The organism is Sphingosinicella rhizophila (genome assembly GCF_032378825.1).
In the GTDB taxonomy this organism is placed as follows: Bacteria; Pseudomonadota; Alphaproteobacteria; order Sphingomonadales; family Sphingomonadaceae; genus Allosphingosinicella; species Allosphingosinicella rhizophila.
The window spans coordinates 1-53,879 of the sequence record NZ_JAVUPU010000003.1; the positions used below are offsets into that span (position 1 = coordinate 1).

A 53,879-nucleotide genomic window follows, 5' to 3' on the forward strand; every position below is an offset into this window, starting at 1 on the left:
CTCGGCATGAAGCCGATCAATGGCCTGCGCGAAGACCAGATCATATTTCATCATCATGTCCCACCCGGCAGATCGCAGCCAGCTAGACCGAGCGACGTCGGATGCACATAAGTGAAATTACGGATGGCCGGCCATGGCTGCGCGCCTCGGACACAATCCGGTCCTTCTTTTCCCCTCTTCAGGAGCCCGTCAGGAGCCTGTGTCCAGTCGGCCCGGATCTCTTGGCCTAAGTACTTGAATGAATCCTGATTCACCTCATCGGCGGAAGCGAAGCGCTTTCACCTCGAACGACCAGGCATTCTAGGTAACATCACGTATCCGTTCCGTTCCGAGCCTTGGCTAATTGCCTCCCGACACGGGTGGGTTGCCCAATCTTGTTGCTCAACGACGGCTTCAGCCGTGCCCGGGACCATCCGGCCGCTGACGGGGATGAAGATGGAAAATCTGGTTCTGAGATCCTTTGGCTGGCTGGCCGTGGTCGTCATTGCCCTGCTGGCCATGGCAGTCTCCGCCGATTTCGGCTTTTCGGTGCATCTCGGGATTGTCGGCCTGGCAGCCTTGCTGGCGATGATCATCACGACCAACCGCACGGATTTCGGCGCTCTCGCCCAAGGCCTTGTGCGAACCGCCGCCGATGAAAGCCGTTATGACGACGATCCGATCCGCTGGGGAGTGATTGCCACGCTTTTCTGGGGCCTCGCCGGATTTGCCGCAGGCCTCTTCATAGCGCTGCAACTCGTCTTTCCCGCACTCAACCTCGGCTTGGAATATACGAGCTTCGGCAGGCTCCGGCCCCTTCACACCTCCGCCGTGATCTTCGCGTTCGGAGGCAATGCCCTGATCGCCACCAGCTTCTATGTGGTGCAGCGGACCTGCCGCGCGCGGCTCGCCTTTCCGATGCTCGCCCGCTTCGTCTTCTGGGGCTATCAGCTCTTCATCGTCCTGGCGGCGACCGGCTACCTGCTCGGCATCACCGAGGCGCGCGAATATGCTGAGCCCGAATGGTATGTCGATCTGTGGCTGACCGTCGTCTGGCTGGCCTATCTCGCGGTGTTCGTGGGCACGATCGTCAAGCGGCGCGAACCCCATATCTACGTCGCCAACTGGTTCTACCTCAGCTTCATCATCACCGTCGCGATGCTCCACGTCGTCAACAATCTGACGGTGCCGGCGAGTCTCGTGGGATCGAAATCCTATTCCCTGTTCGCGGGCGTCCAGGATGCGCTGACCCAATGGTGGTACGGGCACAATGCGGTGGGATTCTTCCTGACCGCCGGCTTCCTGGCCATGATGTATTATTTCGTACCCAAGCAGGCGGAACGGCCGGTTTATTCCTACCGTCTTTCGATCATCCATTTCTGGTCGCTGATCTTTCTCTATATCTGGGCAGGACCGCACCACCTCCACTATACGGCCCTGCCGGACTGGGCGCAGACCCTCGGCATGGTCTTCTCGATCATGCTCTGGATGCCGAGCTGGGGCGGGATGATCAACGGCCTGATGACGCTCAACGGCGCCTGGGACAAGATCCGCACCGATCCGATCATCCGCATGATGGTGATGGCGCTGGCCTTCTACGGCATGGCCACCTTCGAAGGCCCGATGATGTCGATCAGGGCGGTGAACTCGCTCAGTCACTATACCGAATGGACGATCGGCCACGTCCATGCCGGCGCCCTCGGCTGGAACGGCATGATCACCTTCGCGGCCGTCTATTATCTCGCGCCCCGCTTGTGGGGACGCACCCGCCTCTATTCGCTCCGGATGATCAACTGGCACTTCTGGCTGGCGACGGTCGGGATCGTTTTCTACGCCGCCTCGATGTGGGTAGCGGGCATCATGCAGGGGCTGATGTGGCGCGAATATGGCGCGGATGGCTACCTCGTCTACGCCTTCTCCGAAGTCGTTGCGGCGACTTTCCCGATGTACCTGGTGCGTTCGATCGGCGGCCTTCTCTACCTCGCCGGCTTCCTGGTCATGATCTTCAACATAGCCATGACGCTGAAAGGCAAGCTCCGCGACGAAAAGCCGATGAGTGACGCCGCCTTCAATCCCGCGGCCGATCGGCCGCTCCCTCCGGCAGGCACCCAGCCCGAACTCCGTTACCGCCAGCCCGCCAACGAACCCGGCGCTTCGCCGCTAGCGGCCGAATAGGACGACTGAAATGGCCTTCAAGATACTGGATCACGGGCGTCTCGAGCGCAACGTCACCCTGCTGGCGGTGTCCGCCTTCCTGGCGGTCACGATCGGCGGAATCATCGAGATCGCGCCGCTCTTCTGGATCGATTCGACCGTCGAGAAGGTGGAAGGCGTCCGTCCCTATACGCCGCTCGAGCTGGCCGGCCGCAACATCTACATACGCGAGGGCTGCTACAGCTGCCACAGCCAGATGGTCAGGCCCTTTCGCGACGAGGTCGAGCGCTACGGCCATTACAGCCTCGCGGCGGAAAGCATGTACGACCATCCCTTTCAATGGGGTTCCAAGCGCACCGGACCGGATCTCGCGCGCGTCGGAGGCCGCTATTCGGATGAATGGCATGTCCAGCACCTGAAGGATCCGCGTGCGGTCGTTCCGGAATCGATCATGCCTGGCTATGCTTTCCTGGCCGACCGCGAACTGGCGCATGTCGACATGCGCCAACACCTGAAGGCGCTCGTCCGCACCGGCGTCCCTTATGGCAAGGAGGCCGTCGAGGCTGCGAACGACGATCTGGCCGTCCAGGCCAGTGCCGATGGCGATGCCGCCGCGCTGCAGGAGCGATATCCCAAGGCGCAGGCCCGCGATTTCGACGGCGATCCGGCCAAGGTGACCGAGATGGATGCGCTCGTCGCCTACCTGCAGATGCTCGGCACGCTGATCGATTTCAAGGCGGCCGCGCCGCAGGAGCAGCCCCGGTGATCTACGAACAGCTCCGCCATTTCGCCGACAGCTGGGGCCTCGTCCTCATGGGCCTGATGTGGATCGCCCTGGTCGGCTGGGCCTTCCTTCCCGGCAACCGGAATCGCAACCGCGACGCCGCGCATATGATCTTCAAGGACAGCGATCATGGCTGACAAGAAAAGGATCGATCAGCCCACCGGTACCGAGACGGTGGGTCATGAATGGGACGGAATCGAGGAGCTGAACACGCCCCTTCCCCGCTGGTGGCTGTGGACACTCTATGCAACGATCGCCTGGGCGGTCGTCTATGTGGTCCTTTATCCGGCATTGCCGATGGTCAGCCGGGCGACCGAAGGGGTGCTGGGATGGTCGAGCAGGGGGCAGCTCGAAGAGGAGCTTGCCGCCGAACAGTCGCGGAGGGGGCCGTTGCTGCGCGCGCTCGCGGCGACTCCGGTCGAACGGCTTGCCGATCAACCCCGGCTGATGCAGGCCGCTATCGAAGGCGGCCGCGCCGCGTTCAAGACATCCTGCGTGCAATGTCACGGTTCGGGCGCTGCCGGGTCGCCCGGCTATCCTAATCTCAACGACGACGACTGGCTGTGGGGCGGCGATCTCGAATCGATCCATTTCACCATCGAACATGGGGCAAGACAGCCCGGTCATGACAAGACCCGCATGTCGCAAATGCCCGCCTTCGGCCGGGACGGCATTCTTCAGCCGCGGGAAATAGCCGATGTCACGGCGCATGTGCGCACCCTTTCAGGCCAGCAGAAGGTGAATGCCGCCGCCCGCCGCGGCGCCGGCCTTTTCGCCGCCAATTGCGCAGTCTGCCATGGCAGCGACGGCAGCGGCAATCGGAGCGTCGGTGCCCCGAACCTGCGCGATTCGATCTGGCTCTATGGCGGGGACGGCGCAGCCATCGCCGCCACCATCGCCAACAGCCGTTACGGCGTTATGCCGCAATGGGGCAATCGCCTCGATCCGGTGACCGTAAAAATGCTTGCCGCTTATGTTCATTCCCTGGGTGGCGGCGAACGAAAGCGGCCGCAATTGGCGCAAGCGGGGGGAGCGGCGTCCGATGGCAAGCCCTGAGGACCTGACCGGAGTCGAGAAGAGTCTCTATGCGAAGCGGGAGCCCGTCTGTCCAAAAGCGGTGGACGGAAAATTCCGACGTCTGAAATGGCTGATCATGGCAGTCACGCTGGCGATTTACTACGTCACGCCATGGCTGCGCTGGGATCGGGGCCCCTATGCGCCGGACCAGGCGGTACTGGTCGATCTGGCCCACCGCCGCTTCTACATGTTCGGCATCGAGATTTGGCCGCATGAATTCTATTATGTGGCCGGCTTGCTCATCATGGCCGGGATCGGCCTGTTTCTGGTGACCTCCGTCGTCGGACGCGCATGGTGCGGCTATGCTTGCCCGCAAACGGTGTGGACCGATCTCTTCCAGCATGTCGACCGGCTGGTCGAAGGTGACCGGAACGCACAGATGAGGCTTGCCAAGGCACCCTGGACCGCGTCCAAGATCGGCAAGCGCGCCCTTAAATATGCGATCTTCCTTCTGATTTCGCTGGCAACCGGCGGGGCGTGGATCTTCTACTTCGCCGACGCGCCCACGCTTGCCCACGACCTGATGGCGGGCGATGCGGCCGATGTCGCTTATGCCACGGTCGGTGTCCTGACGGCCACCACCTTCGTCCTCGGCGGCTTCCTGCGCGAGCAGGTGTGCATCTACATGTGTCCCTGGCCGCGCATCCAGACAGCGATGCTCGACGAGAGATCGCTGCTCGTGACCTATAAGGAGTGGCGCGGCGAACCGCGGCACCGGGGAACCAAGAAAGCCAGTCTGGCCGACCTGGAACTCGGCGATTGCATCGATTGCTACCAGTGCGTTTCCGTCTGCCCGACCGGCATCGACATACGCGAAGGGCCGCAGATCGGCTGCATCACCTGCGCGCTTTGCATCGACGCCTGCGACAAGGTGATGGCTCAGATCGGAAGGCCGCGCGGCCTGATCGATTATGCGACCCTGGAGGATTGCCGGGCGGAAGCGCAAGGCGGCGAGGCCACGCCGGTCCTGAAGACGATCCTGCGTCCTCGCACCCTGATCTATTTCGCCATCTGGATCTCGGTCGGCCTGGCCATGCTGTTCGCCCTCGGCGAGCGGACACGCGTCGACATCAGCGCCCAGCCCGAACGGAATCCCGTCTACGTCCTCCTTTCCGACGGTGCGGTGAGAAACAGTTTCACGGTCAAGATCCGCAATATGCAGGCGCGGCCGCGCGAGATGGAGGTGGCGATCACCGGCCTGGCCGGTGCGGCCATCTGGACGGACGCAGGAGGCCGGGAAAGGGCCGGGGCGACCTTGGTGACGAATGTGCCGCCCGATGCCCTCGCTAAACTCCGTATATTCGTGGCAGCCCCTTCAGGTGGAGAGACAAGAGACGAATTCTCTTTCACCGTCCGGGCGCTGGATGCCGACGGTGGAAGCGACAGTGTCGATGCCGTTTTCGAGCGGCCGGGGACGGAACGATGACGAAGCGCTTCACCGGCTGGCACATGGCCGCGATCCTGGTCGCATTCTTCGGGACGGTGGTCGCCGTCAATCTGACGATGGCGACCATCGCCACACGCACTTTCGGCGGCACAGTGGTCGACAATAGCTACGTGGCCGGACGAAGTTTCAATGCCTGGCTGAAGGCCGCACGTGCCCAGGAGAAGCTCGGCTGGACTTCCCGGGTCGCTCTCGATGAACGGCGCCTTGTCGCCGTCGCCGTGCTCGAACAGGGCAGCCCCCCCGAAGGCCTGGTCGCGAGCGGACTGGCTCGGCACCCGCTCGGGAGGGAGTCAGACATTGCGTTGCGGTTCCGGCCGACTGGCGTCGGGAATTTCCGGTCCGACCAGCCGCTGCCGCGGGGGCGATGGCTGCTGCACCTCGAACTCCGACGTGGCGGCGATACGGTGCGCCTGATCGAAAGCGTGTCATGACCCTCGCCGTCGTCATGACCGGACGCGAGTCGCTCGTTCGCAGCGTCTTTGCGGTTCCCGCCATCCATTGTCCGTCCTGTATCTCGAAGATCGAGAGAGGCCTGGAGCCGGTGGCCGGCATCGCTGCGGCGCGCGTGAACTTCACCTCCAGGCACGTCGCGGTCGATCATCTGCCCGAACTTTCACTGCCCGACATCCAGGCAGAGATCGCCAACCTGGGTTTCGAAGCGCAGCCCATCCCGTCCGCGGGCGCGCAACCCGGTTCGTCGGAGACCGGGGCGCTGATCCGGGCGACGGCAGTGGCCGGCTTCGCTGCGATGAACGTCATGCTGCTTTCGGTGTCGGTCTGGTCGGGGGCGAGCGGCGTAACGAAGGACCTGTTCCACGCAATATCGGCGCTGATCGCAATCCCCACCGTCGCCTATTCCGGGCGGGTCTTCTTCAAGTCGGCGTGGCGCGCTCTTCGACACGGCCGCACCAACATGGACGTTCCGATCTCGATCGGCGTCCTGCTGGTGACGGCGATGAGCCTGTTCGAAACGCTGACCGGGGGCCCGCATGCCTATTTCGACGGCGCGGTCATGCTGCTCTTTTTCCTGTTGCTCGGCAGGTTACTCGACAGCGTCATGCGCGACCGCGCCCGCAATGGCATCGCCTCGCTTCTGAAGCAGAGGGCGGCGGGCGCGCTGGTATTGAAGGAAGGCGGTGCCAGCGAGTGGATCGAGGCGGAGCGCCTGGCACCGGGGATGCGCATCATGGTCGCCGCGGGGGAGCGGCTGGCGGCCGACGGCATCGTCGAGGCGGGCGCCAGCAGCATGGATTCCTCCCTGCTTACCGGAGAGAGCGTCCCAAAGAGGATTGCGGCCGGCGATGAAGTCCATGCAGGCACCATGAACATGGGCGCTCCGCTGACGGTGCGGGTGACCGCGGCCGGCCCGGACACGGTGATAGCCGACATGGCGCGGCTGATGGAGCAGGCCGGGCAGGGGCGGTCGCGCTACGTCCGGATCGCGGATCGCGCGGCAAGGCTCTACGCCCCTACCGTCCATGCGCTGGCGGCCGCTTCGTTCCTGACATGGCTCGCCATGGGCGCCGGATGGCACCAGGCGCTGCTGGTCGCAACCGCAGTCCTGATCATCACATGCCCTTGCGCGCTGGGCCTGGCCGTACCCGTCGCCCAGGTCGTCGCGGCGGGCGCGCTGATGCGGATCGGGATATTGGTCAAGGACGGTTCGGCGCTGGAGCGGCTTGCCGAAGCCGACCGGATCCTCTTCGACAAGACCGGCACGCTGACCCTGGGCCGTCCGGAGCCCGTGAATCTGGATGCCGTTCCGGCAAATCTCAAACCCATCCTCCTGGGGCTTGCACGCGCAAGCAGGCACCCGCTCAGCCAAAGCTTGCGGCGAAGCCTCGAGCGCGAAGGGATCATGGCCGCGGAGCTGACCGGCCTCGCAGAGGAACCGGGTTTCGGTGTTCGCGCTTTCGACAAGGCCGTTGCCGTGTCGCTCGGCCGCCCCGCCCGAAGTACCGGCGATGCACTTGCGACATCCTTCACCGTCGGCGACGGCGCACCCATCCTCCTTCATTTCCGTGACGCGATCCGACCCGATGCCGCGGCAATGCTGAAACGGCTTGAGGCGATGGGCCTGGAGGCCTCGATCGTGTCCGGCGATCGGCCGGCCGCGGTGCTGCCCGTCGCGCGCGCTTTGCGATTGACGGCTCAGACCGGGATGCAGCCACGCGACAAGCTGGATGCGATCGCCCGGCTCTCGGGTGGCGGTCATAAAGTGCTGATGGTGGGCGACGGCCTCAACGACGGTCCGGCCCTGGCGGCCGGCCATGCATCCATGGCCCCCGCATCGGCGAGCGACGTCGGCCAGACCGCGGCCGATATGATATTCCTGGGTGACAGTCTTGCGCCGGTCGCCGCCGCCATCCGGCTGGCGCGCCGAACGATGCGCATCGTCGGGCAGAATTTCGCGATCGCCATCGGCTACAACATCATTGCCGTGCCGCTGGCCTTTGCCGGCCTGGTCACCCCGCTGGTGGCCGCGCTCGCCATGTCCGGTTCTTCGATCATCGTCGTCGGCAATGCTCTGAGACTGGCGAGGAGAGAGAAATGACCGGCCTCGCGGTGCTGATCCCGGTCGCGCTCCTACTGGGTCTGTCGGGCCTTGCCGCCTTTTTCTGGGCCATCAGATCGGATCAGTTCGACGACCTCGATGGCGCCGCATTGCGCATCCTGATCGACGACGAAGAAGACTGATGTGGACCTATCATCCCGAACTGCTTGCGACACCGGTGCCTCGTTATACGAGTTATCCTACCGCCGCCGAATTCCGTGACGGGATCGATTCTCGGGAGATCGAAGGCGCCTTGGGCGCAGTGCCGGCCGACGCCGCCATCTCGCTATACCTGCACATTCCCTTCTGCCGGGAAATCTGCCGGTATTGCGGGTGCAACACGGGCGCGGCGAACAAGAAGCATCGCCTGGCCGGTTATGTGGATGCGCTGGAGTCCGAAATCGACCTCGTGGCCGGTCGGCTGGCGGGTCGAGGCAGGCTGTCCCGCATATCGTTCGGCGGCGGCAGTCCGAATGCGATCGGTCCGGAGGATTTTCTGCGGCTGGTGGAAAGGATCAAGACGGGCTTTCGTGCCAGATCACCGATCCTGTTCGTCGAAATCGATCCCCGCAGCCTGGACCGGGACTGGGCCGAGATGATGAGGATCGCCGGCGTGACGCGGGCCAGTCTCGGCGTTCAGACATTCGCACCCCATGTGCAGAGCGCGATCGGGCGCATCCAGCCGGGCGGCATGATCCGGGAGGCCGCGGAACGGCTGCGCCAGGCCGGAGTCTCTTCCCTCAATTTCGATCTGATGTTCGGATTGCCTCTTCAATCGTCGCTCGACCTGGAGGACACGCTTCGCCAAGCCGCCGTCATCCGCCCCGATCGCATCGCATTGTTCGGTTATGCCCATGTTCCGCATCTGATAGCACGGCAGCGGCAGATCGACTCCGCATCCCTGCCGACTGCCCCGATCCGGTTCGAACAGGCCCGGCTTGGCCACGATTTCCTGTCGGCCGCGGGATACCAGTCCGTGGGTTTCGACCATTTCAGTCTGCCGGGCGATCCGCTTGCCATCTCCCGCAGGAGCGGTCGCCTCCGGCGCAACTTCCAAGGTTTTACCGACGATCAAAGCGAATATCTGATCGGACTGGGGGCGAGCGCGATCAGCAGCTTTCCCGATCGGATCCTGCAGAACGAGAAGAATGCCGGACGCTATCGCCTGCGGGTCTCCGGCGGCCGATTCCCTGTCTGCAGGGGCGTGGTTCGGACGTCGCAGGACGTTTCGAGAGCGCGGATCATCGAGGATCTGCTGTGCCACGGAGAGGCGGCGATCCCGCCCGTATTCCTGAGCCCTGCCAAGCATCGGTTGCGTCCGTTCGAGGATGCGGCCCTGATCGCGTTTTCCGGCAAGAGATTGAAGCTGGCCCCTGAAGCCCTCCCATATGCGCGCGCGATCGCGGCGGCTTTCGATGTCTATCGGCAGCCCGACGCGCGGCGGTTCAGCAACGCCATCTGATGGGACGCGGCATCGAACGAGCCTGTTCGGGCCTGGCGCTGTTCGCTGCCGCGATGATAGGGGTCACGCCCTCCGGGGCTGCCGCCGATGCCGATCTGGTCTGGATGAGCCTGTGCACTGGGGATGGCGGAGTCCAAGCCATTCTTGTCGACCGGCGTGATGGCCGATTGCCCGACGGGAGCGCCAAAGCCTGCCACGCGGCCTGTCTCAGAGAGGAAAAAAGAGCCCGCATGCAAAGATCTGTCCCTTGAGGACGTGCGGATCGGCGCGATACCGGACGGTCTAAACATTTGAATAGAGGTTGATTCACGTCATCGGCGGAAGCGGGAAGCGCTTCCACCTCAAACGACCAGGCTCCAGGCTAAGGAATTGTCGAAGCCAGCACCTCCCGGAAGCGAGGATGCGCGATGGCGATCAGCGCGTCGGCGCGCTCGCGAAGCGACTTGCCCTTGAGATCGACCCATCCATATTCGGTTACGACGATATGGGTATCGTTGCGGGGCGTGGTCACCGGCCCCTCGAGCTGCGGCACGATCCGCGAAAGCGTGCCGCCTTTCGCCGTGGAATGACAGGCGATGATCGACTTGCCTCCTTTGGAAGCACAGGCGCCGCGTACGAAGTCGAGTTGACCCCCGGACCCGCTATACTGCCGGCCCAGCAGATGTTCCGAATTGCAGGCGCCGCCGAGGTCGATCTGGAGGGTGGCGTTCACCGAAACGACCTTGTCGTTCTTCGAAATATGGCGGGGGTCGTTGACGATCTGGACGGGTGCGCTGTGCATGGACGGATTGTCGTCGAGAAAATCGTAAAAGGCGCGGTCCCCCATGGCAAAGGTGAAGACGCTGCGGCCGCGATAGGTCGTCTTGAGCCGGTTGGTGACGGCACCACGCTCGATCAATCGGGCCAAAGCCGGCGTCATCAACTCGGTATGGATGCCGAGGTCGCGATGATCTTCGAGCAGTGCGCAGACGGCGTTTGGAAGCGTCCCGATGCCCATCTGGAGGCACGATCCGTCCTCGATCATGGCGGCAATCGATCGGGCGATGATTTCATCCTCCGGGCAGCTCGGCGAAACCTCGAAGTCCAGAAGCGGCGTGTCATTCTCGACGATCCCGTCGACTTCGGAGACGTGGAGAAGCGATTCCCCGAAGACGCGCGGCATATTCGGATTGACCTCGACCAGCAGCCGCCGTGCGCTCCGGGCGACTGTGGTCGCGTAATCGTTGCTGGTGCCGAAGGTGAACCAACCGTTTCGGTCCATCGGCGACACGGTGGTTATGAAGGTGTCGACATCCACTCTTTCCGACAGCAATCGCGAGGAATCGCTGAAGGCCACCGGCACGAAGTCGATTGGGCTTGGGCCGTCCGGCTGTGCCCGGATCAGCTCCCGCTCGATCCGGCTCAGGAACATGCAATGCGGCCGGACCCGGTCCAGGAGCTCGCGCCGGAGCAGGGTGCGGGCGGCATGTTCGACCGAATGAAAGTACCAAAGGTTGAGTTCCGCCAGCGCGTTCGAAGTCACGCGTTGCGCGAGCGCGGCAAGCAAGGCGGGCGGTTCCGCCACCGCCATCCCCATGACGATATTGGCGCCGGAGCGGATTCCGGCGACGGCGTCGGCAGCCGCCATGAGCTTCGAGCGATACAGGGTAGAAGCCATGTCCATGCTCAGCTCAGCTTGATCAGGATCGGAAGGAGGAGGGCCGCTGATGTGGCACCGAGCGTTGCCGATGCCCAGGGCGCCCGACTGCGCGCAACGGCGAGCAGGAGGCCAAGCTTGAACAGGGTATTGAACAGGATCGGCGCAGCGATGGCCAATGCGATCGAACGCACTGGAAGAGCGTCGGGCGGCAACGCGCCGACGGCTGCGATCGCCGCATCGATATCCGCGGTCCCGCCCAGGGCGATGACCAAAGCGCCGCCTCCCTGGCCGAAGCTGGCTTCCGCCCAGGCGGAAGCCAGCGAGATTGTCGCAACGGTCGCCGCGAAGAGCAAGGCGAGGCCAAGTCCCGGCGCTTTTGGCGGCTTGGTTCCCGCCTCCAGCCTGGCCCCGCGGCAGCGATAGAGAAGGACGGCGGTGGCGGCGGCCGCCACGGCGATTCCGGGTCCGATCAGGGCGGAGATCGGGGAGAGCGCGAACGGCGCCAGCAGGGCGACCAGGAGCAAGGCGCGGAACAGCATTTCCAACGACGCGATCGCCACCGCCGCCTCGGCCGCGGCATTGGCGCCGCCGTCTCGGATATGTCTTGCGCTGTCGAGCGTCACCGCCGTCGAGGACACGAGGGCACCGACCACGGCCGTCACCAAAGCGCCGCGGCCCGTGCCGAGCCAGCGGGCGAGTCCGTAGCCGACAAAGGAGATGGCTCCGGTCACCACGACGACCATCCACAGCCTTTGCGGATTGAGAGCGTCGAAGGGGCCCATGCCGACATTGGGGAGGAGCGGCAGGATCACGAACACGACCAGAATGAGCCGGAGCAGCGCCTTGATATCCGCTTCGCTGGTGAGCTGGAGCGCTTGGTGAAGGCCTCGGCGCGACGCGAGCAGGATGACGGCAGCGCCGGTTCCCACCGAAGCCAGCGCCATGTGACCTGTCGTCGCACTCGCGCCCAATCCGAGCGTCAGGATGGCAGCGATCGTGGATGTGGCGCTCACATTATCGTCGCGCAGCATGTCGCCGCGATAACCCAGCAGCAAGGCTGCGATGGCGCCGCCGCCGAGAAGGAGACTCAGAATTTGCGAGGGGCCGGCGAGTCCGATGCCGATGAGTCCGCCCAGGAGCCCGATCAGCCCGAAAGTCCGAATTCCCGCGACACGGCCGCCGGGCTTTTCGCCACGCATGCTCCAGCCGCGCTCGACGCCCAGCAACATCCCGATCGCGAGCGCGAGCGCCAGTCCGGGCAGGAAGTCGGCAGGGGACGAGAGCATGACTTGCGCCGGAGCCGTCAGGGGTTCTGTGTGGGCCAGATGTGGCCGAGCGCCGCGGAGACCGCCGCGATCAAGCCGCCAGCAAGGCCTCCGAAGACCGACGAACCTACCAGTCCGGTGAGGAATTCGGTGGCCGTGAAGAATTCGGCTCTGGTGAACATCCGAATATATTCGTGGGCCATCGCGCCAGCCGGCAGGAAGGCCGACATCCAGCAAAGGCCGAACAGGATCACGGCGGTGATGGCACCCGTCGCCGCGGAGCGCATGATGCCGGGCCTGCGCATCGCTGCGGCATGAAATCCAGTCCTCCTTGCCACGCATTCCTCCTGTCGCAATCGCCAGGGAATGATCGGTTGCCGTTCGCTCCGGGTCGATAGGTACACTTACTGATCATCAAGGCGCGTCCAAGGCGCGACGAACACGCCGCCGCTCGACGGTGTCAGATCCTCCTCCGGTGCAGGGACGAACCCGATGGAGGGGAGATCGACCCGACCTCCATCGATCGGGTGTCCGATACCATGATTCATGATAGTCGAATTCCGGGTGCGCTCCTGCCCCGGTTCCGGCAAAATTGGGATCGAAGAACAGAATGAACGAAGTTGGCAAGGGACCATTGTCCGGCGTGCGCGTCGTCGAGTTTACCGGCATCGGGCCAGGGCCGCATTGCGCGATGCTGCTGAGCGATCTGGGCGCTGAAATCCTCCGCATCGAGAAGGAGGGCGGCAATGGCTGGCCGAACGCGATCGCCGATCGGGGCCGGGCGACGGCGACCGTCGATATCCGCACGGACGCCGGACGCGCGTTCTGCCTGGAGGTATGCGCCCGGGCGGATGTCGTGATCGAGGGCTTCAGGCCGGGCGTGATGGAGCGTCTGGGCTTGGGACCCGAGGTATTGCTCGGGTGCAATCCGAGGCTGGTCTATGGACGCGTAACCGGGTGGGGACAGGATGGGCCGCTCGCCCAGGCCGCCGGCCACGACATAAATTATATCGCCCTGGCCGGCGCGTTGGACCCGATCGGGGAGAAGGGAGGAAGATCCATTCCTCCGCTCAACCTGGTGGGCGACTTCGGTGGCGGGTCGATGCTGCTGGCCTTCGGCATCGTCGCCGCGCTGTTCGAGCGGGGACGGTCGGGGCTCGGCCAGGTCGTGGATGCCGCGATCGTCGACGGCGTCTCGTCGCTGATGAGCTTCTTCGATGGATTGCGGAAGGACGGTCAGGTTTCGCTAGATAGAAGCGAGAATGTGCTGGCGGGTGCTGCGCCATTCTATCGTACCTATCATTGCAGGGACGGGCGCGAAGTCGCCATCGGTTCGCTCGAGACGAAATTCTACAGGAGCCTTCTCGAGCTGATCGGTGCGCCGGTCGACTTCCTCTCCGCGCAATATGATGCGTCCACATGGCCCGAGCGCGGTGAAATGCTCGCCGCCATCTTCGTCCAGCGCGATCTGGCAGACTGGGTCGCACTGCTCGAAGGAACGGACGCCTGCTTCGCACCGGTGCTGAAGCTCGGCGAAGTCGCGGATCACCCTCACATGAAGGCTCGATCCGCCTATGTGTCGAAGAATGGAAGAGCACAATGCGCCCCCGTGCCGCGTTTCTCCCGGACGCCCGGAGAAATCCAGGACGCAAAAGGAGCCGAGGAACTCCTTGAGAAATGGCGCGCGTCTTAGGCGGATTTCGACATCCGGACCGCGCAGCGACGCAACGCATCGATTAGGAAGATTTTGGCGCGCCCGGCAGGATTCGAACCTGCGGCCCCAAGCTTAGAAGTTTTGTGGTCCTATTTTCGGTAGTGTTCCGATACGTTCGATAACTCCCCAAAAACTGCCACTTCTCCCTAGCCGCTTATTCCATTATGTTCGTTCATTGACGCCAGATTTCGGATGGCGTGATTACGTAGCGATTACGCGAGGCCACAAGATGCCATCCTTGAAGATAACAAAGCGCGCGGTCGACGCCTTGTCGGCCCCGGCCTTGCGCGACGAATATTACTGGGACAATGATCCGCAGGGCCCTCAAGGTTTCGGCTTACGAGTGACGCCGCGGGGCGTGAAAAGCTTCGTGTTTCAATACCGCCTCAAGGGGCGTGCGGCGCGACGACTGACCATTGGCCGATATGGCAACGTCACCGCGGACCAAGCGCGCTCGATTGCACGCGCACATTCCTACAACGTTGCCGGCGGATCCGATCCAATCGAAGCTCAGCGTAAGAAGGCGCGCGATGCCAAAAACCTTTCGTTCGAAAGCTATGTCGATCGTTTCGTGGAAGGATACCTGAAGGAAGCGTGGCCCGACTCCTGGGTAGAGGCGAAGGCGCGCATTGCGAACCATGTTACACCGCACCTCCGTGGGAAGCCGCTCCCCGAGATTACGGCTAGCGACCTCGGTGCGATCCTTGACAACTTGAAGCCACAGAAGGCTTTGGCCAGGAACACGTATGTGCTGTTGCGCCTCCTGTTCAGTTGGGCGGCCGAGCCGGAGAGGAGGGATATCGACCGGTCTCCGATGGAAGGCATGCGTCCCCCCGCGAAGCCGAAGGATCGAAAGCGGGTCCTGACGCCCGACGAGATCGTCGCAGCCTGGCGCGCGAGCTACCAGCTCAGCGACCCATTTGGCCCGTTTGTGCGGTTGCTGTTCGCGACCCTTCAGCGGCGCAACGAAGTGGCGAAACTGCCTTGGAAGGAACTGCGTCAGGAAGATGCTCGGTGGCACATGGAAGGGGACCGCGCCAAGAATGAGGAGGACCATCTCGTTCACTTGAATATGCTGGCCGTGGCCGAGCTGGATGCTCTCGGCTGGAAGCGGCGAGGTTTCGTCCTCACGACCACTGGCACTTCCGGCATCAGCGGCTTTTCCAAGATGAAGAAGAAACTGGATGCAGCCATGCTGCCTATCCTTCAGGAACTAGCCGACAAGCGCGCAGAAGTTATGGGCGAGGACGTGCATCCCGTCACGTTCGAACGTTGGACACTGCATGATATTCGGAGGAGCGGCACGACGGCGCTCCAAGCGCTCGGCTTCCCAATTGAGGTGACGGAGAAGGTTATCAATCACAAGTCGGGTGAAGTTTCCGGGGTCGCCAAAGTATATAATTTATGGGCGTATGAGCCGGAAAAGAGGGCAGCCCTCACCTCGTGGGGAGAATATTTGGAACGGTTGGTGAAAGGGGCTGATGCCTCGAGTGTGATTTCCCTTGCCGATCGGCGGGCCTAAAAGTCGCAGCTGAGATTGACGTTATCGCCGCGCCATCGGACGGGGCCGCCTCGGTGGCCGCCGCCGCCTCCTTACCATGCTGCGCATCAGCCCAAGGTTGCAGTCGCCCCTCCCTCCAAGATGGTAATTTCATCGGGTAGGAACAGTATCCAAGTCAACAGAACTATTCTCCCGAATACCAAATAATTCGTTTGGTCGTCCCTACCTGCTGCGACGTAGAATCCATTACCATTGTTGGGGTGGGGTCTTGTCCTACCTCGTGGCTGGAGTGACTGAAATGATCGATGAAGATGCTTTGCTAACGTTGCCCGAGGTGGCGAAACTGCTGAACGTTCCCACCAGTCGTCTTTATAAGGGGAGGGTCTCGGGCACAGGTGTCCCCCCTGCCATCAAGCTCGGTCGGCTAATACGGTTTCGTCGCGGTGACGTTCGAGCATGGCTGGAGGCGCAGCCGTCGACCAGCAGCACCTCGGACGTAGCATGACCTATGATGTGGGTCAGAGGCGTCTCGCGGCCTAATACGCGAAAGGCCCACCCTTACGGGCGGACCTCCGGTGTCATCCTGGCCGGCGACACCCCGTTGAATACCAAGATGTTGGCTGCAAGGCAACGTCACGCTCGTACCGCATTCCGGTCGTCCGTGCTGGCCCACCGGCCGCGCCGGCAGTTGCCATTCTCATACCGTGTGGCCCGACCATGACGCGCCTCCGCCAGAAACACCCGTTCCGCCGCGCGAAGGTTTTCGTCCGGCCCGACGGCGTCGCCCGCTATTCCGTGATCCTCGCCGATGGATCGCCGGACCCGGCATTCGAACTTGGGCCCATACGCCGGACCGCCGATGCGGCTTATCAGGACGCGATGAATCTTCACCGGCAGACGGGTATTCCCGTCGATGCCTCTGACATTGATCGTGCGATGCGCCGCGCGATTGATGCCTGGAATCAGTCCTGGATGCGCGCCGAAGCCTTGGCATTGAATCGCCAGGTCGACGGTCGGCTGGCGTCCCGAACCCCGACTGACGACGGTGGGAGGGCGGCATGACGAGCGAACGACGATCTCATTTCGTCCGCGCAAGACCGGTCTATCGACGAGGGTGGAAGGTGCGAGGATTCTACGCAGTCGCCGACTGGGCGATTGCCGACGTGATCGCGATCGCCAAGGGTGAATTCGTCAGCAATTCCCGACTCAGTTGCTTGCGATCAAACGCTTGGCTGCACGGCTGGCACCTTCGATTGATCGTCGATCCAGACGACGCGCGCGCGCCAAGCAACGTGGTCCATCTCAGGGTGACCAATTCCGCCAATCCTATCGGAGCGGCAGTATGGGCGTGATTGACACCTCAGCGCTTAAGGCGGCCCGGCCTATTTCGTCGGTGATTGGGGCGAGTGTAAAATTGAAGCGCGCTGGCAGGGAATTCGTCGGTTGCTGCCCATTTCATCCCGACCGAAATCCGAGTTTTTACGTCAATGACGACAAGGCCCATGCCTGGTGCATGGCGTGCGGCTGGGACGGTGACGTCATCGACTTCCTGAAGAAATCGAGCGGCGTTGGCTTCCGCGAAGCTGCGGCTCAGCTGAGCAGCGGCAATGTGCCCATGGTCGTGGCCGCGACACTTCCTCCGGAGCCCGATCGAGATACCCGCGCAGAGGCGCTGGCGATCTGGCGTAGCGCGGTGTCGGTGTCCGGCACTGCAGCTGAGGCATATCTGCGTGCACGTGGCATCAACTGCCGAATCCCTGAGAGTCTCCGCTTCGCTCGTCTAAAATATGGGAAACGTGGCCCACAGCGTCCCGCCCTGGTCGCCTTGGTCGCGTCCGTCGACAATCGAGCGATTGGGATTCAGCGTACCTACCTCAACGCTGGCGGGACGGGCAAAGCCAAGGTCGCCAAGCCTAAACTCGCGCTCGGCGGCATCCGCGGAGGAGCCATCAGACTGGCGCCGGCGGCTGCCGAGTTGATCGTTACGGGCGGGATCGAGGACGGCCTTGCGTTGCAACAAGAGCGTGGCGCCGCCGTCTGGGTCGCAGCAGGCGAAGGCAACATGGCAAAGATGCTGCTGCCAGAGGGCACTCGTTCGGTGGTGATCGGCGCCGACCGGGATGAGCGAGGTGAAGAGCATGCCGAGCGAGCCGCCGAGGCATTCGCCGAGCAAGGCCGGTCAGTTCGGATCATCAGGCCGATGCCGGGTTTCAAGGATTTCAACGACGAATTGAGGGGGGTGGCGACGTGAACCAAGTCGCTTCCATCAAAGCAGTACCCCAAGCACCGCGGCTAACCATCACGCTCCGACCGGGGGAACTGCATCTGACCGCCACGCAAGCTGAGACCGCGCTCCTCCATGCAGGAGCCCCTCTCTACGTTCGCGGAGGAATTGTGCGTCCGATCGTCGACGAGGTACAAGCAGCCCACGGCCGAAGCACGAAAGTTGCCCGACTGGCCCATGTCGATGCCGACATGCTCGTCGACCATCTCTCCCGGTCAGCAGACTGGGTGAAACGCAGCGCCAGAGCAGGCGACTATGTGCCTACAGATCCTCCTCGCAACGTTGCTTCCACAATCTTGGCCCGTGACGGGGAATGGCGACTCCCCAGCCTTGCGGGTGTGATCACGACACCGACGTTGCGTCCGGACGGTACCATTCTGTCGGCGCCAGGCTACGATCCCGAGACCCGTTTGCTCCTTATGGATCCGCCGCCTTTGCCCGATTTGAAGGAACGACCGACCAGGGCCGATGCGATGGAGGCGCTGCATCTGCTGGACGCTCTTCTTGACGGGTTTCCGTTCGTTAATCCGGCGAGCCGGTCCGTCGCGCTCTCCAGCCTGATCACCCCCGTCGTCCGTGGTGCAATGCCGGTCGCGCCTCTTCATGCAAACTCCGCTCCGGTCGCAGGTTCGGGTAAATCCTACATCGTCGACTTGGCGTCCGCGATACTGACCGGCGACCGGGCTCCCGTCATCGCGGCTGGTCGGAATGAGGAGGAGACGGAGAAGCGGCTCGGCGCAGCCCTGCTTGCGGGTCTACCGATCGTTACGATCGATAACGTAAATGGCCAGCTCGGCGGCGATGCCCTCTGTCAGATGATTGAACGGCCAGTCGTCTCGGTTCGGCCGCTAGGGGTGTCCAGGCTCGTTCGAATTGAAAGCCGGGCTTCGATGTTCGCGACCGGCAACAACATCCACCTTGTCGGGGACATGACCAGGCGGGTCGTCCTCTGCTCGCTCGATCCAAACATGGAGCGGCCAGAACTTCGCACTTTCCGGACCAATCCGTTCGACACGGTCGTGCGAAGCCGTGGCAAATACGTGGCCGCGGCACTGACGATCGCTCGTGCCTACATGGTCGCCGGATGTCCTGACGAGCTGCCCCCACTGGCTTCGTTTGAGGCTTGGAGTAGGATCGTCCGATCAGCTCTCGTTTGGCTCGAGCAGGTTGACCCAGTCGAGACGATGGCTTCGGCGCGTGACAATGATCCGGTACTCTCAAGTCTAAGCGCGCTGCTTCACACCTGGCACCGCGCCGCAGGGGATACGTTCCAGCCGACCAGCAAGATGAAAGCGCTCGCGGATACTAGGGATGCTCGTGGCGATCTCGTGCACCCTGAGCTCCAGCAGGCCCTGCTCGAGGTTGCGGAGAAGCCGGGCGTTGGCATTGATCCGCGGCGCTTGGGCATGTTCCTCGCGCGCCACAGCGGGCGCATCGTTGACGGCCTGAAGGCCCAGGACATCCTCGACGACCACAGCAAACAGAAAAATTGGCGTGTGGTCCGGATATGATTGAACTGGGCGGATCTTCCAAGGTGGGCGCAGTCACTTAACCCTCACATGTCGAATGGCGCGGGGTTCCTCGTTATGGAAGCTGCGCTGGGGAGCGGTGTTAGCGGCGAGTGGGCGGGATAATGGCAGCGCGGGCCCTAGCCTGTCGCCTGTTGCTGCACGACCTTGTGAGGATTGAAATGCCGCTTCACATCCCGACTCACGGCTGAACCGACGCCCGAAATATATAGGGGAAGCTCCGGCGACTTTGGATCTGGTCTGTGAATCTTGGCCGGGGGTTTCTTCTTTGAATGAGAGAATGCCGCAATATCGAGCGTGGGAGCATTGGGGAGATCAGGGCGGACCCCTTCGAACCATTGGTTAATTGAGACAATTTGCAGTCGCCTTTTTCTCCCCTGCGCCGTGTCGACGAATCCTGCGCGCAGCGCCGCCAACTCCATTTCCTGGGTAGGGTCACCGAGACAGATAAAAAGTCCCATTTGGGCCTTCTCGGTGTCCAGCACGCCTACAAAATCACGGACCATGCTTGGAGTTAAATTCTTACCACCCTTCACTGAAATTAGGATGCGGCCATAGTCGCGATGGCCGACTCCCATCGGGAAATAGATTTCTCCATCGATCCCGCGATCCTTGCCTTTCTTGATCTCGCGCACCGCGTGGGGATCAAAAAGATAATTGGCCCACCACTGGAACTGATATTTGTCGCGCTCAGCAAGAGCTTCTGCCTGGTCGAACGTATAGGGGATGCCAAGCACGTCGAATTTCGCCGTCCCGCGAAATTCTTCGACCATCCTATTCTCAATGACTTTGATCGCATGGTAGGCCACGTCAATGCCGATCCATTTCCGACGCAATTGCTGAGCCGTTTCAACCGTGGTCCCGCAACCGCAGAATGGATCGAGGATCACATCACCCTCTTTCGTCGTCAGCTTTATGAGGCGCTCCAATAGCGCCATAGGTTTCTGCGTCGGGTAGCCGATGCGCTCTTCCGCTTGCGAATTAAGGGGCGGGATGTCACTCCATACATCTCCGAGCGGCAAGCCCCTTTGCTCGTCCAAATAGCGCTTGAAGCGCGGCACTCTTCCAGGGGCGGTTTGCACGATCAAACCAGCATCATAGGCTGCCTGCATCCGCTCCCGCGTCCAGCGCCAAACGCGGGTCACACCCAAGAATTCATAAGTCAGGTTTGGGCGGTTTGGATTTGGGTTTATGAGATTGTCGAGTTGATAACGGCGCCCGCTGGCATCCATGGCACCATACTTTTCTAAGGTCTTTTCCGGAAGATTTTTCTGATCGTACGGGATGAAGGCGTGTTCTGGGTTCCAGCGAGAATCCGGTCCACCGTAAACCAAGATCGTATCATGATTGGAGGGAAGCCGGCGGCTGGAGTGCGACTTGCCGGTCGACCTCCGCCAGATGATCTCATTCTTGAAATTCTCTCCCCCGAATATCCCGTCCAAAATTACCTTCAGGTAGTGACTGGCTGTTGGATCACAGTGAAGAATGAGCGTGCCGTCTTCCTTCAACACCTGTCTCAGCTCATAGAGACGCACCGCCATCATCACGAGATAAGCCATCATGTCGCTTTGGCCGAGTGCTGAATGAAGGGCATCAACAAAACGCGCCGTTCCTCCACGCACCTTGTGGTGTATGTCATCGAAAGCGCTCGCCGCTTCCTCACCCCAAGTCCAAGTATCTCGAAAAGCCTCTGCTTGAGCGTTAGCCCGTTCTGCTTCTGGTGTCTGAAACAGAACGCTATAACGAGCATCAGAGTTGAAAGGCGGATCGAGATAAATAAGATCGATCGACGCGGCTGGAACATCCCCGTTACGAAGAATGGCGAGGTTATCACCAAAGAAAAGCCGGTTCATGATCTGTCCCCTTTTTGCATAGCAGTCAGGCGGGGCAGAAGCTGTCAATAAGCGTTGGTTTTTAGCCGCCTCTTTTTAGAGCTACTGCGACATTTCGGCATCACTGCGAGTGGTGCCCAGGATGTCCGAACTGTGAGCGAGCAGGTTAACGCGGGATCTGCTTTAAGCGTGTCCTTCCATCCGTCACGTTGCCTTTGATAACGTCCAGCTTGATAGTACGGACATCTGCAACAGCGGATTTGGCGCGCTTCTTTTCAGCGTCGGTGGAATGAGGACCGCGGTCGTATTCCATGCAGATAACTTTGGCTTCTCGGATTGAACCCTTCAAACGCCAGAGCGCCACCCTTTTTTTTGCCAGAGGATAGCAGCACCCACGACCCAGCAAACCCCACTGTGAATGCAAATCCTCGGAAAGCTAGCCAATTAGCATCTGCCCGCGCTCGTCAACTCACCCGCCAGCTCTGCCTGGTCTGCGGGGAGTGCGGGGACCTGCGGGGATGTTTCCAGCCGCTGCCGCATATTTAGCAATAACTGCGAAAAATTCGTACGTAGCTGAGAATAGTCCCCGCAGGTCCCCGCACTCCCCGCAAGATTGGGAGAGCCGAGATGTCGGCCACTTGTCCTGCTGTCCTCCTATTTCAGGGCGCCGATGGCGCAACTCGAACGATCAGGGAGCGCAGGTTGGGGACGCCCTTTCGGTTTGCCCGATGAAACGCGATAATGATTACCAAGCACGGGAGCGGGGCGATGAATTTCAATGAACCGAGACTGGATCGGCTGGGCGAGCTGGAACGTCTCCAGAATGTCTGTAGGCTGACGATCAAGCTGCTCAAGACTGGCAGGCCCGAGGATGAGATGACGGCGCGACGTCACATCGGCGTGGTCGCGCATTTCACTGAGCGGCTCCTGGCCTTGGAGGCCCTTACGCAGCAGGACGACGGCGAATGCCGCCACTGACGAACCCACGGCACGAACGGTTCGCGCAGGAGCTGGCAAAGGGTGAGGCGGCGTCGTCGGCCTATGTGAAGGCCGGCTACCTCGCGAACGATTCGAACGCAGCCCGGCTGAACGGAAATGAACGGATTGTGGCCCGGGTCCAACAACTGCAGGCGAAGGCCGCTGAACGCGTGGAAGTGACCGTCGCAGATATTGCCAAGCAACTCGACGACGATCGCGACTTTGCCCGGAAGAACGGCGCCGCCTCGGCCGCAGTCTCAGCAACAGTCGCGAAGGCCAAGATCCTCGGCCTCGTGGTCGAGCGGCTCGAGCATACCGGCCGCGGCGGAAAGCCGATCGCGGTCGACCATGGCATCCAAGCCGAAGGACATTCCATGGAGGAGCTGCGAAATCTGCTGGCCGATCGGATCGCCGAGAGTTTTGAAAAGAGGCCGGCAGCGCCGGCAGCGAGCGGGGGGCAGACGACATGAATGGAAATTGTGGACAGGTGTCGCACGGGGGTGCCGACCGGGGTGGGTCCCCTGTGGCGGCCGGATATTTTGGTTGGTGGTGCCTAGGGTTTGGCGCGTCCAACCCTGATCAGCCGATCATTTATTACACCCGCCTCCGCCGTCGGCTGGTCAACGGGTCCAGGGAGGTGGAAAGCCTCGCGATCACCGGTAATCCCGGCCCCGGCGAAACGATTGAGGCCCGTACGCTGGAGATTGTCGACCTACACGGTGAATTCTCCACCGTGGTCCGGGGTCAATTCACGCACGCGGACGGCGTCGACGAACTGGAGGTGGCGCCGTTCGACCGTATGGCCGACCGCGTCAGGCCTGGCACGATCGCTGCCGCAGTGGCGACGTTTGCGCTCGAGGGGCCGCAAGACGGCGACGAACTGATCACCGGCGAGCCTTCTGCTCATGCAGCCGCCACCTTCGCCAAGTTGAGCTCGGGCGACCGGGTCGCAATCCCCTCTCCTTAACGTCATCATTTTCGCGCTTTGCGCCGCGAAATGCCTTAGAATCCCTTACCATCTCGGGGGGAGGGGTTCGCATGGTTGATGTGGTCAGGAATGGGGCGCTGGGGGCTGATCACGCGGTTGTGGCTGCCACGGAAGTCGGTGGCGGGCTGAGCTTTGCGACTTTCTGCGTGCCGCTCGGGACTAAGAGCGTGGATTGCGGCTCGGAGATCACGATTGCGGCAAGCGTCTCGGTGATCGCAGCTGGCAGTTTCACCTAGCCTTGAATTCATCAGGAGAATTTTGATGCTCGTCACCATCACCGAATATGACAGCCTCGCCACGGATGTGCATGGAAACCTCCTGCCGATCGGCGGGCGGCGGCTTGCCAGCCAAGGCCTGACCGAAGCTGGCAATGGCATCGCCTATAACGGCGATACGCGCTTCGTCCGCATCGCCACGGACACAAGCGTTCAGTTCCGCCCGAGCGCCGCCGGCGCGGATACGGACGATGATCTGGTGCTCGCCAACACCGTCGAATTCTTCAAGGTAGAACCTGGCGCCACCCCGAGCATTGCTGCGCTCGCCTGATGAAGTACGGCGAGCCCCCTTTCCGGCGCATGGGGCTGGGCATGCCGCCGCTTGCGATGGGCCTGTCTCGGCAGGGTGGGGGATTGGATCCTGTCATCCTGTTCAGTGACGGTTCGACCGGATTCCTGTTCGACTTCCAGAACCTTTCGACAATGTACTCCGATACTGATGGCACGACGCTAGCGGTTGTCGATGGCCCGGTAGGCAAGGTGATGGACCTGTCGGGCAATGACAATCACGCAACTGCGCCTTCTGACGCTGAGCGGCCCACACTCAAGCTGACCGCCATTCCCGAACTTCATCCAGGGTTCTACTATCTTCAGTTCAATGGAGCCCAACGCCTGGCATTGCCGGCAGCGGCATCTCTCTACTCCGCTTCTGGAGCGGCGACCATCTGCGCGGCTATTCAGGCGGCACCGCAGACGGATAAAACGCTATACGGAGAAGCCAATAGCAGCGGACTGAACACGATTTACGTGCTTCTTGCAACGGGAACCGCAACAACCTCCGGCGCCGCCGCCACTGACAATTCGAAGCTCCGCGCGACCATACGCTCCGACGTGTCATCGCAGGCACAGGTAGAGAGCGCGCTGGTTGCGCTCGACAACCTTCCTCGGATCGTGACGCAAGTCGATAGCTCACGCACGTTCTCGAAATACGTCGGGGATCAACTCGATTCCGTCGGCGGATCATATGGCGGCACGTTCACCCTAAACACGGTGACCATTGGCGCGCTTTCCCGATCGACGGGCTTGGGTTTTTTCACTGGCCGCCTCTACGCGATCATGGGCGTCAGAAAGGTGCTGTCGGCCGGTCAGATTTCGCAAGTGCAAAGCTGGATGACTTCAAAGTGCCGCACACCTAAGCGAGAGGTTAGCGGGGCTTGGACCTTCTTTACGGATCCAAGAGCGCTTTCGGTCGCAGGCAAGCAGATCATCGGTGGCGTTTCGCCTATAGGTGTTTCCGTCGTAGCCGATGCTTCCTCTGCTAGATTTGCGGGAGTGACCCACCCGCTTTGCCGTTTCGCGTCGGCGGACGATCACAACAATTTCGGTTTCGTAGAACTGACCAACGGGAAAATCCTTGCCATCGGCACGGGCCACAGCGTTGATACTTACTATACACGCATCTCTGCCAATGCGGCAGATGTGAAGACCTGGGGTTCGCTGACCGACATAGCGGCGCAGTTCGGCACGACAAACATGACCTATGCCAACCCGGTCAGGTTATCGGACGGCATCTACAATTTCTTCCGGGGCACCTCGACCGACACCGATATTTCGATGCACATGACCAATTCGACGGATGAAGCGGTCACATGGGCGACGGCAACGAAGATCACGACCGGCAGCCGTCCTTACTTTCGTGTGGTGGGCGATGGCAACGATACGGTCTATTTCGTCACCAACGACGGCCATCCCGGCGATGCCTCCCTGAACAGCCTCTACGCTTTCAAGATGGTTGGCGGTTCGTTCTTCGAGATGGACGACACGCCACTGACGCTTCCGATCACGCCTTCGGCCGACCTGACCCCGATCTGGGACGCCACAGCCGAGGATGAGGATAGCTGGTGCTGGGACATCGCCATTGATCCTGCGACGGGCGATGTCGTCATTGTCTATGCTGTCTTTCCGACCCCTGCGAGCGATCACCGCTATCGCTATGCGCGCTGGAATGGCTCTGCCTGGAGCGACAACCAGATTTGCACGGCTGGTGGCCCAATGTACGCCGCTGAGACCCATTATAGCGGCGGGGTGTGTCTGGATCACAATGATCCGAATGTAGTCTTCGCATCTCGGGAAACGGCGGGACTCTACAAAATCTCCCGCCTTGCGACCCAAGATGACGGTGCCAGCTTCAGTGAGGCGGTGATCACGGGCGGCGCAGACGACTGCTACAGGCCATCGATCGTGCGCGGGGCAACGGCAGAGCCTCGGCTGGTCTACATGCGAGGCACGTACACGACCTATGCCAATTTCGCCACGCGAGTACTGCTCGTCAATAGTCTGACCGGCGCGTTATAAAAATCAATGTCCCCTCCGATGCTCCACCGTTTGGACGGGAATTCCGGGCCTTCAGAATCCGAAGCGTGTATATTTACCACGAATGGGGAGGGGTAAGTAATGGGAATGGGATTGGCACTCTTGGGCGGGGCTCTTCAAGGGCTCGGTCATGGTCTCACTCAGAACGCACAGGCCAATGCGGCGCTGCGGTTCGAAACATGGAAGGAACGGAAGCGCACCGAGACCATGGAGCGCCAAGCTCAGTTGAATGATCAGAATGCTGCGAAGGCCGCAGCTCGTGCCGATGTCTATGACGCGCAGAAGGGTGTTCGCGACCACACGCTCAAACTTGGCGAAGCGACGATCGAGCAGGGGTTCAAGCAGGAGATCAAGGCAGGAGATCGGGCGCATGACCTGACCATAGAAGAGGTGCGGGCAAAGAATGCGCAGGCTCTCGAAAATCTCAACTCGCAGAATACGATCACGGAACAAGGCACGGCCTTCGCTCGTGAATCCGAGCGTCGGGCGCAGGAAGCGGGCACCCATATCGATCGCTACGAGGTCGGTCCTGACGGCTCTGTGGTGGGTATCACCGCGACCGGAAACATCATGCGCAGCCGACCGGGGCTGGTGACCCCGCCGCCGAAAAGCGAGGCCCAGGTCACGGCTGACACGCTTCGTGAACGGGAGGTGCTCTCCTCCTTGCGGGACGAGTGGGAGGAGGGTGGCAAAAAGGGGCCGAAGCCGACGATTCTCGACGCTATGAAATTCCTTCAAAGAGAAGGCGCGGGATCTGCCGCGGCGACGGCCCCAGCCGAAAAGGCGCCGGCCATGTCCGCGCGTAAGCAGCAGGCGTTGGCACGGCTGCCGACCATTTACGCGAATGCGACGGAGGATCGTTATCCCGGGTTGTTCCGCAATGGCCGGAAGATCAGCATCCAAGAGGCGCGGCAGCTAATCGAGGACGGGTTGGCGGACTAATGGGCCTCATGCCCTACGCACGTTACAGCTGAACATCGAAGGCGAGACCGCACTTTCTACAGACGAAGCGGTCCGTCTCCGCATCGCCTGGGAACGGCGTAAGGGGGCTTCGCGCCTCCTCCCAGATCCAACATTGAGGGCATGCATCGGCTGGCTCGATTGGCCGGGTAGCCCGAATGCTTGCGCCTACCAGCGAGCCATTCTGGGCTTCCAGTTCGACTATCTCCCTGTGCAGTTCACGTAGCCTCTGAGCCCGTGTTTCTTGGCGCTCTTCGATTTGCTTGATTGCGTCGACTCGATAGACTTCTATCTGTTCTCTGAGGCTCATGGTTCGCTCCCCGATTCGGCTGCCTGGGCTTACGCCTGTCCAGCGGATGCAGATACCGCTGCTTGCTGACGTCGCTCAGGAATCTGAAGCCTGGAGGGTTCCACGCGGGCGCCGGCCTGCAGGAAAGGAGTGCTAAGCACCATGCCATTCAGGCCTCCAGAAGACGATGTCGGTCGATTTGCGCTCGGCTTTGGAGCGGTCATTCTGGTCGGGGCACGTCTGATCCAGCCAGTAGATGAGGCTGGGTGGTTTTGGGCCGGCATCTTCTTCGTCGTTGTCGGCCAGCTGATGCTGACAAGGCTTCCCAAGGTGTACTTCACACAGGAGGAGTTGGACCATGACCGACCGCGACGACGGTAAGCCGCTCCATCCGTCGGCCTATTGGCAGAAGCGCGTGTTCGCCTTGGAGTTGGCCTCAAACGATCCAAGCCTGTCGCGAGCCCACCGAAAGGAAGTGGAGCGGGTGTTGCGCAACTGCTTGGTCGCGGCCCGACGCGCTGCCGCGTGGGAGGATCGACAACGGTAGCGGTATTGCCTGCTGGACCCGCCTGAGGAGAGCGACATGAGATATTCCATCTACGCAGCGCTGATGCTCGGCGGCTCGGTGCGCGAGCAAGGCGGATGATCAGTCAATGAACGTGTACAGGCGAACTTCAATCCTTACGGACTTTGTCCGCCTTTCGGCGTTCGTGGCGGTTTCGGCGAAAGCTCGAATTCGACACGTCGCCTCGTAAGTCAGCGAATTGCCTGGCGTCGGACACATTGTCCTCCACATCGCCTTCAAAGTCACCGTCCACCTTCAAGAAGGTGCTGTCGGGATGTTTGTTCGCAACGTGGCTGTTGGCCTTCAAGGTAATTCGCATCAACCCCAAGATAGCCGTCAGGGCGGCAACTGCAACTCCCGCCCAAAACATCCAGACCGGCATGCTAGGAAACCTGCTGGGCGCGACCATCATCGCGATTCCGGAAGCGAACGCGAAAACCTGGCCAAGAATTGTGGAGGTGAAGTAGCGGCCCAGAATCTAGCGCTCCCGGTCAATCCGGATCGATGCTGTACGGATTCTCATAGGGGCGCAGGGTGTCGGTATTCAGGCCCTTGGTGCGATCTCGGTTGAGCGACTTGCCCCCACCAGGTCCGAACGATTGGCCGCCGCCTTGGCCATAGGACTGTCCACCACCCTGGCCGTAGGAACGCCCGCCACCCTGGCCGTAAGACTGGCCACCGCCCGCGCCCATCGATCGACCGCCGCCAGCCCCATAGGATTCGCACCCGCCCGCTCCATATGAACCGACCTTACAGTCTCGCCATGCCTGAGCGCCCGCCGTGGCAGGCGAGAGAGCGAATGCCATCAAACCTGTGGCGGCCAGCCATGCGCGCTTGTTCATTGATCTTCTCCCCTGTTGCTGACGAGGTACGCCTCGCTACGGGAAGAGTCTATGGACTGGGTTCCGATCGCCATTCGCTTTAGGCTTAACCAGTCGGCAATGTCGTTTTGCGACTATCCAGCCATGAGGAGCCACAATCGCAATTACTCCGCTGCTCGGACACGCGAACGTCTAGCGCGAGGCAGGTCTCGGCAGCAGCCTCAGGGGTTGGGCTTCGCGGGTCAGCTTCTTGGTGGATGCGCGCTGGTGGCAATCGTCGGCTGGAATATCGCGCCCCAGGCGCAAGCGCTTTGGACTAGGTCCACGACTTCGCCCGAGAAGATCGCCCAGATCGAGACTTCTGTTTATTACAGCGGCTGCAATGAAGTCAGAGCTGCCGGCGCCGCTCCGCTCTACCGCGGTGAGCCTGGGTATCGTCAGGGCATGGACGGCGATGGTGATGGGGTCGCGTGCGAGCCGTGGCGGGGGTACTGATCGGATGCCTCAACTTCCGCTCTGGGTGGAAGCGGACGTTCGCCTGCGCTTAGTCTGACCAAAGAAACACACTCAGACCCTGAGTTCGGCCCCATCGTTCGAGACAATTGCGGCCGTCCGGCTGCTGATTTTGCCTCAAGAAATGAACTCGTCCGTCCTTGCTGAGATTGGCGACATCTCCCGCTCCAAGACGTGACTCATTGCGAAGATCTACCCCACAGACAGCGGCCTGCGTCTAAAATGGTGCCCTGGTTACTGGCATCGACGGAGTCTCAGCAGGAGCGGTTGCAAGAGTCAGGATCGCCAGAATCATGGCTCTTCATAACGGTATCGACGAATGCCTGCTACGGTCGGCTGCGAATGTCTGCGACGGGTGGCAAGCGGACCATTTCGCTCCCGGGACTAATCCCGTTCATCCGCAAGCACCTGATCGAGCACGCGCCGGCCCGCCTGCGCCAAGTCCTCCTGGCGCCCGCGATAGTAAGAGAGGGCGAGAACGCCTTCTATTAGCGCCCAGGCGCGTCCGCGCGCCCATGTCGCATTGTCGACCTCCACCGCTTCTCTGAACGCGGCGCGCGCGTTACCGCGGAACAGGCTCCACGCAGCGCTGAGGTCACAGGCTGGATCACCCACGCCGGTCAAGCCCCAATCAAGCACGCCATGAAGTGCTTCGTTCCGGAGGAGGAGATTGCTGCCCTTGAGGTCGCCGTGCACCCAGACGAGCGGGCCTGCCCATACGTCGACCGCGAGGCCGCGCTCCCAAGCAGCGATGATCTCGCCAATGTCGGGTATGTCCGCCATCAATGTAAAACGGCGGCGCAACTCAACGTCTAATGCATTGAGGGGCGCACCACGCCAATGATTGTGTTCCCCTGCGACGGGGCCGCCAGCGGCATCATTTCCATGCAGCGCCAAGATGAAACGGGCTAGGTCATATGCAATATTGCTACTGTCCTTGGCGTCAACGGCACCCACTGGCGCACCGTCGAGCCACTCGACAACGCTCCATGGAAACGGATAGCCGCGCGACGGCTGGCCCCTTGCAATCGGAAGGGGGATTTTCAGTGGCAGACTGGCAGCCAAACGCGGGAGCCAAGTGTGCTCCTTATCAATGGCTGCCACCGCGCTGCCTCTTCTCGGCAATCGAAGTGCGAGGTGATCGCCTAGACGGTAGATGTCATTGTCGGTGCTCACCGCATCGACGTGGATCACGGGCAACCGAGACCATTCCTCGAATTGCTCAGCTACGAGCTCGCCCGCGAGCGTAGCGTCGGTGCTGACCTCGTGCTCCCAATCCATCCCGTCGCTCTCCGCCAAGTTGGTGCCTAGCACGCGATCCCGAATGTCGTCCAAGGGTAGAATGGGGGTGGCCGCACGTCCGCTAAGGATCGTCTCCCGACCTTCGGCGGCTGTCACATTTGGTGCAACGTCGGGTGCTACAAATGTGACACCGGGTCTCGCCTTGCTAAACTGGGCCGCAGTATAACCGCTTCGAATGTCATCTTGGCTGTGAGAACGGGGCCATCTTCGTCGCGGACGTCAACGGCAAGCTCTCGTTTCAGGTGTCCGGGTATCACGTCACGAGCAAGCTCAGTCAAAGCCTTCGCAGCCTCGACCTTGACGGCCTCGAGGTCCGGAAATTCAACGCCAACATCATCCACGATGGTGTGATCGTTGTCGCGGGTGTCGAAGAAATATAGCGGCACAGGCCAGCTCCTCAGTGGGCGGGAGCGCGTAGCGCTCAGCCGCCGGGAGCCCAAACAATGCCGACGATATGAAAACCTTAGCAGACGTCGGCGACCCTTCGCTTTAACCTAGGTTCGATTTGACGGCCTCCTGCCGAGATCAAGTTTTGAAATGGAACATAGGTATTGAATTTTGTGCCTTCATCGCGTAGTTTCTAAACATCGCCGGTCACTCCCCCAGGCCCTCCAGCGACTGTGAGACGTCGCGCTCCCGCCCAAGCGGAGAGCATTGATGTCATCAGCCCCTGAACCGACATTGCGGCCCCTCCTCCGGAGGCTTTCCTATTGGGGGAAGTTCGACGCGGCCGACGAACAAGCTTTGCTCAACCTTCCACATCGGACCAAGAATATTGAGCGGCACGGCTACATCGTGCGGGAGCGTGAAAGGGCGATCCACTCGTGTCTGATCCTCTCAGGCTTTGCAATCAGGCACAAAATAGTTGTGGACGGAGCGCGACAGATTCTCGCTGTGCAAATGAAAGGCGAGATGGTTGATCTGCAGAACTCCTTCCTAGGAGTAGCCGATCACAGCGTGCAGATGATCACCGAAGGCGAGATCGCATTCATTCCGCGCGACGAGGTAAGGAAGCTGGCCTTCGCACATCCTAACATTGGGATGGCCATGTGGTTCGATACCCTTGTCGACGCCTCGATCTTCAGGGAATGGATCGCGAACGTCGGCAGGCGAAACGCCCACACCCGACTGGCGCATCTCCTTTGCGAGTTCGCTCTCCGACTCAAGGTGGCAGGGCTGGGAGAGGAAACGGAATATGAGTTGCCGATGTCCCAGGAGCAACTTGCTGATTGCACTGGGCTTACGTCGGTCCACGTAAACCGTACGCTGAAGGCGCTTGAGGCCGAAGGGCTGATCCAACGTCGTAGCAGCCGGTCCGTCACCATCGGCGATTGGAAGAAGCTGGCGCGGGCGGGCGACTTCGACAGCAACTACTTGCACCTGCATGAAGACGAGGCTGCGCTGGCCTAAGGGCATCTGGCTGGCGGGGCGCGGGTCCAGCTTCAACCGACGATCCGACAAGCCAATCCAAGTTAATGAATTAGGTACCGTCTGCTAACACGTGTTGGTGCCGCGCTATTGCCGTGGCTGTATCAGGGTTCAGCGGGAGTGAGTGCACCGCGAATTGAAAGACCGAGATGGAAAAGCTTCGAACCGTGCAATGGCACCTGGATCGAGCCGCTGAGGAAATGGCGGCAGCAGTGAGATGCTCACATGAGAGAGCCGAGCGGGCTCATAACCGGCTCGCGTTCCTCCACAACGTCCGGGCTCAGGAAATAGCGGGATCGGTCAAGCGCGGGCGATAGAGTCCTGATCGTTTCCGCCACAGTCACATAAGCCGGTATATGGAACCAGCCTTCCATTCTTTCCCCCGGCTCGTCCTGATCCCTCGCCTGTTGAGATAGGCCGCGATCGACCGGACGCTACGGAAGCCCTCCGCCTTCGCCTGAGCGACGTGGTGGGCGATCTTGTCATTCCGCGCACGTGCGGCGCTCATTCGGCTCTCTACGCTTCTCTGGCGGCCCTGGGGGGCTACAGCAGCGAGATTGCCCCTGTCCCCGCCGATCTGTCGCCCTCGCCCCTTGGCGATGGCTAGAGCCGCCTTGGTCCGCCTGCTGATCTGCTCACATTCCCATTGCGCGACCTGGGCCATGATCCCGATCATGAAGCTGTCTGTGAACGGCATGTCGGCAAAGATAATCTTTACCGGAGCTTCTGCAGCCGGGACAGAAACTCCACATCGCGAGATAGGCGGTCCAGCTTGGCCACGATCAAAGCAGCATTCGTCAGCTCGGCAAGGTCCAGCGCCTTCAGCAGCTCGACGCGATCAGAACGCTTGCCGCTTTCGACTTCGGTGAACTCATGGTCAGGCGGTCCACCGATGAACGAATGAACCGACTGCCGTTGTGCCTCCAGCCCAAGACCAGAACGCCCCTGGGCTGAAGTGGATACGCGATAGTAGGCAATGTGACCCGTGACCAGCCGCGGCGCAGGTTTCACGCGCGCGGCCATTTCGGTAGCCCACGTTTGCGGCGCATGATCTGGCGCCTGTTCGGCACAACAGGATCGGTGAACAAGCGCCATGCGCCGTCGAATCGATGCCGCGAATGACGGCCGAGACGGTAGCAACGATCATCTCTCAAGCGTCGGACGTGAAACCGATAGGCTTCCGGGTCAGCAATCCGCCGAATGTCTGGATGCTCCTCGTCCTGTGGCATGTCCTCAATGCCGAGGTCCGGTTCGCTGATCGGGCAGCCGGGCCCGTAGCCTTCGAGCGGCTTGGAGAAGTCCGGCTCGTTCTCCTCTCCGGTCAGCTCGAGGTCTGGATCCCCATCGATCTCGTCGAGTCGGTCGATCGCACGGGTGACAAGGCGAGTCAGGAGCGCGCGTGGTAAGGAGGGAATGACGGCGAGCGCTACGTCCAGTGGCTCGGAGGTGTGGCCGTTGGTTGCCATCACAATGCCTCCCGACCCATGAGCCGCAGGCCATCTGCGATGATGGCTCGTCCGCAACGCTCGGACAATTCAAAGCCCTCGTAGCGCTCCAGCGCCAGTTCCACCTTCAGTTTCCACGCTTCCGGGGTAGGGGCCGGCACTTCTTCGATGAGAATGTCCATTGCCGCGCAGTAGGCGTCCACTGCATCGTCTTCGTTGGGATGGCCGTAAGGGAGGTTGTCGCAATACAAACGCTTGGCGCGATAGTCCGCCAAGGCAGAGTCCCATTGGTTGGTTGAGGTGGCAAGAGCTGCAGATGGCGGGTCAAATGCGATGGCCGCTGGAAGAGTGGCGATTGCGCCCATGAGGGCGCGTCGGGTAGTGGTGGCTTCAGCCATGACGAAAATTACCTTTCGTTCGTGGTGAGGCTCGACCTTGGGAGTACCATTCCCTCGGTCGAGCCGTCAGCTTCTAGCTAACGCTCAGCGTTATACTATGGGTCCAGACGATGCGCAATAGGTTTTCGGTAGGTTGAACGGAGGGCGTTATCATGCTAGTGTGCGAAGCATGCTCACGCCCAAGACCTGCCGCGCTGCGCGTGCTCTCGCTGAACTGACCCAGGAGCAGCTTGCGGAGCTGGCTGGTGTAGGTGAATCCACTGTTCGTAATTTCGAGGCTGAGCGATCGGTGCCGGTCGGGAATAATCTCGCCGCCATCGTGCGGGTACTTGAAGAGGCGGGAGTTGAACTGATAGCCTCCGGACAGGGTTCGCAGTCTGGAGGGGCTGGCGTGCGATTAAGGGGCAACTCATGACTTCCGTGATCAACGTCCGTCGTCACCCCTCCGATTATCGAATAGCGACCTATGCCTGCGATCGAGTTTTCCGCCCTCGTTGGGACGATGAGACAGGCGGCCTTCAACGAGGGACCGGCAGGCTGTACCTTTTCGCTTACGTTATGTGCGACGAAATGATTGATGGTGAGTTAGCTCACTCGTGCAGACACGGCCAGGCTCCGCATGAGATCAAAGTATGCATCACCAAGGTCGGCAATGATGCTGGCGCTTACAAGGCGCTAGCTGAAAAGGCTGGACCGAAGGAAGATGTGACAGCGAAAAGGCGCGTCGCTGCTGAGGCGCTGCGCCGGCATCTGGGTGAACAATCGGGATGATCGGGCTGGGGCACCCGGTTGGCGACCATGGATAGAGTTGGCGGCTACTGGACATGCCTCACGGTAGGAAACTGGCGAAACCACTAGAGGTGAGCCAGTGGATGGAAGAGCAAAATTATCCTAGGCATTTCGGCCCGTAAGTCGTTTTACGAATCAGGAGGGTGAGATGCGCATCGCTGGGATGATTGTCCTTATTTGTGTATCGTCACCTGTCGCTGCGGCCGATTGGGTGTTTGTCACCGATGATAAAAACGGCGGTTTGGTCTACTTGGATAAGGATTCTCGGAGAGTAGCGGGCTCGTCAATCCAGATATGGGCGAAAATAGATCAACGCGCCGATAAATCGACTACTGACCATCTCCGCAAAGACCTGCTTCTCATCGACTGTTCGGATCGCACGTGGGCTTTGAAGCAAACGCTTAGCTACGGCCCCGATGATAGCATCACGCATTCTAACGTCTCCCCAAGTCCCGTTTTCAGGGCGGTTGTGCCAGAAACGCTGATGGAATCGATCGCCGAGGTAGTCTGTGCTTAGGTGCGATGGACCACTGGTTGAAAGGCGTCGGTCACTCGGGATCATAATAGGCGGGCCTCGAGCTAATCCGTGAAATTCGTCGTCCTCTGCGCCGCCCTTATGGCTGCCGTCTTCAGCACGATTTTCTTCTGGCCGGGCGATGCCGCCAAGGTTACCGCGGCGCCGATGGAGCAATTGTCAGTTTTGCCCGCGATCGTAGCAAGTGGAGAGCACTTCACCTGCACTCCGACACGCGTCTGGGACGGCGACGGTCCGGTCTGGTGCGCTGAGGGGTCCAAGATCAGGTTGGCGGGCATCGCCGCCCGCGAGATGGACGGCACGTGCTCCCCTGGCCATCCCTGCCCTGCCGCAAGCGCGATCGAGGCGAGGGATTATCTCGTCACGCTCCTGGGTGGCGCGGTTGGGACAACGGAGACGGGGCATATTGCCGTCAACGGCCCTCGCCTTTCCTGTCGATCGGATGGCTCGGGCAAGGGTAAACGCACGGCGGCTTGGTGCGTCCTCCCCAATGGCAAGGAATTGAACTGCTCGATGGTGGCGAGTGGTAAGGCGCTCAAGTGGGAGCGATACTGGCGCGGGCATAAATGCTGATTCGGTCTGCTGCGTTTGGAGCCGTGAAGAGGGGCCAGCGATTAAGTGCCCGGCTGGCACGGACGTGATTATATGATACCGTACCGTGAGCGTTCCCCGAAGGATCAAAGAATGAAGCACCAGCGCGTGGAGGCCGACCCGTTATTCGCCGGCTTCTATAGCACGTCCGACGCTGCGCGTCTTCTCGGGTTGTCGGGAACGGTGAAGCTGCGTGGCTGGCTGAACGGCTGGCCGGGAAGTGCTTCAGGACCGATCGTGGAGCGAGACTTTAAGTCGACATCCACCGTGAGCTTCCTCGATCTGATGGAAATGCGGTTCATCGAGTTCTTCCGCGGTCAGGGCGTCACGATGCAGACTCTTCGGAAGGCTGCCGAGCGCGCCCGTAATGATTGGGGAAGTGATCATCCCTTTGCTTTGTCGAAGGCAAAGTACCTCACCGATCGCCGGAAAATTTTCGCGCAAGTCGCAGAGGAGACGGGCGACAAGGTCACGTGGGACATGGCGTCGGGTCAGCATGAGATTTGGCTCACCATAGAGAACATCATTGCGAAAGGTGTCGAGTTCGATCCTGAGACCGAACTGGCAAGCCGCTGGTTTCCTCGTCCGAGTGAGTTCCCGACGATCGCCATTGATCCAAAACTCGCTTTCGGCCGGCCGGTCGTGACTGGCCCTGGCGTTCCGACCGCTGCGCTTTTCCGGCAATGGAAGGCTGAGGCAGGAAACTCAAAGAAGGTGGCGGCTTGGTTCAACGTGTCTGCGGCGGACGTTGATAACGCCGTCGAATTTGAGCTGCAGACGGCGGCTTGAAGATCCGTGCTGATGAGCACGTCGCCCCGGCGATCGTGGTTGCCATTCGCGACATGGCCTTGTCGGAGGGCTGGAACCTCGATTCCGTCAGAGAGGCGGGCGACAACGGATCAACAGACGTTCACTGGATCACCAAGTTCGCTTCTGAAGGCGGGGACGCAATCCTTTCGGCCGACGCTGACTTCATCAAGACTGCTCCCCAGGTTATGGCCGTCTTCCGAACAGGGCTAAAGGTTATTCATCTCCCTCACCAATGGGGAATGGCGGAGGGGCGATTGCAGGCGGCGCACGTCCTGCTCTGGTGGAAGCGTATCGAAGAGTGTCTTCAATCGATGCGGCGGCAAGAATGCTACAAACCTGCCTGGACGATCAGCGAGATTGGGAAGATGGTCAAAGTAGACCTGGACTTTCAGCGCGCGAAGCAGCGGCTCAAGAAAGCGGCCAAGAAAGGCTAAATTAACGGAGAACGCCGCGCTTTTTCGGCGGTATCGGCTCGCCCGAATATAGCGGTGACCGTGCCCGCCAATCATCAAGTGGCGGCCCGCCCTCCAAACGTTCAAGAGCGGCATCAATTGCGGTTCGGCTCCAACGCTCGCGACTGACTATCTTGACCGGCATTGGCAGCGTACCGAGGGCCACGCCGCGTTCAAACTCCGCAATCGACATGTCCAGGTAGGCGGCGGCGGTGGCGCGCCTCATCACGCGGGGCCAGCTTGGCAACTCGAATTTAGCCATCGCTTGCCTCGTGGGCTTGGGCATCTTGACCGGGGTCCTCGATCCGCGCGACTTCGTCAGCCGGGATCCGATAGAGTTTGCCGTACCGGAAGTGTTTCAGTTCGCCGCGTTGGATCATGTTTCGGACGAGCGTGCTGCTGCACTGCCAGCGTTCGGCTAGCGAGGCCGGAGAGTAAGGCCGCCCATTGTTGTGGGCACTCTCAAGCGGCTGCGCTTCCGGCGCCAGCGCGGGGTTTCGCCACTTCGCCATAATCTCTTCTGTCTCTGCCTGGGCGATCAGCTCCAAGCCCCCCAGTTCCGCTATGAGCTTCAGTTCCTCGAACGACATTCGCGTGCCCGTGTTGTTACGGACCGATCTCCTGAGCTTTTCGGCAAGGCGCTCGATGGGAGTGCTCATTTCTCCTTCCGCTTCGGACGCTTGATCACCCCAACCCTCTTTCGCTCGAACTCAGCCATGTGAGCCGCGCGGGCGTCATTGCCTTCTCGAACTCCTCTCCGCATTTCCTCTCGCCCGGCCGCGACCTGCGTCATCTGGTCCAACAGCCGAGACGCAGCGATTTGCAGCGAGCCATCCACTACCATCTCGTCCGCATCTTCAATATCCTGCCGCAGTCGATCCCCACCGGGCACCTCCCTGTGAGGCAAAGTCAGTGCTTCTGAGATTACCTCCGGCGGGGGAAAACGCTCCGTGGCTTCCCGATAAGCCTGATAGGCCGCCAGCACCGCAGCGCATTGATGGCCGACATCTTCCGGCCTTCCCGCCCCTCGCACAATCCGCATCATATTGGCGGCCAATTCTTTGAGTGGCCACCGGAGCTCCTGCCCCGCCCGCTGGCGCTTCACGTCGTTGTCGGCTTGGCTGCTGGCAAGACGTAGCTTGGGTGGCTCCTTGCTCATGATCCTCCACAACTAGTACGATCCGGCGCGCAGATGACAGATTCGAGCCCGGAAGAGACGCGATGATGACGGATGATGCTGATCAAGAGCAAGGGGCATTGTTTGAGCTTGAAGGCCCGGATGAGGACGAGTGCGTCTGGCTTGTCTCGGGCGGGGGGCATCAAGCCATCACAATCAATCTGGGACCTCGGCCGGCCGTTGCTGAGAAGCTAGACCAGTGGCTTGAGGCGATCGACTTCGGGGAGCAGCCCTGAGTGGTGAAGCCGGTAAGCCGCGCGAAGGTTCAAGAAAGGCTGGACGCCGAAGCGGGCAAGTTCAATGACGCCCATAGAGGTGTCCACATTTTCAAGCCTATCTGGCAGGTGGACGATCCCCACTGCAACTGGACGACCGGTTTCGAGGTTCGGGGCAGCACCCTCCGCCTCGGTGATATGTGGGACGCCTTGGAGCGGGTGCAGGCAAAGCATCCGCTTGTAGACTTCGGGGAGTAGGGACGTGTGCAATCGCTATCGCCTCAATGCGCAGCAAATAGAAATTGCCCGCTCGATGGGCATCCCCGAGCACCTGATCATCCCGGAACCTGAGCCCATGCCGCCGCCCGAGCTATTCCCGAAGCGTATTGGCTGGGTCGTTCGCGTCGAGAATGGCGAGCGGATCCTCGATACGATGCGATGGGGTGTCCCCCTGAACGGAAAGCCAATCACCAACGTCCGCAACCTGGCCAGCCCCTTCTGGCGATCGATGCTCAAGAACCCAGCCAATCGCTGCCTGGTGCCGGTGACGGACTTTTGCGAATGGTCAGGCGATAAGGGATCAAAACAGGAGCATTGGTTCTCGCTTCCCTCTCAGCCGATCTTCAGCTTCGCCGGGATCTGGCGGCCGACGCCAGAGGGGAATTGCTACGCGTTCCTGACGTGTGGCTATGATGGCGATCCAGCCACGCACGTTGTGGGCGCCATCCATCCGAAGGCCTGCCCGGTCGTGTTGCATCGGGAGGATGAGGAGCGCTGGCTCAGCGGTGAGGTCGATGACGTTTGTTCGCTGGCAACGCCATTTCCCTCGCAACTGATGAGGGTAGTCTAGACGAGGCGCACGGGAGGCGAAGAGAATGTCCAGTCCATTGGTACATCTAGAAGAACTGATCGCACGTCGACAGGACATACAACAGCAACTTGAATTAATGCAGAACCATATGGCCGATCCCCAACGGAGTCCGTCCTTCGGAACCCACGCGGACGGGGACGAGACCACAGTTCAGTCGATCGCGAGAGCTCAAGAGCAGATTGGCGAGCTGGACGATCAGATAGCTCGGCTTCGAGCCGGGAATCAGTAGAATCTTCCTGGGCATCCTCACAGACTGGGAGCGATGGGCGTGCGGGAACGAAATGGTTCGGCAAAATGGCGTTGACGCTGGATTTCACACGCGCCGCGCGCCGACGAGCTTGTGGAGAAGAGCGGCCAGAATGGGCGCAGAACTGGCGGATCACCGTGACGCGCATTAATTCTTTGTTGGGGCCCGCCGGGCGGTAAGGCGAGCTGACGATCTACGTCGGCGCAACGGAGCGTTTATTATTTCGCTCCATAGGGCAAATTTCACTTCACACTCACTTCACATTCTATTAACAGCGTGGCAGCCCGCATGATAGTTCGAAACCCGCTAATTGACCCTGTTCCCGAGGAGGTGCCCCTCGAGCGTGCGCCGCTCGCGCGCGTTGTGTGCGCCGTCCACTTCCCGGCAATCTTGAAAATTGTGGATGGGACAGGCGCCGGCATTGCTGCGTTTCAGGAGTCGATCCGCCGAGAATATCCGACGTTGGAGCAAGAGGTCGAACAATCCGTTACGATTCAGCTGGGAGATAACAAGACGATTTCCCCGCAGGTGACGGCGAACGTGGTCTGGCGCTTCACTGATAAGGAGAAGGCTTGGCGGGTCACGCTCGGCCGGGAGGTTTTGGCGTTGGACACGCAGACCGGCTACACGAACCGGAAGGCATTCCTGGATCGCTTCGACACCATCGCGCACGCATTCATCGAGGCTCTCGAACCAGCGCAATGCACCCGCATTGGCACGCGATATGTGAATGTGCTGACCGGCGAGATGATCGACAGATTCCAGGATTACGTTCAGCCGGAATTCCGGGCCTTTGGACATCAGCCATTTTTGCAGGACCTTGTGGCTGGCAACCAGGTCGCAGAATTCAGAGTGCCCGAGGGGAGGCTAATCGTCAGAGCTGGAATTCATAAGCCGGGACAAACCCATGACCCAAGCATTCTTCCCCCCATCGACGCCGTTCGTTACTTCCTTGATCTGGATGGCGTGAATCTCGAACCGAGGGATTTTTCCCCGTCTGGCATCAGGTCGGCGGCCGAAGGCCTAACTGAAAGGGTCTATACGATGTTCCGCTGGGCGGTGACTGATAATTTATTGGAGGTCTGCAATGGCTAGCATCTCGTCGTTGCCAACAGCTCGCTTCGATCGGCCAACGAAATTGGTCGTGCCAGTCCAGCCGGGTGACCCGACGCCCGAAATGACCGCCTCTGCGCTCGTTGCCGCGTTGCTGGTGACGATCGCTGGCACGAGCGTGTCCGGCACGAGCGCGCCTATTGTGCGCCTCCAAGACATATCTCATGTGGCGCCGCAGGCCGTACAGGCGCTGGCAGTCGCAGAGATGCTTCGCGTCATCCGTCGCCGGACGGCGCTCGCTTGGGACCACCTTGCTTCGATATTCGGCGTTTCCCGGCGAAGCGTCCACCACTGGGCAAATGGTCAAACCGTGGCGCCGCACAACGCGATGAAGGTGCAGGGGTTGCACGATCGGGTTGCGGAATTCGGAAGCGAGCCGGCCTTTGTCGCTCGCGCCATAATTCTCGACGAATATGGGATCGTCCGAGCGAATTCGGCCCCCCCCCCCATCAATGAGCCAATTTTGGTGGCCGATCAGTCCCCAATCGCGGCGAAAGTTCGGGTAACGAAATCGCCTCGGACGCAGATTCGGTAGGCGTGGGGGCGGATGGCGAACGAAGGTGACGCACTGCCCATATTGTCTGATTGGCGCCAAGGGGATTTCACCCTTGACGCCGACCTTGAGATTCCGGTCTTGGCGCGCGACAAGAAGAGATCGCTTTTCGCGGGCGCGACCGGCGAGGGCATGATCTTAGTCAGTCAGTCCTGCGACATTCTGCGAGGAGAAGGCGATCGACCTTTCGTCCAGGTATCGCCACTGTTGTCGGTATCGGAATCGGATCTGAACGCCATTTCCAGGAGGCGGAAACCTCAATTCGCGACCTTTCCGGCGTTGGAAGCTCGCGGGCTGGTCGTCGACCTCGATATCGTGGCGAGCGCCGAGAAAATCGTCGTCGCCAGCTGGACGCGACACGATGGCTGCGCCGATGATTATGAGCGCCAAGACTTCGCTGCTGCCCTCGCGCGGCATAAGCAGCGCTTCGCCTTCTCCGATGACTTTAACAGGGAAATTCAACCCCTTCGGAAGTGGATCCAAAAGCGAGCGAAGCAGTCGGGCGTCAATGGCGAGATGATCCGCGCAATCGAGCATGTCCGTGTAAAATGCCCGGACTGGGCCGCTGCTTCGCTTGATCTCGAATTTATCTGCGTTCTGAATCGCGAGCCGACGATCACGGAGCGGCGGACGTGGAGGAGCGTTCAGGCGGAAATGGAAACCACGATCACGAAGGCGTATCCCAATTCGTTCTTGCACCTAGCTACCCCCGGAGAGTTGAGCTTGGAGGACTACCGAGCTTCGGTGCAGCTAGACCTTGACGGCCTGAGCGCAGCGTGAGCCTGCCTCGCCACCGATGCCTGACTTGATCCAGTCCTGTGGCGCCTTCAGTGAGAGGAACCTGGCTTCGGCTCAGAAACGAAAGCCCGGCCGACTCGCTTCAATGAGGACTCATCGTCGCTGAGCAACGAATAACAACGAGCGAGGTTCGATATCATAATCAATGCGATGATTGGGTAGGCCAGGGAAGTGGGGAGCTTCTGTTGCCCGGCGCTCCCCGTGCCGCGTACCGTCACCGCAATTAAGCGGCGAGACGGTCCTGTGCCATTACTGGCGAGTTGTCGTTCGCATTTAGCGTTCTTGCAGGCATAACGGGCCCACCAAACGGGTCGCGTCTGATCTCTCTTGGCGCAGTCGATTCTGTTTCGCCCCCATCAAAACCCGTGCCAACGGGAGTTTTGGTGGAGGCGCCGGGTACTGCCCCCGGGTCCTCGCGCTTTGATCCATCAACCGAATTACGGCCGTTCCAATGGGTTAGCACGTACTTGCAGGGAAAGCGAGGACATGGCTGGGCGAAAATGCCCTGGGGTCAGAACGCCGGACGCGGCGCTTAGCTTGCCGCGTTCGACATCTCCCGGGCCGCTCCTTGTTCGCGCGCAAGGTATTCTTGGGTCACAATCGGGGCCTGTTGATCGAGCCAGTCTGCAAAATCCACCTCTTCGGCCAGCAGGATGTCGCAGGTGCGAGCGATGTCGGTTTCCTGGGCTGCTTTGGCCGTCACGGCGAGAATGCGATAAGAAGTAACTTCCATGTGGGCCATCGTTGCCGTGGCAAGAACGGCCTTCACGGGTTCATCGCCAACAACGTAGCCGCTGAGCGTCTGGCCGAACGCGGTAATCTGCCCAGTCAGCTCTTTCAGAAGAGAGGTGCCTTCCCCAAGATCTTCGAGGCACTGCTTCAGCCTGTCCGCCTGCTCGCCACTTCGCTCGCCGTGGCGCTCCAGTCCGGCACAAAACTCCTGATGGTCCTCGATCTGGCTCGCTGTGCGCCTCAGCACTGTTTGGGCCTGCTCCTCGGCAGCATGCGCATCACGCAGCCACTCCACAAGTCGTTCGCGCGGGGTTGCCATAAGTCCTTCTCCTCGAAAGCTTTAACCCGCGCCAAGGGTCGGGCGTTCCGTTCACAACGCGCGTTTTTTCATCATCGGCCCGAGCCTCGCTGCGCCGGAACAAGTCTTGGGGGCTCCGATTCCCAAAGTGGATAGATTAAGATTCAAATTCGCGGTGGGAAGCCGAAGGGTCGCGGAGCGGTACGCCGGTCGCAGGATCTGCCCCTCTGCGTAGTCTCTCCTCCGTCTGGCGAGCCTTCCACATGCGATCGGAGACGGTATCGCGCCGCTCGACTTTCAGCGTCCGATAGATGGCCTGCAAATCCCCATCCGCGGAGCTGAAGCTCCAAGGCGAGTGCATCTCGCCAAGCCGGCGCCAAAAGTCATCGAAGGGCTTTCGATCCTTCCCGGAATACGCCCAAAGGTAGGCGAGGGCGAAGCGGATGGCGAACGATCGCCGGGGAGCGCGATAGCGACATTCTTGCACGACCTCCTCCAGCGCCAGAAGTGCCTTATCCCGTAATTCTTCCGCACCGATTCCCATGGCGAGTTATGAGAACACATTGGGAACATTCGCAAGAGACCTCGCCACGAGCGCAGCCAATGAACGACAGCGACGGCTCAGCCGCAGTCAAGGACGATCTGCCCTTCAGACCCCGTAGCGCTTGTTTCCACCGCTCGTGATGCAATAGCGCCCACCCCGGGGGCCGACACAAACGCTCGAACCCGAGCATGGGCAACCCTGGTCGTCGTACCGCCGGCCGGTCCGCTTTGCGCTCTGCTTACGTGACATGGCTCGAGAGCTCGCTGCTGCGCCTGTGGCTAGAAGAGTGCTTGCTGTCGCAGCGGGACCCGATGCCAAGGGCTCCGGAGGTGCATCGGAGAGATATTCGGACGCCACCCAGCATGGTTGGGTCCCCTGAGACGTGCGGCTCCATCCTTCCTCCTCGGCCTCTATCGAGAGGGTTGCACCTCTGGAGAAACCGGTGATGACCGACGCGGTTGCATTTGGAGCCGCGCGGCAGTTGAGCGAGCGAGCTTTCACGTAAGCCGTTCGCGCGGGCGAGGTCGAGGCGGCTGTACTGGGATCGGGCAGGGAATCCTTGGCGCAGGTACCAATCGCGAGCACCGCGGCACCGACGATGGCGAGCAAGGCACATCCCGATGCTGGTGAAGCGCGGCCGTCGCTTCCGCCACCGCTGCCGAGTGCGGTAGAATACGAGACGCCGGTACCAGGTACGCCGACGTTCCCCCGGGCACCGCGCTTGCCCAGGCTCAACGAAGCTCCTTTCGGGCCGATCGTCGTGCTGATGCCGCTCCGGCTGAAATTCAGTCGAATGCCAGGCGCGATCTTCAAGGATCTTCGAAAGCGAAAGCCCACGTCGTCCCCTCCCGCGCTCAACCTCGGTGGATGCTAAAGGAAGAGCCGCCAAGTTGCCATGTGCGAGTATCGGCGGCTGCGAACACGCTCTGCCGTGCGCAGGTTGGCGTATTGCGATGAAAGCGATCCGGCGGATTACGTGGCGATTAAGCACGCCATATCCAGGGCTAAATGCCAACGAGAAGGGTGGAGCTAAGCCATTGAGAGTAAATGGCGCGCCCGACAGGATTCGAACCTGTGACCCCAAGCTTAGAAGGCTCGTGCTCTATCCAACTGAGCTACGGGCGCGTGGCGCGGCTTCTAGCGCGCTTTGCATCGGAGCGGAACAGCGCTAGCACTCCTGGATGACCGGGGGCGAACCGAAGGCGATCGAGGCACGCGCGCTCGCGGGCAGGGAATTCCGTCAGTTCGATTATGTGATGGCGGCGTTCGTCACGATCCTCCTGCTCTCCAATGTGCTTGGTGCGGGCAAGGTCGCGACGATCGACCTGCCCGGCATCGGCGCCTGGCCGTTCGGCGCGGGCATCCTCTTCTTTCCCATATCCTATGTGCTGGGCGACGTCCTGACCGAAGTCTATGGCTATGCCCGTGCCCGCCGCTGCATCTGGGCAGGCTTCGGCGCGCTTATATTCATGGCGTTCATGGCCTGGGTGGTGGTGGCACTGCCGCCGGCGGACAGCTGGCAAGGCCAGGCCGCCTATGAGCAGGTGTTCGGCCAGGTGCCGCGCATCGTCGGGGCGTCCATCATCGCCTTCTGGGCGGGCGAGTTCGCCAATTCCTATGTCTTGGCACGGATGAAGATGTGGACGAAGGGGCGGCATCTATGGACCCGCACGATCGGCTCGACCTGCGTCGGGCAGGGCGTCGACAGCCTGCTCTTCTATCCGCTCGCCTTCTACGGCATCTGGGACAATGGCACCTTGCTGGTCGTGCTCGCCACCCAATTCGCTCTCAAGGTCGGCTGGGAGGTGTTGTTGACGCCCTTCACTTATGCCGTGGTCGGCTGGCTGAAGCGGCGCGAGGGCGTCGACATATATGACGAAGGGACGAACTTCACTCCGTTCAAGACCTCGGTCTGATGCTCGATGTCACCCGTTTCGCGGCGATGGGGCAGCCGGAGCGGGCCGAGACGGAGATCGGTGCGCCGCTGCCGTCCGGCGGTGAGCACGTCTGGTAGGTGAAAATCTTGAATTGAGCCCGGCTCTAGCCGATCGCTTGAAGCAGGCCCTCGAACAACTTGCGGCCGTCATTGCCGCCATGGGCCGGTTCGATCATACGTTCGGGATGCGGCATCATGCCGAGGACATTGCCGCCTTCGTTGACGATACCGGCAATGTCGCGTGCCGATCCGTTGACCGGGCCGGCATAACGGAAGGCGACGCGGCCTTCGCCTTCCAAACGGTCTAGCGTCTCTTCGTCGGCCGTGTAGTTGCCGTCATGATGGGCGACCGGGATGGTGATCGCCTCCCCCGCTTCGTAGCGGCTGGTAAAGACGGACTGACTATTCTCGACGGTAAGCGGCACGTCGCGGCAGACGAAGCTGATGCCGGCGTTGCGCATCAGTGCGCCGGGCAGCAAACCGGTCTCGGTCAGGATCTGGAAGCCATTGCAGATGCCGAGCACGGCGACGCCGCGGTCGGCAGCGTCCTTCACCGGCCGCATTACCGGCGAATTGGCCGCCATCGCGCCCGATCGGAGATAATCGCCATAGGAAAAGCCGCCCGGGACGCCGATCAGGTCCAGCCCCTCGGGAAGCTCCGTCTCGCGGTGCCAGACCATGATCGGCCTGGTGCCGCTCACCTCTTCCAGGGCGACGGCGAGGTCGCGGTCGCAATTGGATCCCGGGAAGACGATGACGGCGCTCTTCATGCGGCGGGCGCAGCGTCGGCGACGCGCTCGATGCGGAAATTCTCGATCACCATATTGGCCAGCAATTTCCGGCACATCGCCTCGACATCGGCATCGCCAACATTATCGGCGAGGTCGAGCTCGATCAGCTTGCCGGCCCGGACATCGTTGACGCCGGAGAAGCCGAGGCCTTCGAGCGCATGGTGGATGGCCTTCCCCTGAGGGTCGAGGACGCCGTTCTTCAGCGTCACGTACACGCGGGTTTTCATGGGGCGACCCTATAAGGTCCGGCATCGGCTCCCGCAATGGGCAGCGGCGGCTTGTGGGATGGCCTCCGTCACCCTATTTCAATGACATGAGCGAAACCTCCGAGATCAGCCTGACGCCTTCGGCGGCCGCCCGGGTCGCTGCGATCGCGGAACGGCAGGGCAAGAAGCCGATTTTGCGCCTTGCCGTCGACGGCGGCGGCTGCGCGGGCTTTCAATATCGATTCGGGCTTGCCGACGAAGTCGAGGCGGACGATGTCGCCACGGTCCGGGACGGCGTGACGCTGATAGTCGATCCGATGACTCTGGACCTGGTGCGCGGCGGCGCCGTCGATTTCGTGGAATCGCTCGGCGGTGCGGCCTTTCAGGTTTCCAACCCCAATGCGGCGTCCGGCTGCGGCTGCGGAACAAGCTTCTCCATCTGACCCTGTCCGGCCAGTGTGTATTCGAGCCAAATGGAATCACCTGGCGGCTCGGAAAACACGGCAACAGAGAAATTCGGACTGGTTCCCGGTTCAATCGGACCGGGAACCAGTCTAAGCCGGGGCCATGAAGATCGTCACCTACAATCTCAACGGCGTTCGCGCGCGCCTGCCGCGGCTGATCGAATATCTGGAGGAGCAGAAGCCCGACGTACTTTGTCTCCAAGAAATCAAGTGCGCGGACGAGGCCTTCCCGATCGAGGATATCAAGGCCGCCGGCTATGAAGGCGTCTGGCACGGTCAAAAGGGCTTTAACGGCGTTGGCATACTTTCGCCCCATGGCGAGCCCAAGCTGCGCCGAATGGGTCTGCCAGGCGATCCCGACGACACGCACAGCCGCTATATCGAGGCCGAGGTCGGCGGCGTCGTGATCGGATCCATCTATCTGCCGAACGGCAATCCCCAGCCCGGACCGAAATTCGATTATAAACTGGCCTGGCTCGAGCGGCTCCGCGAGCATGCCCAGCATCTGCTGGACGAGGAGGTGCCGGTGGTTCTGGCCGGCGACTATAATGTCATTCCGACCGAAAGCCATGACGATGTCTTTTCGGTGCGCGCGATGGCGCAGGACGCGCTGATGCAGCCGGAAAGCCGGGCGGCGCTGCGCCGTCTTATCCACCAGGGCTGGACCGACGCGATCCGTGCCCGCCATCCCGACGGCCCCGCCTACACCTTCTGGGATTATACGGCCAATGCCTGGGCCCGGGACGCAGGCTTCCGCATCGACCACCTTCTGCTCAGCCCGCTCGCCGCCGATCGCATGCTCGATGCCGGCGTCGACAAGGATTATCGCGGGCGGGAAAAGGCATCCGACCATGCTCCGACCTGGGTGATGCTCGAGGATCCCGCCGACATCGCTTGAGGGACATCGTGTCGCCTGGAAACGGCGATGAACAGAGGAGGAGACGGTGATGACGCCAGGATGGATTGATCACGTCTTCGTCATCCTCGCCCTTCTCTTGATTTTCCCCATCGCCGGGTGGTGGAGCTTTCAGCGTTTTCTGGCCCGCGCGGAAAGCGATCGCGAGTCCGCGCTGCTCCGCGAATATCGGGAAACGCTTTTGTGGCTCTTTGGCCTGGGCGCTGCCGTTACGGCCATCTGGCTTCTCCACGCACGGTCGTTGGAAGCACTTTTCTTCCGCGAACCCGTTTGGGGCAGCCCCGGTTTCGTGACGGGGCTCCTGGTTGCGCTTGTCCTTGCGATCGTGGCTCGCCCCATTGCCGTCGGGCTCAGCCGGAAGATGTCTGAAGCCTTTGCCAACGCGCTCGGCAAGTTCGCCCTCTTCCTGCCGACCACGCCGCGTGCGCTGGCGCTTGCCATCCTTGTTTCCCTGGCCGCCGGTCTTTTCGAAGAGGTGGCTTATCGTGGCTATCTCTTGCCCTATTTCGAGAATTTTCTGCCACTCTGGGGCGCCGTAATCGCTTCTTCCGTGCTGTTCGGCCTAGGGCATATCTACCAAGGGGTGGCGGGAACGGTATCGACGACGTTCATTGGGCTGGTCATGGCATTGGCCTATCTTGCCACCGGGAGCCTGTGGGTGGCGATCGGATTGCACGCTCTGCTCGACATATCTTCCATGCTCATGGCCTATCTGGCCTTGCGCGAACGGAACCCTGCCAGGGTCTGAACATTTGAATAGAGCCTGGTCAGGCGACCTGATGGTCGGTCGAAGGCCCGCGCTTGCGGGCACGCCGTTCCCGCGGCGCGTCCGCCGCGGCTTCGCCTGCGTGAAGCGGCTGCGCAGCGGGACCCGCGCGATTCAGGAAATCCTTGAGGCCGGCGGCGGGAACCGGCCGGCCGATCAGCCAACCTTGCCCCTGGGCACAGCCGAGAATGCTGAGCGCATGCTTTATCGCCGGCGTCTCGATCCCCTCCGCGGTGACGGGCAGGCCCAGCGAGGCGCCCAGATTGAGAATAGAACTCACGATCGCCGCGCTTTCGTCATTGTCGACCATCGAGGTGACGAAGCTGCGGTCTATCTTGATGCGATCGAAAGGAAGCGCCTGAAGCTGCGTCAGTGACGAATAGCCGGTGCCGAAATCGTCGAGGGAGACGGTGATACCGTAATTTTTCAGGCTTTCGATGGTGGTAAGCGCCAGGTCGAGATTATCGAACAGCGAGCTTTCGGTGATCTCCAGTTCCAGCCGTTGCGGCGCGAAACCCGTTTCGATCAACACCTTTATGACACGCTGCGCCAGCAACGGATCCTTGAGCTGCACCGGCGAGACATTCACCGCCAGCATCAGCTCCGATTCCCAGTCCTTCGCTTCGGCAAGCGCCTGGCGCATGACATCCAGCGAAAGGTCCGAGATCAATCCCGATGCCTCGGCGATCGGTATGAACTCGGTCGGCTCCAACAGTCCCTTGGTCGGATGGACCCATCGTGCCAGCACTTCCAGACCGTGCAGCTTCCCGGAAAGAAGGTCGATCTGAGGCTGGTAATAAGGCATGAACTGGCCGGTGCGAATGCCGACCCTCATGTCGGCCTCGAGTTCGCTGCGCTGGCGAAGCTCCTCCTCCATCTGACGGTCGAAGATGACGGCATGGTTCCGTCCTCGTCTCTTGGCTTCGTACATCGCAATGTCGCCGCGACGAAGCAGCGCTTCGACGTCCAGGATACGGCCACCGCCGTAAGAGATGCCCAGGGAGGCCCCGACATGGACGAGCCGTCCGTCCATCTCGACCGGCTCGGAGAAGCTGGCCAGGATCTGCTCGGCGACCAGATCGGCATCCGCAGGCGTGGCATCGAGCAGGAGCACCGCGAATTCGTCACCGCCCAGCCTGGCGCAGCAGCTATTGTCGGGCACGCTCGCCTGGATAATCGAGGCGACTATGTTGAGCAGGCGGTCGCCGGTCGCATGGCCGTGGAGGTCGTTGACCTTCTTGAAATGGTCGAGATCGATGACGAGCAGCGCCGCTGCGCCTTCGGTTCGCCGGTAGGCCTTGGCAGCGAGAGTGACGAGGAATCGGCGATTGTGGAGTCCGGTCGTATAGTCGCGATAGGCCAGGGAATGCGCCTGCTCTTCCGCATCGGCGCGGGCCGCCACCTGCTCCTTCAGATCGCGCGACCGGCGCCAGCCGAACAGGATCAGGGCGATGTTGAGCAGCAGGGCCGTCACCAGGATAGGGTCGGCGCCGCGACCGGCGCCGGCGATCGCCCTCAGCGATTCCGGCAGCACCGCGCTGCCCATGACGGCGAAAAGGAGAATGGCGGCGATCGTCACGCTGGCGGCCACCAATTCGGCCTTGATCAGCGAAGCGCGGCGTATCCGTTTCGCACGGCCATTCTTGTTCGCGACATTGGTCTGCATAGAGGGCTCCCGACCGTTCGTTTCTAGTCGAACTCGCTTACGGTTGAGTTAACGACACAACTCGCAGAAGCGGGAAATGCCGCTTGCCTGCCATCGGGGGAAAGTTTTTACCCGGATCATATTGACTCTGTTTTATCCGGGTATAAAAGGTGTTCCGGGAGATTGAAATGGACACGACAGTTACGGCCTTCCTCGAAGGCAAGCAGATCGCATCGGGAGATCGCGAAACGGTGACGCAAATTATCGAGACGCGATACCCGGCATCGGACCATGCGGCGATCCGGGTCTTCGACGACGGCAGCGGGCGTGTCGTGGATCTGGATTATTGGGACGTCGGTCCAGCGCCGGCACGAGGGAGAGGGCGGCCGAAACTCGGCGTGACCGCGCGGGAAGTCACGCTGCTCCCGCGCCACTGGGATTGGCTTTCGGCGCAGCCGGGCGGAGCGTCGGCCGCGCTGCGGCGACTGGTCGAGGAGGCCCGGCGGACCATGTCCGGCCCGTCCGAGCGCGAGCGGCGCGATGCGGCCTATCATTTCATGCACGCCATGTGCGGGGACCGGCCGGGCTATGAAGAGGCCTTGCGAGCGCTCTATCGGGGCGACGCGCAGGGTTTCGAGATGCTGACCGAAACCTGGCCTGGCGACGTGCGATTCTATATCGGCCGGCTGCTCGGCTCCGTTCAAATGTCTGCGCCTGAACCGGCCGTTTGAGGTCAAAGAGGCTTTTCGTAGATCCTGTAGACCCGGTTGATCTTGCTGTGGATAGTCTCGGCGATGGATTTCATGCCTTCATTGTCATCGAGGATCCAGCCGATCTCGCCACGCTCGGCCGTGTAGCGGCCGATCGCCTCCCGACGATTATATTCGACCATCATCAAGGCGAGCTGGCTCGCCAGCCGGCTCGATTGCAGGCGCTTGACCACGCCCATCAGAGGAACCCTGATAGTATGCACCTTGGGATTGCGCAGCCGCCACAGCAATTTCGCCCAGCCGAACGGGAACAGGCGTCCGTCGAGGTCGCGGGTGAGCTCGTTCAAGTCGGGCAGCGCCATCATGAAAGCCACCGGTTCCCCATCTACCTCGGCGACGCGGATCAGATCTTCATAGACGATCGGCTTCAATTTCTTCCCGGCATAGGCGATCTCCGCCTCGGTCAACGGAATGAAGCCCCAATTGTCGGACCAGGCGTCGTTGAGGATGTTGAGGATGAGAGCCGCTTCCTCGTCGAAGCGCGACTTGTCGACCTTGCGGATGTGAATTCGTCCGCTGCGTTCGCCGTTGACGACGATGCGCTGGACGAGAGGCGGCATGTCGCGGCGGATGTCGAGGTCGTAGGTGAAGAGGTCCTTGACGCCCTTATAACCCGACGCCTCCACCCAGGCCTCGTAAGCCGGGCTGTTATGACCCATCATCACCGTCGGGCTGTGGTCATGCCCCTGGATCAGCAGGCCGGGTTCGTCCCAGATGGACAGACTGAAAGGACCCAGACTGCGTGTCATCCGCCGTTCGCGCAGGAAATCCTCGACACGGGCGAGCAAGCCTGCCGCGACCGCCTCGTCGGCGGCCTCCAGAAAGCCCCATTGGCCGGTGCCTTCCCCCATGGTCTGAAGAACCAGCTGATCGACTTGCGCCGAGATGCGGCCGATGGGTTTGCCATGTCGTTCGGCGAGGAAGAGCCGCGCCTCGGCATGTTCGAACCACGGATTGGTCCGCGGATTCAGTAGGTTGTGGACCTCGCTCTTGAGCGGCGGCACCCAATGGGGATCGGACTTGTTGAGCGTCCAGGCAAGATTGACGAATGCCCTGCGGTCGGCTGCATTCTCGATCGGGCGAATGGTGAAGTCACCGCCCGCACCCTGGTCTGCCATCGGTTGGTCAGTTCCGGACGCGCTGGCGGGGATGACCGGTGGCGACTCCGCCTGAAAGCTCGGCGACGCGGGGCCAGCGCTTGGCGATTTCAGGGGTGTAGCCGAGGTTGAAGACGGTCTCGCTCTTCGTCGGTCGTTCGGACCGGTCGTAGAAGGTGCCGAACAATTTATCCCAGAAGAATGTCGTGATCCCGAAATTGCCGGTCTCGTCATGGAAATGATGGGCCATGTGGCGCCGTTTCATTTCGGCAAGCCACGGCGATTTCGGCTTGTAGGCGAGATGCTGGATGCAATGGACGAATTCGTAGATGCAGGTGGTGAGGAGGCCAGTGGCGAAAGCCGCACAGGCGCCGCCGAAACCTGCGCCCCAAAAGCTGCCGATTGCATAGCCGATAGGGGCGGTCGCGATGGCGATGGTGGGCAAAGTCGTGTGAAGGGCTCCGAACAGGACTTCCAGATGGTTGGGATCCTGGTGATGATCATAGTGGATGCGCTTCCAGGTCGACGCGAGCGGCGCCACCTTGAACATCCAGCGGCTGTGCAGCACCCAGCGATGGAGCGCATACCAGACCAGAGGATAGATGAAGGCAGCGATGCCGACCGCCATCAGAGTCGGGACAAGCGGAGCCGGTTTCCAGACGAACAGGCCGATCGCTACGGCCGAAAAAAGGACGTAAGCGATGATCGCCGGATATTGCACGTAAGCGACGACCAGTTCCTTGAGCGTCATCTTGTCGAGATGATGCGACTGATTCCAGAAGCTCGGGCGCAGGGACTGTGCCAGTTTCACCTTGATATTCCTAATCGTTGCAACCGCAGGGCTGGAGGGCCGGACTGCTTCGTATATCCCGCCCAATATGTGCTCGCGTCATGAATAGGCAATAAGGCGGTTTTGAGACCGGGATGGGGCGTTTGGCGATCATAGCAGGCGCAGCCGTCTCGCAAAGCCTCCGAGCGCCTCCCGATCGCCGCGCACCAGCCCGAAGCGGAGCGCACACCAGCTCGTCGCGGCCCAGATCGTCAATACGGTCAGGAAGCGGACAGGACCGCCGGTCACCTCCGCCGCCAGAGCCATCATCGCGACGCCCAGAAGCGCCATGCCCAGCCCGTGGACCAACTTGCCGTCGAAGGGGGAAAGATTGTCGCTGACGCGCAGCTCGACGGTTGCCGCGGCCGAAGTGGCCACCGTTGCCGCAGCCACTGCAATCGCCATGCCGATCGGGCCATGCAACGGCACTAGCAGCCAAGCGAACACAGCCCATAAGGCGAGGCCGATCAGGCTGTTGAGCAAGGGCAGGCCGCGATGACCGATCATCTCGACGATCGGCGTTGCCGGGCCGACCACGGCCTCCACGGCGCGAGAAGCCACCAATATGTAGAGCAAGGGCAAGGCCGCCAGCGCTTCCGGCCGATAAAGACTGAGAATGTCCAGCGACGCGAAGATGAGCAGACCGACCAGCGGGACGACCAGGGCGGTGGAAACCCGGCTGGCGAACCGATAGAGCGGCGCGATCGCCTTGCGATCGACGCGCGCCTGCGCCGAACTCAACGGCGCCATGACATATTGGAATGCCTGGCGCACGATCAGCGGCACCGTCGCGATCTTGCGCGCAATCTCGAACAAGGCGGCGGCGGCGGCGCCGCCCGCTCCGGGAAGCATCAGGTTGAGCGCCAGCGGCGGTGCGTCGATCAGCATGCGTCGCGACAGGTTGGCCGGCAGCAAGGCCAGACCCGAGACGATCAGGGAGGATAGCGGCGCCCGCCGGAGCGGTACCCGCACCAACAGCTTCAGATCGTAATAGCGCGCCAGCAGCGGAACGCAGAGGATAGCCGTCAAAGCCAGCGAGCAGAGATGCGCCGCCATCATGCCCAGCGTCGCGAAGCCAAGCGCGAAAAAACTCAAAGCGAAGAGAATGCGGGCTATCTGCTCCCAGAAGATGCGCAGCCTGATCTCCGGTCCGAACGCGCGTCGCGCCCGGGCGGCGGAAGTCGCTACCTCGATAAAGGTCCATAACGGCAAGGCCCAGACGAACAGGGCCACCGCCC

66 protein-coding genes, 1 tRNA gene and 1 other RNA gene (1 of these 68 running past the window's edge) are annotated in these 53,879 nt (G+C 61.3%); 42 read left to right on the top strand and 26 right to left on the bottom strand.

What is annotated here, in order from left to right:
• Positions 1-435 precede the first annotated feature (435 nt).
• From ccoN to hemN, 9 genes are read left to right on the top strand one after another with little or no spacing between them, the layout of a single operon-like run.
• Complete coding sequence (ccoN, locus tag RQX22_RS06030; protein WP_315725526.1) at positions 436-2,154, top strand: cytochrome-c oxidase, cbb3-type subunit I; 1,719 nt, start codon at positions 436-438, stop codon at positions 2,152-2,154.
• 10 nt (positions 2,155-2,164) lie between these two features.
• A complete protein-coding gene (gene ccoO, locus RQX22_RS06035) occupies positions 2,165-2,899 on the top strand; it encodes a cytochrome-c oxidase, cbb3-type subunit II (protein ID WP_315724639.1) in 735 nt (244 codons plus the stop codon).
• Positions 2,896-3,054, top strand: coding sequence for a cbb3-type cytochrome c oxidase subunit 3 (locus RQX22_RS06040; protein ID WP_315724641.1), 159 nt, complete (start codon positions 2,896-2,898; stop codon positions 3,052-3,054). The genes ccoO and RQX22_RS06040 overlap by 4 nt, the downstream gene beginning before the upstream one ends.
• Positions 3,047-3,973, top strand: coding sequence for a cytochrome-c oxidase, cbb3-type subunit III (gene ccoP, locus RQX22_RS06045; protein WP_315724642.1), 927 nt, complete (start codon positions 3,047-3,049; stop codon positions 3,971-3,973). The genes RQX22_RS06040 and ccoP overlap by 8 nt, the downstream gene beginning before the upstream one ends.
• Positions 3,960-5,420 carry a cytochrome c oxidase accessory protein CcoG gene (gene ccoG, locus RQX22_RS06050; RefSeq protein ID WP_315724643.1) on the top strand — a complete coding sequence of 487 codons (1,461 nt, stop codon included), beginning with the start codon at positions 3,960-3,962 and terminating at the stop codon, positions 5,418-5,420. The genes ccoP and ccoG overlap by 14 nt, the downstream gene beginning before the upstream one ends.
• Entirely contained in the window at positions 5,417-5,872 is a 456-nt protein-coding gene (locus RQX22_RS06055) for a FixH family protein (RefSeq protein WP_315724645.1), read from the top strand. Before ccoG ends, RQX22_RS06055 begins: the two co-directional genes overlap by 4 nt.
• Entirely contained in the window at positions 5,869-7,995 is a 2,127-nt protein-coding gene (locus tag RQX22_RS06060) for a heavy metal translocating P-type ATPase (protein ID WP_315724647.1), read from the top strand. Before RQX22_RS06055 ends, RQX22_RS06060 begins: the two co-directional genes overlap by 4 nt.
• A complete protein-coding gene (gene ccoS, locus RQX22_RS06065) occupies positions 7,992-8,138 on the top strand; it encodes a cbb3-type cytochrome oxidase assembly protein CcoS (RefSeq protein WP_315724649.1) in 147 nt (48 codons plus the stop codon). Before RQX22_RS06060 ends, ccoS begins: the two co-directional genes overlap by 4 nt.
• Positions 8,138-9,457 carry an oxygen-independent coproporphyrinogen III oxidase gene (gene hemN, locus RQX22_RS06070; protein WP_315724651.1) on the top strand — a complete coding sequence of 440 codons (1,320 nt, stop codon included), beginning with the start codon at positions 8,138-8,140 and terminating at the stop codon, positions 9,455-9,457. The genes ccoS and hemN overlap by 1 nt, the downstream gene beginning before the upstream one ends.
• A 361-nt stretch (positions 9,458-9,818) precedes the next feature.
• Here the strand turns inward: hemN and RQX22_RS06075 are convergent, their stop codons facing one another.
• From RQX22_RS06075 to RQX22_RS06085, 3 genes are read right to left on the bottom strand one after another with little or no spacing between them, the layout of a single operon-like run.
• On the bottom strand, positions 9,819-11,114 hold the full coding sequence (locus tag RQX22_RS06075; protein ID WP_315724653.1) for an acetyl-CoA hydrolase/transferase family protein: 1,296 nt from the start codon (positions 11,112-11,114) through the stop codon (positions 9,819-9,821).
• A gap of 8 nt (positions 11,115-11,122) precedes the next feature.
• Entirely contained in the window at positions 11,123-12,382 is a 1,260-nt protein-coding gene (locus RQX22_RS06080) for an MgtC/SapB family protein (RefSeq protein ID WP_315724655.1), read from the bottom strand.
• A 17-nt stretch (positions 12,383-12,399) separates the two neighbouring features.
• Positions 12,400-12,699 (bottom strand): hypothetical protein, encoded by a 300-nt coding sequence (locus tag RQX22_RS06085; protein WP_315724657.1) that lies wholly within the window; start codon positions 12,697-12,699, stop codon positions 12,400-12,402.
• Between the two features lie 272 nt (positions 12,700-12,971).
• On the opposite strand from RQX22_RS06085, the gene RQX22_RS06090 reads away from it, so the two are divergent.
• From RQX22_RS06090 to RQX22_RS06115, 7 genes are all read left to right on the top strand, one after another.
• Entirely contained in the window at positions 12,972-14,054 is a 1,083-nt protein-coding gene (locus tag RQX22_RS06090) for a CaiB/BaiF CoA transferase family protein (RefSeq protein WP_315724659.1), read from the top strand.
• 259 nt (positions 14,055-14,313) lie between these two features.
• Positions 14,314-15,597: a tyrosine-type recombinase/integrase gene (locus tag RQX22_RS06095; RefSeq protein ID WP_315724660.1), complete on the top strand. Its 1,284-nt coding sequence runs from the start codon at positions 14,314-14,316 to the stop codon at positions 15,595-15,597.
• Between the two features lie 277 nt (positions 15,598-15,874).
• A complete protein-coding gene (locus RQX22_RS19290; RefSeq protein ID WP_410001606.1) occupies positions 15,875-16,081 on the top strand; it encodes a helix-turn-helix transcriptional regulator in 207 nt (68 codons plus the stop codon).
• Between the two features lie 290 nt (positions 16,082-16,371).
• On the top strand, positions 16,372-16,638 hold the full coding sequence (locus RQX22_RS06100) for a hypothetical protein (protein WP_315724661.1): 267 nt from the start codon (positions 16,372-16,374) through the stop codon (positions 16,636-16,638).
• Positions 16,635-16,928, top strand: a complete 294-nt coding sequence (locus RQX22_RS06105) for a hypothetical protein (RefSeq protein ID WP_315724662.1) — start codon at positions 16,635-16,637, stop codon at positions 16,926-16,928. Before RQX22_RS06100 ends, RQX22_RS06105 begins: the two co-directional genes overlap by 4 nt.
• Complete coding sequence (locus RQX22_RS06110; RefSeq protein ID WP_315724663.1) at positions 16,919-17,827, top strand: DUF7146 domain-containing protein; 909 nt, start codon at positions 16,919-16,921, stop codon at positions 17,825-17,827. The genes RQX22_RS06105 and RQX22_RS06110 overlap by 10 nt, the downstream gene beginning before the upstream one ends.
• A gap of 143 nt (positions 17,828-17,970) precedes the next feature.
• Positions 17,971-19,371: a hypothetical protein gene (locus tag RQX22_RS06115; RefSeq protein ID WP_315724664.1), complete on the top strand. Its 1,401-nt coding sequence runs from the start codon at positions 17,971-17,973 to the stop codon at positions 19,369-19,371.
• A 137-nt stretch (positions 19,372-19,508) separates the two neighbouring features.
• Here RQX22_RS06115 and RQX22_RS06120 read toward each other — a convergent pair whose 3' ends face one another.
• A complete protein-coding gene (locus RQX22_RS06120; RefSeq protein WP_315724666.1) occupies positions 19,509-21,242 on the bottom strand; it encodes a site-specific DNA-methyltransferase in 1,734 nt (577 codons plus the stop codon).
• Positions 21,243-21,387: 145 nt separating this feature from the next.
• A complete protein-coding gene (locus RQX22_RS06125) occupies positions 21,388-21,534 on the bottom strand; it encodes a hypothetical protein (RefSeq protein ID WP_315724668.1) in 147 nt (48 codons plus the stop codon).
• Between the two features lie 455 nt (positions 21,535-21,989).
• On the opposite strand from RQX22_RS06125, the gene RQX22_RS06130 reads away from it, so the two are divergent.
• The 8 genes from RQX22_RS06130 (at position 21,990) to RQX22_RS06165 (ending at position 27,571) form a co-directional block, all read left to right on the top strand.
• Complete coding sequence (locus tag RQX22_RS06130) at positions 21,990-22,199, top strand: hypothetical protein (RefSeq protein ID WP_315724670.1); 210 nt, start codon at positions 21,990-21,992, stop codon at positions 22,197-22,199.
• Positions 22,187-22,669 (top strand): terminase small subunit, encoded by a 483-nt coding sequence (locus tag RQX22_RS06135; protein ID WP_315724672.1) that lies wholly within the window; start codon positions 22,187-22,189, stop codon positions 22,667-22,669. Before RQX22_RS06130 ends, RQX22_RS06135 begins: the two co-directional genes overlap by 13 nt.
• Before the next feature lie 167 nt (positions 22,670-22,836).
• Positions 22,837-23,166: a hypothetical protein gene (locus RQX22_RS06140; protein ID WP_315724673.1), complete on the top strand. Its 330-nt coding sequence runs from the start codon at positions 22,837-22,839 to the stop codon at positions 23,164-23,166.
• A 71-nt stretch (positions 23,167-23,237) separates the two neighbouring features.
• Entirely contained in the window at positions 23,238-23,423 is a 186-nt protein-coding gene (locus tag RQX22_RS06145) for a hypothetical protein (RefSeq protein WP_315724676.1), read from the top strand.
• 25 nt (positions 23,424-23,448) lie between these two features.
• Entirely contained in the window at positions 23,449-23,733 is a 285-nt protein-coding gene (locus RQX22_RS06150) for a hypothetical protein (RefSeq protein WP_315724677.1), read from the top strand.
• The gene (locus RQX22_RS06155; RefSeq protein ID WP_315724679.1) at positions 23,733-25,757 is read left to right on the top strand and encodes a BNR-4 repeat-containing protein; all 2,025 of its coding nucleotides are present in this window, start codon (positions 23,733-23,735) and stop codon (positions 25,755-25,757) included. Before RQX22_RS06150 ends, RQX22_RS06155 begins: the two co-directional genes overlap by 1 nt.
• A gap of 105 nt (positions 25,758-25,862) precedes the next feature.
• A complete protein-coding gene (locus RQX22_RS06160) occupies positions 25,863-26,717 on the top strand; it encodes a hypothetical protein (RefSeq protein ID WP_315724681.1) in 855 nt (284 codons plus the stop codon).
• A 665-nt stretch (positions 26,718-27,382) separates the two neighbouring features.
• Positions 27,383-27,571: a hypothetical protein gene (locus RQX22_RS06165; protein WP_315724682.1), complete on the top strand. Its 189-nt coding sequence runs from the start codon at positions 27,383-27,385 to the stop codon at positions 27,569-27,571.
• Between the two features lie 127 nt (positions 27,572-27,698).
• Here the strand turns inward: RQX22_RS06165 and RQX22_RS06170 are convergent, their stop codons facing one another.
• Both RQX22_RS06170 and RQX22_RS06175 read right to left on the bottom strand, forming a co-directional pair.
• Positions 27,699-28,001: a hypothetical protein gene (locus tag RQX22_RS06170; protein ID WP_315724684.1), complete on the bottom strand. Its 303-nt coding sequence runs from the start codon at positions 27,999-28,001 to the stop codon at positions 27,699-27,701.
• Positions 28,002-28,080: 79 nt separating this feature from the next.
• On the bottom strand, positions 28,081-28,431 hold the full coding sequence (locus RQX22_RS06175) for a hypothetical protein (RefSeq protein ID WP_315724685.1): 351 nt from the start codon (positions 28,429-28,431) through the stop codon (positions 28,081-28,083).
• A 123-nt stretch (positions 28,432-28,554) separates the two neighbouring features.
• Here RQX22_RS06175 and RQX22_RS06180 point away from each other — a divergent pair, with 123 nt between their 5' ends.
• Positions 28,555-28,905 carry an excalibur calcium-binding domain-containing protein gene (locus RQX22_RS06180; protein ID WP_315725528.1) on the top strand — a complete coding sequence of 117 codons (351 nt, stop codon included), beginning with the start codon at positions 28,555-28,557 and terminating at the stop codon, positions 28,903-28,905.
• A gap of 402 nt (positions 28,906-29,307) precedes the next feature.
• Here the strand turns inward: RQX22_RS06180 and RQX22_RS06185 are convergent, their stop codons facing one another.
• Both RQX22_RS06185 and RQX22_RS06190 read right to left on the bottom strand, forming a co-directional pair.
• Positions 29,308-30,258: an aminoglycoside phosphotransferase family protein gene (locus RQX22_RS06185; protein WP_315724687.1), complete on the bottom strand. Its 951-nt coding sequence runs from the start codon at positions 30,256-30,258 to the stop codon at positions 29,308-29,310.
• 83 nt (positions 30,259-30,341) lie between these two features.
• A complete protein-coding gene (locus RQX22_RS06190) occupies positions 30,342-30,611 on the bottom strand; it encodes a DUF6894 family protein (protein WP_315724689.1) in 270 nt (89 codons plus the stop codon).
• 271 nt (positions 30,612-30,882) lie between these two features.
• On the opposite strand from RQX22_RS06190, the gene RQX22_RS06195 reads away from it, so the two are divergent.
• Entirely contained in the window at positions 30,883-31,635 is a 753-nt protein-coding gene (locus RQX22_RS06195; RefSeq protein WP_315724690.1) for a Crp/Fnr family transcriptional regulator, read from the top strand.
• Between the two features lie 358 nt (positions 31,636-31,993).
• Here RQX22_RS06195 and RQX22_RS06200 read toward each other — a convergent pair whose 3' ends face one another.
• Genes RQX22_RS06200 through RQX22_RS06215 form a run of 4 tightly spaced genes read right to left on the bottom strand, consistent with a single transcriptional unit; the run spans position 31,994 to position 33,496 of the window.
• Positions 31,994-32,350, bottom strand: a complete 357-nt coding sequence (locus tag RQX22_RS06200) for a recombinase family protein (protein WP_315724691.1) — start codon at positions 32,348-32,350, stop codon at positions 31,994-31,996.
• Between the two features lie 17 nt (positions 32,351-32,367).
• Positions 32,368-32,676 (bottom strand): recombinase family protein, encoded by a 309-nt coding sequence (locus RQX22_RS06205; protein ID WP_315724692.1) that lies wholly within the window; start codon positions 32,674-32,676, stop codon positions 32,368-32,370.
• A complete protein-coding gene (locus RQX22_RS06210) occupies positions 32,661-33,119 on the bottom strand; it encodes a hypothetical protein (protein ID WP_315724694.1) in 459 nt (152 codons plus the stop codon). The genes RQX22_RS06205 and RQX22_RS06210 overlap by 16 nt, the downstream gene beginning before the upstream one ends.
• Complete coding sequence (locus tag RQX22_RS06215; protein WP_315724696.1) at positions 33,119-33,496, bottom strand: hypothetical protein; 378 nt, start codon at positions 33,494-33,496, stop codon at positions 33,119-33,121. Before RQX22_RS06215 ends, RQX22_RS06210 begins: the two co-directional genes overlap by 1 nt.
• 169 nt (positions 33,497-33,665) lie before the next feature.
• Here RQX22_RS06215 and RQX22_RS19295 point away from each other — a divergent pair, with 169 nt between their 5' ends.
• The 6 genes from RQX22_RS19295 (at position 33,666) to RQX22_RS06240 (ending at position 36,655) form a co-directional block, all read left to right on the top strand.
• Positions 33,666-33,911, top strand: coding sequence for a helix-turn-helix transcriptional regulator (locus tag RQX22_RS19295; protein ID WP_410001607.1), 246 nt, complete (start codon positions 33,666-33,668; stop codon positions 33,909-33,911).
• Positions 33,908-34,267: a hypothetical protein gene (locus RQX22_RS06220; protein WP_315724697.1), complete on the top strand. Its 360-nt coding sequence runs from the start codon at positions 33,908-33,910 to the stop codon at positions 34,265-34,267. Before RQX22_RS19295 ends, RQX22_RS06220 begins: the two co-directional genes overlap by 4 nt.
• 166 nt (positions 34,268-34,433) lie before the next feature.
• Entirely contained in the window at positions 34,434-34,802 is a 369-nt protein-coding gene (locus RQX22_RS06225; protein ID WP_315724699.1) for a surface-adhesin E family protein, read from the top strand.
• Between the two features lie 165 nt (positions 34,803-34,967).
• The gene (locus RQX22_RS06230) at positions 34,968-35,393 is read left to right on the top strand and encodes a thermonuclease family protein (protein ID WP_315725529.1); all 426 of its coding nucleotides are present in this window, start codon (positions 34,968-34,970) and stop codon (positions 35,391-35,393) included.
• A 111-nt stretch (positions 35,394-35,504) separates the two neighbouring features.
• A complete protein-coding gene (locus RQX22_RS06235) occupies positions 35,505-36,200 on the top strand; it encodes a DUF433 domain-containing protein (RefSeq protein WP_315724702.1) in 696 nt (231 codons plus the stop codon).
• Positions 36,197-36,655, top strand: coding sequence for a DUF5615 family PIN-like protein (locus RQX22_RS06240; protein WP_315724703.1), 459 nt, complete (start codon positions 36,197-36,199; stop codon positions 36,653-36,655). The genes RQX22_RS06235 and RQX22_RS06240 overlap by 4 nt, the downstream gene beginning before the upstream one ends.
• Position 36,656: 1 nt before the next feature.
• Here the strand turns inward: RQX22_RS06240 and RQX22_RS06245 are convergent, their stop codons facing one another.
• The 3 genes from RQX22_RS06245 to RQX22_RS06255 are packed head-to-tail and all read right to left on the bottom strand — an operon-like array spanning position 36,657 to position 37,832.
• Positions 36,657-36,935, bottom strand: coding sequence for a helix-turn-helix transcriptional regulator (locus tag RQX22_RS06245; protein WP_315724705.1), 279 nt, complete (start codon positions 36,933-36,935; stop codon positions 36,657-36,659).
• Positions 36,928-37,332, bottom strand: a complete 405-nt coding sequence (locus RQX22_RS06250; RefSeq protein ID WP_315724707.1) for a helix-turn-helix domain-containing protein — start codon at positions 37,330-37,332, stop codon at positions 36,928-36,930. Before RQX22_RS06250 ends, RQX22_RS06245 begins: the two co-directional genes overlap by 8 nt.
• Positions 37,329-37,832 carry a hypothetical protein gene (locus tag RQX22_RS06255; RefSeq protein ID WP_315724709.1) on the bottom strand — a complete coding sequence of 168 codons (504 nt, stop codon included), beginning with the start codon at positions 37,830-37,832 and terminating at the stop codon, positions 37,329-37,331. Before RQX22_RS06255 ends, RQX22_RS06250 begins: the two co-directional genes overlap by 4 nt.
• 62 nt (positions 37,833-37,894) lie before the next feature.
• Between RQX22_RS06255 and RQX22_RS06260 the strand changes: the two genes are divergently transcribed.
• From RQX22_RS06260 to RQX22_RS06280, 5 genes are all read left to right on the top strand, one after another.
• Positions 37,895-38,086 (top strand): hypothetical protein, encoded by a 192-nt coding sequence (locus RQX22_RS06260; RefSeq protein ID WP_315724711.1) that lies wholly within the window; start codon positions 37,895-37,897, stop codon positions 38,084-38,086.
• Between the two features lie 3 nt (positions 38,087-38,089).
• The gene (locus RQX22_RS06265; protein ID WP_315724713.1) at positions 38,090-38,323 is read left to right on the top strand and encodes a hypothetical protein; all 234 of its coding nucleotides are present in this window, start codon (positions 38,090-38,092) and stop codon (positions 38,321-38,323) included.
• A gap of 4 nt (positions 38,324-38,327) precedes the next feature.
• Positions 38,328-38,915, top strand: a complete 588-nt coding sequence (locus RQX22_RS06270) for an SOS response-associated peptidase (RefSeq protein ID WP_315724715.1) — start codon at positions 38,328-38,330, stop codon at positions 38,913-38,915.
• Positions 38,916-39,459: 544 nt separating this feature from the next.
• Complete coding sequence (locus tag RQX22_RS06275; protein WP_315724717.1) at positions 39,460-40,278, top strand: TIGR04255 family protein; 819 nt, start codon at positions 39,460-39,462, stop codon at positions 40,276-40,278.
• 565 nt (positions 40,279-40,843) lie between these two features.
• The gene (locus tag RQX22_RS06280) at positions 40,844-41,629 is read left to right on the top strand and encodes a hypothetical protein (RefSeq protein ID WP_315724719.1); all 786 of its coding nucleotides are present in this window, start codon (positions 40,844-40,846) and stop codon (positions 41,627-41,629) included.
• 188 nt (positions 41,630-41,817) lie between these two features.
• Here the strand turns inward: RQX22_RS06280 and ssrA are convergent.
• The 4 genes from ssrA to RQX22_RS06295 form a co-directional block, all read right to left on the bottom strand.
• Positions 41,818-42,133: a transfer-messenger RNA gene (gene ssrA, locus RQX22_RS06285) on the bottom strand.
• Between the two features lie 46 nt (positions 42,134-42,179).
• Positions 42,180-42,698 (bottom strand): DUF892 family protein, encoded by a 519-nt coding sequence (locus RQX22_RS06290; RefSeq protein WP_315724720.1) that lies wholly within the window; start codon positions 42,696-42,698, stop codon positions 42,180-42,182.
• Between the two features lie 628 nt (positions 42,699-43,326).
• Entirely contained in the window at positions 43,327-44,058 is a 732-nt protein-coding gene (locus tag RQX22_RS19300) for a DUF4236 domain-containing protein (RefSeq protein ID WP_410001608.1), read from the bottom strand.
• 211 nt (positions 44,059-44,269) lie between these two features.
• Positions 44,270-44,346, bottom strand: a tRNA-Arg gene (locus tag RQX22_RS06295).
• A gap of 56 nt (positions 44,347-44,402) precedes the next feature.
• On the opposite strand from RQX22_RS06295, the gene RQX22_RS06300 reads away from it, so the two are divergent.
• Positions 44,403-45,137, top strand: coding sequence for a queuosine precursor transporter (locus RQX22_RS06300; protein WP_315724722.1), 735 nt, complete (start codon positions 44,403-44,405; stop codon positions 45,135-45,137).
• Positions 45,138-45,261: 124 nt separating this feature from the next.
• Here the strand turns inward: RQX22_RS06300 and purQ are convergent, their stop codons facing one another.
• Entirely contained in the window at positions 45,262-45,927 is a 666-nt protein-coding gene (gene purQ, locus RQX22_RS06305; RefSeq protein WP_315724724.1) for a phosphoribosylformylglycinamidine synthase subunit PurQ, read from the bottom strand.
• A complete protein-coding gene (purS, locus tag RQX22_RS06310) occupies positions 45,924-46,175 on the bottom strand; it encodes a phosphoribosylformylglycinamidine synthase subunit PurS (RefSeq protein WP_315724726.1) in 252 nt (83 codons plus the stop codon). The genes purQ and purS overlap by 4 nt, the downstream gene beginning before the upstream one ends.
• An 86-nt stretch (positions 46,176-46,261) precedes the next feature.
• Here purS and erpA point away from each other — a divergent pair, with 86 nt between their 5' ends.
• From erpA to RQX22_RS06325, 3 genes are all read left to right on the top strand, one after another.
• On the top strand, positions 46,262-46,597 hold the full coding sequence (gene erpA / locus RQX22_RS06315; protein WP_315724728.1) for an iron-sulfur cluster insertion protein ErpA: 336 nt from the start codon (positions 46,262-46,264) through the stop codon (positions 46,595-46,597).
• 124 nt (positions 46,598-46,721) lie between these two features.
• Entirely contained in the window at positions 46,722-47,516 is a 795-nt protein-coding gene (gene xth / locus RQX22_RS06320) for an exodeoxyribonuclease III (protein ID WP_315724730.1), read from the top strand.
• Between the two features lie 49 nt (positions 47,517-47,565).
• On the top strand, positions 47,566-48,282 hold the full coding sequence (locus RQX22_RS06325; protein WP_315724732.1) for a CPBP family intramembrane glutamic endopeptidase: 717 nt from the start codon (positions 47,566-47,568) through the stop codon (positions 48,280-48,282).
• Between the two features lie 19 nt (positions 48,283-48,301).
• On the opposite strand, the gene RQX22_RS06330 is transcribed toward RQX22_RS06325, so the two are convergent.
• Positions 48,302-49,966 (bottom strand): putative bifunctional diguanylate cyclase/phosphodiesterase, encoded by a 1,665-nt coding sequence (locus tag RQX22_RS06330; protein WP_315724734.1) that lies wholly within the window; start codon positions 49,964-49,966, stop codon positions 48,302-48,304.
• A 167-nt stretch (positions 49,967-50,133) separates the two neighbouring features.
• Here RQX22_RS06330 and RQX22_RS06335 point away from each other — a divergent pair, with 167 nt between their 5' ends.
• Positions 50,134-50,676, top strand: coding sequence for a DUF2239 family protein (locus RQX22_RS06335; protein ID WP_315724736.1), 543 nt, complete (start codon positions 50,134-50,136; stop codon positions 50,674-50,676).
• Between the two features lie 2 nt (positions 50,677-50,678).
• Here RQX22_RS06335 and RQX22_RS06340 read toward each other — a convergent pair whose 3' ends face one another.
• The 3 genes from RQX22_RS06340 to RQX22_RS06350 form a co-directional block, all read right to left on the bottom strand.
• Positions 50,679-51,833: an N-acetyltransferase gene (locus RQX22_RS06340; protein WP_315724738.1), complete on the bottom strand. Its 1,155-nt coding sequence runs from the start codon at positions 51,831-51,833 to the stop codon at positions 50,679-50,681.
• A gap of 7 nt (positions 51,834-51,840) precedes the next feature.
• Complete coding sequence (locus tag RQX22_RS06345) at positions 51,841-52,563, bottom strand: sterol desaturase family protein (RefSeq protein ID WP_315725531.1); 723 nt, start codon at positions 52,561-52,563, stop codon at positions 51,841-51,843.
• 189 nt (positions 52,564-52,752) lie between these two features.
• Positions 52,753-53,879, bottom strand: partial view of a lipopolysaccharide biosynthesis protein gene (locus tag RQX22_RS06350; RefSeq protein ID WP_315724740.1) — the 3' portion only. It continues 403 nt past the right edge of the window; the window shows 1,127 of its 1,530 coding nt (coding positions 404-1,530); its start codon lies off the right edge, out of view — the gene reads right to left on this strand; its stop codon occupies positions 52,753-52,755.

Bases quoted from the DNA above. Each gene is read 5' to 3' on its own strand.
- ccoN (WP_315725526.1), top strand. From the start codon at position 436: ATGGAAAATCTGGTTCTGAGATCCTTTGGCTGGCTGGCCGTGGTCGTC.
- ccoO (WP_315724639.1), top strand. From the start codon at position 2,165: ATGGCCTTCAAGATACTGGATCACGGGCGTCTCGAGCGCAACGTCACC.
- ccoP (WP_315724642.1), top strand. From the start codon at position 3,047: ATGGCTGACAAGAAAAGGATCGATCAGCCCACCGGTACCGAGACGGTG.
- ccoG (WP_315724643.1), top strand. From the start codon at position 3,960: ATGGCAAGCCCTGAGGACCTGACCGGAGTCGAGAAGAGTCTCTATGCG.
- RQX22_RS06055 (WP_315724645.1), top strand. From the start codon at position 5,417: ATGACGAAGCGCTTCACCGGCTGGCACATGGCCGCGATCCTGGTCGCA.
- RQX22_RS06060 (WP_315724647.1), top strand. From the start codon at position 5,869: ATGACCCTCGCCGTCGTCATGACCGGACGCGAGTCGCTCGTTCGCAGC.
- ccoS (WP_315724649.1), top strand. From the start codon at position 7,992: ATGACCGGCCTCGCGGTGCTGATCCCGGTCGCGCTCCTACTGGGTCTG.
- hemN (WP_315724651.1), top strand. From the start codon at position 8,138: ATGTGGACCTATCATCCCGAACTGCTTGCGACACCGGTGCCTCGTTAT.
- RQX22_RS06075 (WP_315724653.1), bottom strand. From the start codon at position 11,114: ATGGCTTCTACCCTGTATCGCTCGAAGCTCATGGCGGCTGCCGACGCC.
- RQX22_RS06080 (WP_315724655.1), bottom strand. From the start codon at position 12,382: ATGCTCTCGTCCCCTGCCGACTTCCTGCCCGGACTGGCGCTCGCGCTC.
- RQX22_RS06090 (WP_315724659.1), top strand. From the start codon at position 12,972: ATGAACGAAGTTGGCAAGGGACCATTGTCCGGCGTGCGCGTCGTCGAG.
- RQX22_RS19290 (WP_410001606.1), top strand. From the start codon at position 15,875: ATGATCGATGAAGATGCTTTGCTAACGTTGCCCGAGGTGGCGAAACTG.
- RQX22_RS06105 (WP_315724662.1), top strand. From the start codon at position 16,635: ATGACGAGCGAACGACGATCTCATTTCGTCCGCGCAAGACCGGTCTAT.
- RQX22_RS06110 (WP_315724663.1), top strand. From the start codon at position 16,919: ATGGGCGTGATTGACACCTCAGCGCTTAAGGCGGCCCGGCCTATTTCG.
- RQX22_RS06120 (WP_315724666.1), bottom strand. From the start codon at position 21,242: ATGAACCGGCTTTTCTTTGGTGATAACCTCGCCATTCTTCGTAACGGG.
- RQX22_RS06125 (WP_315724668.1), bottom strand. From the start codon at position 21,534: ATGGAATACGACCGCGGTCCTCATTCCACCGACGCTGAAAAGAAGCGC.
- RQX22_RS06130 (WP_315724670.1), top strand. From the start codon at position 21,990: ATGAATTTCAATGAACCGAGACTGGATCGGCTGGGCGAGCTGGAACGT.
- RQX22_RS06135 (WP_315724672.1), top strand. From the start codon at position 22,187: ATGCCGCCACTGACGAACCCACGGCACGAACGGTTCGCGCAGGAGCTG.
- RQX22_RS06145 (WP_315724676.1), top strand. From the start codon at position 23,238: ATGGTTGATGTGGTCAGGAATGGGGCGCTGGGGGCTGATCACGCGGTT.
- RQX22_RS06150 (WP_315724677.1), top strand. From the start codon at position 23,449: ATGCTCGTCACCATCACCGAATATGACAGCCTCGCCACGGATGTGCAT.
- RQX22_RS06155 (WP_315724679.1), top strand. From the start codon at position 23,733: ATGAAGTACGGCGAGCCCCCTTTCCGGCGCATGGGGCTGGGCATGCCG.
- RQX22_RS06160 (WP_315724681.1), top strand. From the start codon at position 25,863: ATGGGATTGGCACTCTTGGGCGGGGCTCTTCAAGGGCTCGGTCATGGT.
- RQX22_RS06165 (WP_315724682.1), top strand. From the start codon at position 27,383: ATGACCGACCGCGACGACGGTAAGCCGCTCCATCCGTCGGCCTATTGG.
- RQX22_RS06170 (WP_315724684.1), bottom strand. From the start codon at position 28,001: ATGATGGTCGCGCCCAGCAGGTTTCCTAGCATGCCGGTCTGGATGTTT.
- RQX22_RS06175 (WP_315724685.1), bottom strand. From the start codon at position 28,431: ATGAACAAGCGCGCATGGCTGGCCGCCACAGGTTTGATGGCATTCGCT.
- RQX22_RS06180 (WP_315725528.1), top strand. From the start codon at position 28,555: ATGAGGAGCCACAATCGCAATTACTCCGCTGCTCGGACACGCGAACGT.
- RQX22_RS06195 (WP_315724690.1), top strand. From the start codon at position 30,883: ATGTCATCAGCCCCTGAACCGACATTGCGGCCCCTCCTCCGGAGGCTT.
- RQX22_RS06200 (WP_315724691.1), bottom strand. From the start codon at position 32,350: ATGCCGTTCACAGACAGCTTCATGATCGGGATCATGGCCCAGGTCGCG.
- RQX22_RS06205 (WP_315724692.1), bottom strand. From the start codon at position 32,676: ATGGCCGCGCGCGTGAAACCTGCGCCGCGGCTGGTCACGGGTCACATT.
- RQX22_RS06210 (WP_315724694.1), bottom strand. From the start codon at position 33,119: ATGGCAACCAACGGCCACACCTCCGAGCCACTGGACGTAGCGCTCGCC.
- RQX22_RS06215 (WP_315724696.1), bottom strand. From the start codon at position 33,496: ATGGCTGAAGCCACCACTACCCGACGCGCCCTCATGGGCGCAATCGCC.
- RQX22_RS19295 (WP_410001607.1), top strand. From the start codon at position 33,666: ATGCTCACGCCCAAGACCTGCCGCGCTGCGCGTGCTCTCGCTGAACTG.
- RQX22_RS06220 (WP_315724697.1), top strand. From the start codon at position 33,908: ATGACTTCCGTGATCAACGTCCGTCGTCACCCCTCCGATTATCGAATA.
- RQX22_RS06225 (WP_315724699.1), top strand. From the start codon at position 34,434: ATGCGCATCGCTGGGATGATTGTCCTTATTTGTGTATCGTCACCTGTC.
- RQX22_RS06230 (WP_315725529.1), top strand. From the start codon at position 34,968: ATGGAGCAATTGTCAGTTTTGCCCGCGATCGTAGCAAGTGGAGAGCAC.
- RQX22_RS06235 (WP_315724702.1), top strand. From the start codon at position 35,505: ATGAAGCACCAGCGCGTGGAGGCCGACCCGTTATTCGCCGGCTTCTAT.
- RQX22_RS06245 (WP_315724705.1), bottom strand. From the start codon at position 36,935: ATGGCTAAATTCGAGTTGCCAAGCTGGCCCCGCGTGATGAGGCGCGCC.
- RQX22_RS06250 (WP_315724707.1), bottom strand. From the start codon at position 37,332: ATGAGCACTCCCATCGAGCGCCTTGCCGAAAAGCTCAGGAGATCGGTC.
- RQX22_RS06255 (WP_315724709.1), bottom strand. From the start codon at position 37,832: ATGAGCAAGGAGCCACCCAAGCTACGTCTTGCCAGCAGCCAAGCCGAC.
- RQX22_RS06260 (WP_315724711.1), top strand. From the start codon at position 37,895: ATGATGACGGATGATGCTGATCAAGAGCAAGGGGCATTGTTTGAGCTT.
- RQX22_RS06280 (WP_315724719.1), top strand. From the start codon at position 40,844: ATGGCGAACGAAGGTGACGCACTGCCCATATTGTCTGATTGGCGCCAA.
- RQX22_RS06290 (WP_315724720.1), bottom strand. From the start codon at position 42,698: ATGGCAACCCCGCGCGAACGACTTGTGGAGTGGCTGCGTGATGCGCAT.
- RQX22_RS06300 (WP_315724722.1), top strand. From the start codon at position 44,403: ATGACCGGGGGCGAACCGAAGGCGATCGAGGCACGCGCGCTCGCGGGC.
- purQ (WP_315724724.1), bottom strand. From the start codon at position 45,927: ATGAAGAGCGCCGTCATCGTCTTCCCGGGATCCAATTGCGACCGCGAC.
- purS (WP_315724726.1), bottom strand. From the start codon at position 46,175: ATGAAAACCCGCGTGTACGTGACGCTGAAGAACGGCGTCCTCGACCCT.
- erpA (WP_315724728.1), top strand. From the start codon at position 46,262: ATGAGCGAAACCTCCGAGATCAGCCTGACGCCTTCGGCGGCCGCCCGG.
- xth (WP_315724730.1), top strand. From the start codon at position 46,722: ATGAAGATCGTCACCTACAATCTCAACGGCGTTCGCGCGCGCCTGCCG.
- RQX22_RS06325 (WP_315724732.1), top strand. From the start codon at position 47,566: ATGACGCCAGGATGGATTGATCACGTCTTCGTCATCCTCGCCCTTCTC.
- RQX22_RS06330 (WP_315724734.1), bottom strand. From the start codon at position 49,966: ATGCAGACCAATGTCGCGAACAAGAATGGCCGTGCGAAACGGATACGC.
- RQX22_RS06335 (WP_315724736.1), top strand. From the start codon at position 50,134: ATGGACACGACAGTTACGGCCTTCCTCGAAGGCAAGCAGATCGCATCG.
- RQX22_RS06340 (WP_315724738.1), bottom strand. From the start codon at position 51,833: ATGGCAGACCAGGGTGCGGGCGGTGACTTCACCATTCGCCCGATCGAG.
- RQX22_RS06345 (WP_315725531.1), bottom strand. From the start codon at position 52,563: ATGACGCTCAAGGAACTGGTCGTCGCTTACGTGCAATATCCGGCGATC.